At 68.0% G+C, this 52,441-nt stretch carries 44 protein-coding genes; 21 read left to right on the top strand and 23 right to left on the bottom strand.

Annotated elements, in window-relative coordinates; all coding sequences use genetic code 11:
• Positions 1–165 precede the first annotated feature (165 nt).
• From LLH23_10555 to ffh, 11 genes are all read right to left on the bottom strand, one after another.
• Positions 166–2,088: an aconitate hydratase gene (locus LLH23_10555; GenBank protein ID MCE5238919.1), complete on the bottom strand. Its 1,923-nt coding sequence runs from the start codon at positions 2,086–2,088 to the stop codon at positions 166–168.
• 137 nt (positions 2,089–2,225) lie between these two features.
• A complete protein-coding gene (gene ispD / locus LLH23_10550) occupies positions 2,226–3,389 on the bottom strand; it encodes a 2-C-methyl-D-erythritol 4-phosphate cytidylyltransferase (protein ID MCE5238918.1) in 1,164 nt (387 codons plus the stop codon).
• Positions 3,386–4,486, bottom strand: coding sequence for a TRAM domain-containing protein (locus tag LLH23_10545; protein ID MCE5238917.1), 1,101 nt, complete (start codon positions 4,484–4,486; stop codon positions 3,386–3,388). Before LLH23_10545 ends, ispD begins: the two co-directional genes overlap by 4 nt.
• Before the next feature lie 243 nt (positions 4,487–4,729).
• Positions 4,730–5,638 carry a signal peptidase I gene (gene lepB, locus LLH23_10540; protein MCE5238916.1) on the bottom strand — a complete coding sequence of 303 codons (909 nt, stop codon included), beginning with the start codon at positions 5,636–5,638 and terminating at the stop codon, positions 4,730–4,732.
• A gap of 153 nt (positions 5,639–5,791) precedes the next feature.
• Positions 5,792–6,277 (bottom strand): 50S ribosomal protein L19, encoded by a 486-nt coding sequence (gene rplS / locus LLH23_10535; GenBank protein ID MCE5238915.1) that lies wholly within the window; start codon positions 6,275–6,277, stop codon positions 5,792–5,794.
• A 10-nt stretch (positions 6,278–6,287) separates the two neighbouring features.
• Entirely contained in the window at positions 6,288–7,013 is a 726-nt protein-coding gene (gene trmD, locus LLH23_10530) for a tRNA (guanosine(37)-N1)-methyltransferase TrmD (protein ID MCE5238914.1), read from the bottom strand.
• Positions 7,003–7,584: a ribosome maturation factor RimM gene (gene rimM / locus LLH23_10525; GenBank protein ID MCE5238913.1), complete on the bottom strand. Its 582-nt coding sequence runs from the start codon at positions 7,582–7,584 to the stop codon at positions 7,003–7,005. Before rimM ends, trmD begins: the two co-directional genes overlap by 11 nt.
• Complete coding sequence (locus LLH23_10520) at positions 7,562–8,047, bottom strand: YlqD family protein (GenBank protein ID MCE5238912.1); 486 nt, start codon at positions 8,045–8,047, stop codon at positions 7,562–7,564. Before LLH23_10520 ends, rimM begins: the two co-directional genes overlap by 23 nt.
• Before the next feature lie 112 nt (positions 8,048–8,159).
• Positions 8,160–8,390, bottom strand: a complete 231-nt coding sequence (locus LLH23_10515; GenBank protein ID MCE5238911.1) for a KH domain-containing protein — start codon at positions 8,388–8,390, stop codon at positions 8,160–8,162.
• A 93-nt stretch (positions 8,391–8,483) separates the two neighbouring features.
• The gene (gene rpsP / locus LLH23_10510; GenBank protein ID MCE5238910.1) at positions 8,484–8,774 is read right to left on the bottom strand and encodes a 30S ribosomal protein S16; all 291 of its coding nucleotides are present in this window, start codon (positions 8,772–8,774) and stop codon (positions 8,484–8,486) included.
• A 121-nt stretch (positions 8,775–8,895) separates the two neighbouring features.
• Complete coding sequence (gene ffh, locus LLH23_10505; GenBank protein ID MCE5238909.1) at positions 8,896–10,230, bottom strand: signal recognition particle protein; 1,335 nt, start codon at positions 10,228–10,230, stop codon at positions 8,896–8,898.
• A 387-nt stretch (positions 10,231–10,617) separates the two neighbouring features.
• On the opposite strand from ffh, the gene LLH23_10500 reads away from it, so the two are divergent.
• A complete protein-coding gene (locus LLH23_10500) occupies positions 10,618–11,226 on the top strand; it encodes a DUF1559 domain-containing protein (GenBank protein MCE5238908.1) in 609 nt (202 codons plus the stop codon).
• On the opposite strand, the gene LLH23_10495 is transcribed toward LLH23_10500, so the two are convergent.
• From LLH23_10495 to LLH23_10485, 3 genes are all read right to left on the bottom strand, one after another.
• Complete coding sequence (locus LLH23_10495; GenBank protein ID MCE5238907.1) at positions 11,223–12,794, bottom strand: hypothetical protein; 1,572 nt, start codon at positions 12,792–12,794, stop codon at positions 11,223–11,225. The genes LLH23_10500 and LLH23_10495 overlap by 4 nt on opposite strands.
• A 158-nt stretch (positions 12,795–12,952) precedes the next feature.
• Positions 12,953–13,612 (bottom strand): DUF1559 domain-containing protein, encoded by a 660-nt coding sequence (locus LLH23_10490; protein ID MCE5238906.1) that lies wholly within the window; start codon positions 13,610–13,612, stop codon positions 12,953–12,955.
• A gap of 80 nt (positions 13,613–13,692) precedes the next feature.
• Positions 13,693–14,691 carry a Gfo/Idh/MocA family oxidoreductase gene (locus LLH23_10485; protein ID MCE5238905.1) on the bottom strand — a complete coding sequence of 333 codons (999 nt, stop codon included), beginning with the start codon at positions 14,689–14,691 and terminating at the stop codon, positions 13,693–13,695.
• A 209-nt stretch (positions 14,692–14,900) separates the two neighbouring features.
• Here LLH23_10485 and LLH23_10480 point away from each other — a divergent pair, with 209 nt between their 5' ends.
• The 8 genes from LLH23_10480 (at position 14,901) to LLH23_10445 (ending at position 24,984) form a co-directional block, all read left to right on the top strand.
• A complete protein-coding gene (locus tag LLH23_10480) occupies positions 14,901–15,611 on the top strand; it encodes a hypothetical protein (GenBank protein MCE5238904.1) in 711 nt (236 codons plus the stop codon).
• Positions 15,612–15,711: 100 nt separating this feature from the next.
• Positions 15,712–16,353, top strand: a complete 642-nt coding sequence (locus tag LLH23_10475) for a trimeric intracellular cation channel family protein (GenBank protein MCE5238903.1) — start codon at positions 15,712–15,714, stop codon at positions 16,351–16,353.
• Between the two features lie 72 nt (positions 16,354–16,425).
• The gene (locus tag LLH23_10470; protein ID MCE5238902.1) at positions 16,426–18,444 is read left to right on the top strand and encodes a DUF5693 family protein; all 2,019 of its coding nucleotides are present in this window, start codon (positions 16,426–16,428) and stop codon (positions 18,442–18,444) included.
• Positions 18,441–19,511 (top strand): polysaccharide pyruvyl transferase CsaB, encoded by a 1,071-nt coding sequence (gene csaB, locus LLH23_10465; GenBank protein ID MCE5238901.1) that lies wholly within the window; start codon positions 18,441–18,443, stop codon positions 19,509–19,511. Before LLH23_10470 ends, csaB begins: the two co-directional genes overlap by 4 nt.
• A gap of 70 nt (positions 19,512–19,581) precedes the next feature.
• A complete protein-coding gene (locus LLH23_10460) occupies positions 19,582–19,857 on the top strand; it encodes a hypothetical protein (GenBank protein ID MCE5238900.1) in 276 nt (91 codons plus the stop codon).
• A 24-nt stretch (positions 19,858–19,881) separates the two neighbouring features.
• Positions 19,882–23,505 (top strand): hypothetical protein, encoded by a 3,624-nt coding sequence (locus tag LLH23_10455; GenBank protein MCE5238899.1) that lies wholly within the window; start codon positions 19,882–19,884, stop codon positions 23,503–23,505.
• 10 nt (positions 23,506–23,515) lie between these two features.
• Complete coding sequence (locus tag LLH23_10450) at positions 23,516–24,139, top strand: LysE family translocator (protein MCE5238898.1); 624 nt, start codon at positions 23,516–23,518, stop codon at positions 24,137–24,139.
• A 140-nt stretch (positions 24,140–24,279) separates the two neighbouring features.
• The gene (locus LLH23_10445; protein ID MCE5238897.1) at positions 24,280–24,984 is read left to right on the top strand and encodes a PEP-CTERM sorting domain-containing protein; all 705 of its coding nucleotides are present in this window, start codon (positions 24,280–24,282) and stop codon (positions 24,982–24,984) included.
• 81 nt (positions 24,985–25,065) lie between these two features.
• Here LLH23_10445 and LLH23_10440 read toward each other — a convergent pair whose 3' ends face one another.
• A complete protein-coding gene (locus LLH23_10440) occupies positions 25,066–27,300 on the bottom strand; it encodes an MFS transporter (GenBank protein MCE5238896.1) in 2,235 nt (744 codons plus the stop codon).
• Positions 27,301–27,618: 318 nt separating this feature from the next.
• Between LLH23_10440 and LLH23_10435 the strand changes: the two genes are divergently transcribed.
• Entirely contained in the window at positions 27,619–28,569 is a 951-nt protein-coding gene (locus LLH23_10435; GenBank protein ID MCE5238895.1) for a (4Fe-4S)-binding protein, read from the top strand.
• A gap of 145 nt (positions 28,570–28,714) precedes the next feature.
• The gene (locus LLH23_10430; protein ID MCE5238894.1) at positions 28,715–29,743 is read left to right on the top strand and encodes a hypothetical protein; all 1,029 of its coding nucleotides are present in this window, start codon (positions 28,715–28,717) and stop codon (positions 29,741–29,743) included.
• A 77-nt stretch (positions 29,744–29,820) separates the two neighbouring features.
• Here LLH23_10430 and LLH23_10425 read toward each other — a convergent pair whose 3' ends face one another.
• Positions 29,821–31,983, bottom strand: a complete 2,163-nt coding sequence (locus LLH23_10425) for a copper amine oxidase N-terminal domain-containing protein (protein ID MCE5238893.1) — start codon at positions 31,981–31,983, stop codon at positions 29,821–29,823.
• Positions 31,984–32,168: 185 nt separating this feature from the next.
• Here LLH23_10425 and LLH23_10420 point away from each other — a divergent pair, with 185 nt between their 5' ends.
• The 10 genes from LLH23_10420 (at position 32,169) to LLH23_10375 (ending at position 45,480) form a co-directional block, all read left to right on the top strand.
• On the top strand, positions 32,169–32,552 hold the full coding sequence (locus tag LLH23_10420; GenBank protein ID MCE5238892.1) for a hypothetical protein: 384 nt from the start codon (positions 32,169–32,171) through the stop codon (positions 32,550–32,552).
• Between the two features lie 14 nt (positions 32,553–32,566).
• Entirely contained in the window at positions 32,567–33,652 is a 1,086-nt protein-coding gene (ribD, locus tag LLH23_10415) for a bifunctional diaminohydroxyphosphoribosylaminopyrimidine deaminase/5-amino-6-(5-phosphoribosylamino)uracil reductase RibD (GenBank protein MCE5238891.1), read from the top strand.
• Entirely contained in the window at positions 33,637–34,269 is a 633-nt protein-coding gene (locus LLH23_10410; GenBank protein MCE5238890.1) for a riboflavin synthase, read from the top strand. Before ribD ends, LLH23_10410 begins: the two co-directional genes overlap by 16 nt.
• 191 nt (positions 34,270–34,460) lie before the next feature.
• Positions 34,461–35,717 carry a GTP cyclohydrolase II gene (gene ribA / locus LLH23_10405; GenBank protein ID MCE5238889.1) on the top strand — a complete coding sequence of 419 codons (1,257 nt, stop codon included), beginning with the start codon at positions 34,461–34,463 and terminating at the stop codon, positions 35,715–35,717.
• An 84-nt stretch (positions 35,718–35,801) separates the two neighbouring features.
• On the top strand, positions 35,802–36,269 hold the full coding sequence (gene ribE / locus LLH23_10400; protein MCE5238888.1) for a 6,7-dimethyl-8-ribityllumazine synthase: 468 nt from the start codon (positions 35,802–35,804) through the stop codon (positions 36,267–36,269).
• 135 nt (positions 36,270–36,404) lie between these two features.
• Positions 36,405–37,541, top strand: coding sequence for a trypsin-like peptidase domain-containing protein (locus LLH23_10395; protein MCE5238887.1), 1,137 nt, complete (start codon positions 36,405–36,407; stop codon positions 37,539–37,541).
• 59 nt (positions 37,542–37,600) lie between these two features.
• Complete coding sequence (locus LLH23_10390) at positions 37,601–39,820, top strand: hypothetical protein (GenBank protein MCE5238886.1); 2,220 nt, start codon at positions 37,601–37,603, stop codon at positions 39,818–39,820.
• Between the two features lie 141 nt (positions 39,821–39,961).
• Positions 39,962–42,223: a hypothetical protein gene (locus LLH23_10385; protein MCE5238885.1), complete on the top strand. Its 2,262-nt coding sequence runs from the start codon at positions 39,962–39,964 to the stop codon at positions 42,221–42,223.
• A 20-nt stretch (positions 42,224–42,243) separates the two neighbouring features.
• Complete coding sequence (locus tag LLH23_10380; GenBank protein ID MCE5238884.1) at positions 42,244–43,476, top strand: hypothetical protein; 1,233 nt, start codon at positions 42,244–42,246, stop codon at positions 43,474–43,476.
• A 42-nt stretch (positions 43,477–43,518) separates the two neighbouring features.
• On the top strand, positions 43,519–45,480 hold the full coding sequence (locus tag LLH23_10375; protein MCE5238883.1) for an alpha-galactosidase: 1,962 nt from the start codon (positions 43,519–43,521) through the stop codon (positions 45,478–45,480).
• A gap of 89 nt (positions 45,481–45,569) precedes the next feature.
• Here the strand turns inward: LLH23_10375 and LLH23_10370 are convergent, their stop codons facing one another.
• The 7 genes from LLH23_10370 to LLH23_10340 all read right to left on the bottom strand — a co-directional run bounded on the left by LLH23_10370 (position 45,570) and on the right by LLH23_10340 (position 52,160).
• Positions 45,570–45,830, bottom strand: a complete 261-nt coding sequence (locus LLH23_10370) for a stage V sporulation protein S (protein MCE5238882.1) — start codon at positions 45,828–45,830, stop codon at positions 45,570–45,572.
• 171 nt (positions 45,831–46,001) lie between these two features.
• The gene (locus LLH23_10365; GenBank protein ID MCE5238881.1) at positions 46,002–46,811 is read right to left on the bottom strand and encodes a TIGR00282 family metallophosphoesterase; all 810 of its coding nucleotides are present in this window, start codon (positions 46,809–46,811) and stop codon (positions 46,002–46,004) included.
• A 109-nt stretch (positions 46,812–46,920) separates the two neighbouring features.
• The gene (gene rny, locus LLH23_10360; GenBank protein ID MCE5238880.1) at positions 46,921–48,474 is read right to left on the bottom strand and encodes a ribonuclease Y; all 1,554 of its coding nucleotides are present in this window, start codon (positions 48,472–48,474) and stop codon (positions 46,921–46,923) included.
• Positions 48,475–48,490: 16 nt separating this feature from the next.
• Positions 48,491–49,153, bottom strand: a complete 663-nt coding sequence (locus LLH23_10355) for a recombination regulator RecX (protein ID MCE5238879.1) — start codon at positions 49,151–49,153, stop codon at positions 48,491–48,493.
• A gap of 48 nt (positions 49,154–49,201) precedes the next feature.
• Positions 49,202–50,269, bottom strand: a complete 1,068-nt coding sequence (gene recA, locus LLH23_10350) for a recombinase RecA (GenBank protein ID MCE5238878.1) — start codon at positions 50,267–50,269, stop codon at positions 49,202–49,204.
• Between the two features lie 40 nt (positions 50,270–50,309).
• Positions 50,310–50,903, bottom strand: a complete 594-nt coding sequence (thpR, locus tag LLH23_10345; protein ID MCE5238877.1) for an RNA 2',3'-cyclic phosphodiesterase — start codon at positions 50,901–50,903, stop codon at positions 50,310–50,312.
• A gap of 12 nt (positions 50,904–50,915) precedes the next feature.
• Positions 50,916–52,160 carry a competence/damage-inducible protein A gene (locus LLH23_10340; protein ID MCE5238876.1) on the bottom strand — a complete coding sequence of 415 codons (1,245 nt, stop codon included), beginning with the start codon at positions 52,158–52,160 and terminating at the stop codon, positions 50,916–50,918.
• Between the last annotated feature and the right edge of the window lie 281 nt (positions 52,161–52,441).

Here is a 52,441-nt window from a genome sequence, read left to right as displayed (position 1 = left end):
TCGGTGACCGCTCCCACATCGGGTCACTGCGGTGTGTGGGAGCGGTCACCGACCGCGACCGGCTCCCACCAAGATTGCGGTGTACGAGCGGTCACCGACCGCGAACAGGCCCGCCGGTCTCCCGGCGGGCCCATTATGTTGCACTCTTTCCCCCTCAAGCCGCCCCTACGCGCTGCGTGCCTTGACGTAGTTGAGCATCCCGCCGGCCAGCAGGACCTCCTGCTGGCGCTCCGACAGGGGGATGCGCGTCTCGAACTGCGTGCCCTGCGTGAGGTTCCGGACCGTCAACACGCCGGCCCGTAGGCCCTGGTGGACGCCCTCGGCCTGCAGCTTGTCGCCCTGTTGCAGGGCCTCATACGCAGCCTTGTCCATCTCCAGCGGCAGGATCCCGAAGTTGATGAGATTGGCCTTGTGGATGCGGGCGAACGACGTGGCCAACACGGCCTGGATGCCCAGGTACAGCGGGCACATGGCGGCGTGTTCGCGCGAGGAGCCCTGGCCGTAGTTGTCGCCGCCGATGATCGCGCCCTGGCGGCTGTCCAGCGCTCGGCCGGCGAAGCTCGGGTCCACACCCTCGAAGACGTGCTCGGAGAGCGCCGGAACGTTGGACCGCAGCGGCAGGTACTTCGCCCCGGCGGGGGAGATGTGGTCGGTCGTGATGTTGTCGCCGACCTTGAGCAGCGCCTCGAACGCGATGGTGTCGCTGAGGGCCTCGCGCGTCGGCACGGGCTTGATGTTAGGGCCGCGCACCACTTCGACCTCGGCGCCGGCGGGCGCGGGGGCCTGCACCATGCGGTCATCCACCTCGAACTGCGCGGGCAGCTCGATCTGCGGCGCGTCGCCGAGGCTCTGTGGGTCCACGAACTCCCCGGCCACGGCGGCCGCCGCGCACACCTCGGGTGAGGCCAGGAAGACCTGCCCGTTCTTGGTGCCGCTGCGCCCCTCGAAGTTGCGGTTGAACGAGCGGACGGAGACGCCGGCGTTCAGCGGCGCCTGGCCCATGCCGATGCACGGACCGCAGGCCGACTCGAGCACGCGCGCCCCGGCGCTGAGCATATCGGCCAGCGCGCCGTTGCGGGCGAGCATCGTCAGCACTTGGCGCGAGCCGGGGGAGATGGTCAGGCTGACATCGGGATGGACCTGCCGGCCCTTCAGGATCGCCGCCACCATCATCATGTCGCGGTACGACGAGTTGGTGCAGCTACCAATGCAGACCTGGTCTACCTGGCGGCCGGCCAGGTCGGCGACGGGCACGACGGCGTCGGGGCTGTGCGGCTGGGCCACCATGGGCTGCAGCGCGCTCAGGTCCAGCTCGATGAGTTCGTCATACTCGGCGTCCGCCTCGGCCGCGAGCGGCGTGAAGGCCGCGGCGCGGTCCTGGGCCGCCAGGAAGTCGCGTGTGCGGTCATCGGCGGGGAAGAGGGAAGAGGTGGCCCCCAGCTCCGCGCCCATGTTGGTAATGGTCGCGCGCTCGGGCACCGACAGCGTCGCCACGCCCGGCCCGCAGTACTCCACGATCCGGCCCACACCGCCCTTGACCGTCAGTCGCCGCAGCAGCTCCAGGATGACATCCTTGGCTGCGACCCACGGCGACAGTTGCCCGGTCAGGCGCACGCCGAGGACCTGCGGGCAGGGGATGAAGTAGGGCATGCCGGCCATGGCGACGGCGACATCCAGGCCACCCGCGCCGATCCCCAACATGCCGATGCCCCCGGCGGTGGGGGTGTGACTGTCCGAGCCGAGCAGCGTCTTGCCCGGCGCGCCGAAGCGCTCCAGGTGCACCTGGTGGCAGATGCCGTTACCCGGGCGCGAGAAGCGCACGCCATGCCTGGCGGCGACGGTCTGCAGGTACTTGTGGTCATCGGCGCTCTCGGGGCCCGACTGCAGCGTGTTGTGGTCCACGTAGGCCACCGAGAGCTCCGTCTTCACGCGCGGCACGCCGAGGGCCTCGAACTGCAGGTAGGCCATCGTGCCAGTGGAGTCCTGGGTCAGGGTCTGGTCAATGCGCAGGCCGATCTCGCTGCCCGCGACCAGCTCGCCCTCCACGAGGTGCGCCTTGAGTATCTTCTCGACTACGGTTCCCTTCAACGGTACTGCCTCCGGTGGGCGTTGTAGGGGCGCAACTCATTGCGCCGGGCGCGCTAGGGCCGCGCCGCTATGGGTGTGTGACGGGCGCGATGAATCGCGCCGCTACCGGCGGGTCATGGGCGCGGTCCATCACGCCGCTACTGCGGTGTCAGCAGGACGACGGCCTCGGCCGCGATGGCCAGACCCTCGCCGATCGGGCCCAGGCGCTCCATGGTCGTGGCCTTGTAGCTCACCGCCGTCGGCGGCAATCCCAACGCCTCCGCCGTACTTTCACGCATGGCCTCGACGTGCGGGGCCAGGCGCGGCTCCTGGGCGATGATCGTCACATCCACGTTGGCGGGCTGCCAGCCGGCCTGACGCACGAGCGCGACGACCTGCCGCAACAGCTCCCGGCTGTCAGCGTCCCGGAACGCCGGGTCGGTGTCCGGGAAGTGCCGGCCGATGTCGCCCAGGGCACAGGCTCCCAGGAGCGCGTCAGCAATAGCATGCAGCGCCGCGTCGGCATCCGAGTGGCCCAGCAGGCCCTTGCCATGCGCGATCTCCACGCCGCCCAGCACGAGCCGCCGCCCCTCGACCAACCGGTGCAGGTCGAAGCCATGCCCGACCCGCGGCGTACCCCCGCTCTCCCCACGTAGCCATGCCTCCGCGCGGGGCAGATCGTCGGGCGTGGTGACCTTCAGGTTGCGAGCATGGCCGGGGCTGATGGCCACTGTGTGCCCGAGCCGCTCGAGCAGCATCGCGTCATCGGTCACGGCCCAGCCCTCGGCCTCCGCCTGCTCGTGGGCCTGCCGGATGAGGTCATAGCGGAACGTCTGTGGCGTCTGCGCCAGGTAGACCTCGTGGCGGTCAATGGTCTCGACAATGCGGCCGTCGGCCACACGCTTGACGGTATCCGTCGCCGCGACAGCCGTCAGGGCCGCGCCGTGGGCGCGACACACGCGCAGGCTGTCGCTGATGATCTCGGGCGTCACGAGGGGTCGGGCGCCGTCATGGATGGCGACCAGGTCGGGCGTTCGGGCCCCGAGTGCGCGCAGGCCGTTGAGCACCGACTGCCGCCGCTCCGGTCCCCCGGCGACGACGAGAACGTCTCCGACCTCACGACAGAGCTCTGTGGCCGGGACGACATAGTCGGGGGCGACGACGAGGGCGACGGCGTCTACCTCGGGGTGGTCGGCATAGGCCTGGACGGCCCACAGCAACAACGGGCGCCCGGCCAGGGGGACGAACACCTTCGGAACAGGTCCGCCGAACCGCTCGCCGGCGCCGGCCGCCACGATCAGCGCCGCCACCCGCTCGCTCACTTGCGGCCGGCCTTCGGCGGGGCATCATCGGTGGCGAGGTCGCTGAAGATCATCTTGCCGGCGCTGGTCTGCAGAGCGCTGGTGACCACGGCGGGCACCGTCTGGCCCACGAACTTGCTGGCGTGCTCGACCACGACCATCGTGCCGTCATCGAGGTAGGCCACGCCCTGCCCGGGCTCCTTGCCTTCCTTGACGATCGTGACCATGACCTCTTCGCCGGGCAGGTAGACCGGCCGCATCGCGCCGGCCAGCTCATTGACATTGAGCACCTTGACGTTGTGCAGCTTGGCGATCTCGTTGACCGAGTAGTCGTTCGTGACGACCCCCGCGCCGAGCTCCTTGGCCAGCTTCACCAGGCGCACATCCACGTCCTCGCCCGGCAGATCGCTGGCCGGGTATTCCTCGAAGATGCGCACATCGGCGTTGGGCATCTTCTTGAGGCGGTTGAGCACCTCGAGGCCTCGCCGGCCGCGGGCGCGCTTGAGGCTGTCGGCCGAGTCGGCGATGTGGTGCAGCTCGCGCAGCACGAAGCCGGGGACCAGCACCGGCCCCTCCAGGAAGCCTGTGCCGCAGATGTCGGCGATGCGGCCGTCAATGATGATGTTGGTGTCCAGCATCTTGGAGCGTGCCGGCGCCTGGTCCTCCGTCACCGGCGTGCGCGTGGCGAGGCTGGGAAAGACGTAGACGATCTGCTGCTTGGCGCTGATGGTGAAGCCGACCCCCAGGATGACGAAGACCATGGCGACGAAAATGCGGATCGGAAGCCCGAAGCTCGCGGTAGCGAGGGGCGTCGTGGCCAGCAGCGAGACCGTGAGGCCTAGCAGCACGCCGAGCACCGCGGCGACCTTGTCCAGCAGGGACACGGTCTCCATGCGGTTCACGAAATGGACGAGAGAGCGGAACGAGTAGACCGAGACGAGGAACCCGACCAGCCCGCCGACCACGAGCAAGCCGACGTGAAAGGACGTGGCCTGCAGCGTGCTCAGGTTGTCGGGCAGCTTGGGCTGCACCAGGGTGTGGACGATGGCGCCACCCATGACACCCACGAGCGTGACTGCGCCCACGAAAAGCGACCACAACCCACGAAGTAGAATCATGTCGTTGCCCCCTTCAGGAAACAGGGCGTTAGCACTTCAGGCGATGCCGACGGACGACCGGTCGGGGAAGTCTTCCCTCCGCGCAGGCGGAAACCGGCTCCGGCATTATACGATATCTTACCCTACGGGTGCGAGACAAACGCGGCAATTCCTCGACGGAAACGACAATCCCCCGAGCTAGAGTAGCCTGCGGGCCGCGCGAGGTTCCCCGCGGCGGCCGCAAAGCACCTGCGCCGGGCCTCCTCAGCGTGTCAGGCGGATGCGCGGGAAGGGGTAGAAGATGACCTCGGCCTTGCCCAGGGCGTTCTCACGAGGGACAAAGGGCGCAGACGCACCGGTGTCCGGGTCGGTCCAGGCATGGCTGTCGTTGGAGTCGTTGCGGTTGTCACCCATGACCAGGATCGCCCTGGGGGGCACGATGACCTCGCCTACCGTCACCCGCAGGCCGTGGTCATCCACGATCCAGCGTCGTCCATCGTTCTCGTCGGCCAGCACCCCGGTGGCGAACTGGTCGCGTCCCACCACCGGCCAGGCGTACAGCGGCGTCTCGCGGATGTACGGCTCGTTCACGGGTTGACCATTGCGCCACAGCTTGCCGTCGTGAACCGAGATGTGGTCTCCGGGCACGCCGATGACGCGCTTGATGAAGTCCTTCTTCCCCGGGTCCGCCTGGGGCGGGGCGCGGAACACGATGATGTCCCCGTGCCGGGGCTCGCGGAAGAAGTACGAGAACTTGTTGACCAGGATGCGGTCGTTGATGAGCAGCGTGTTCTCCATCGAGGCCGAGGGGATGAAAAAGGCCTGGATGACGAAGGGGCGGAGGATGCAGAAGACCAGGAGCAGCGCGATGAGCGCCGAGTCGATCAGCTCGATGATGCCGGGCTTGTGCTTGCGGGCCCGGTCGGTGTCGAACAGGTACAGGACGGCGACCGCCGTGGCGATGAGGATCAGCACCATCACCGGGGGGGAGACGGGCATCATCGGGGAGTTCAACCACACCCGCATCCGCCACCCGACTCTGATCGGCACCAGGGCCACCAGCACCCAACTCACCCACTTGGGCAGGGACACCAGGTTGGCCATCCAGACCCGCAGAGCGCCGGTCAAGGCGATGGCGCTGACAATCCACCAGGGGCTGTCGAAAGCAAGCATGAGCCAGTCTTCTTTGCGGTGATGCTGTGGTGCGTTGCAGCGGACAACGGCACTTGTCGGCGCGACCGTTGAGCACTGGCATGGGTATGGAGCAATGGGGCAGGCGGGACCGCCTGCCCCACACGATGCTCTCGCTGGCGCCGAGGCAGCGCCCTAACTCTCGGCCGAAGTCTCCGGCGCGTCGCTGGCGGTGTCCTCGGCCTGAGCCGCGCTCTCAGCCGCTGCCGTGGCGGCGGCGGCCGCCTTGGCGGCCTCGGCGGCCTCGACTTCCTTGGACCGGCGCGCGCGCTCGCGGACCCGGGCCCGCTTGCCGACGCGGTCGCGCAGGTAGTACAGCTTGGCCCGGCGCACGTCGCCATGGCGGACCACGTTCACGCTGTCAATGACCGGCGAATGGATCGGGAAGGTGCGCTCGCAGCCGACGCCATGGGAAACGCGGCGGACCGTGAACTCCTCGTTGATGTCATTGCCGCGCCGGGCGATGACGATGCCCTCGAACGCCTGCAGGCGGGTGCGGTCCTGGTTGCGGACGCGCTCCACGACCTTCACGTTGACGCGCACAGTGTCGCCGGGGGCGAACTCGGGCAGGTCCTGCTTCAGGTGCTTGCTCGCGACGTACTCGAGTTGGGCTTTGATCATCAGGAACACCTCAATCTTCCGCGGCCTGCAGCTCGCGCAACAGCCGCCAGTCTTCTTCGTTCAGTTCAGCGGTCGCCAGCAAGTCCGGTCGCCGCTCCAGTGTGCGTCTCAGCGCCTCACGACGCCGCCAGCGCCGCACCTGCGCATGGTCTCCCCCCGTCAGCACCTCGGGCGCACAAAGCCCACGGTACTCCGGGGGGCGCGTATACTGCGGATACTCCAGCAAGCCGCTGAAACTCTCGTCCAGCGGCGACGCTTCATTGCCCAGCACACCCGGCAACAGCCGGACGACGGCATCGGTCACCACCAGGGCCGGCAACTCCGCGCCGGTGAGGACGAAATCGCCCAGCGAGATCTGCTCATGGGCCAACGTCGCGACCCGCTCGTCCACACCCTCGTAGTGACCGCACAGCAAGACAAGCTGCTCTCGCTGCGACAGCGACCGCGCCACCGTCTGGTCGAACGACCGCCCCTGCGGCGTGAGCAGCACCACATGGGCCCGCTCCGGATCGGCGATGGCCTCCACCGCCTCGAAGAACGGCTCGGGCTTCATGACCATCCCCGGCCCGCCGCCATACGGGGTGTCGTCCACGGTGCGGTGCGCATCGTGGGTGTAGTCCCGCAGGTCATGCGCCCGGGCCTGAATGGTCCCGGCCGCGATGGCCCGGCCAACGATGCTGAACGACAGGGCCTGGCGCACGAAATCCGGGAAGATGGTGATGATGTCAATCCGCATCTTCGGGCTCATCAATCATCCCTGGGAGCGGGTCCACCAGCATCGTTCCCGCCTCCAGGTCAATGTGCTTGATGACCTCGGCGGTCGCCGGCAGCAACCCGGCGGGCGTCTCGTACACGTCATTGGCCCCGGTCTGCAACACGTCGGTCACCGGCCCAAGTTCCCGCCCGTCCACCGTGCGGACCTGCAGGCCCACGATCTGGTGGATGTAGTACCGCCCCTCCGGGAGGGGGGGGAGGTCCTCATCGCGGATGAACAGCTCGGCGCCCTGCAGCTTCTCGGCCGCCGTCCGGTCCTCAATGCCCTCGAAGCGGACCAGCCACAGGCCGTGCCGGGCGGGCTCAGCCCGCTCAACAGTCAGGAACTGCTCGCGCCGCGTGGGGTCGGATGTCCCGGACGACCCACTGGCCGGTCCAGGATGTCCCGGCCCACGCGCCAGTACTTGCTTCAAGGTGCGATGACGGTCCGGTACGTCAGTCAGCGGCAGGACGCGAACGAGGCCGCGCAGGCCATGCGGAGCCAGGACGCGACCGACCTGAACGTCATACTCACTGCTCGCGTGACGGCTCATGGGACGGCGTGACCAGCAGTGGTGTCTCCTCGGCCTCGACGATCTCCTCCGGCCTGCGCTGGCGGATTTCGATGACGATGCCGTCCTTGGTCACAATCTCGGTGCCGCCCAGCAGGACGGAGAGATCGTCGCCCTCGTTGATCTCCACGTAGCTCTCGAGCGTGCCGCGGATGACCTCCTGGCCGTTCTGGAGGACGGCAACCTGGGCCTTGCGCTCCAGCAGTGCGTCGCGCAGTTCGTTCTGCTTCTGCTTCTCGGCCTCGATCTGCTTGCGCACCGCCATGGCGCGCTGCAGGTCGGCCCGCTGCAGGTCCGTGATGTAGGCCTTGGTGGAGAAGTCGAGCTGCTGTACGCGCTGCTCGATCTCATCCGCCGCTCCCTGCAACTCGTCGCTGACCTGCTGCTTGAGTTCGTCGGTGACGATGGCCCGCAGGATCACCGTCCGCTTGACTTGAACGCCCATCATCCGCCTCCAACGAGGGGAGACTGACCCCAACATGACGGGCGCGGCGCGCCCACGGGGGTCTGTCCCCGTCCCTGATGCTCGATTGTGCGCGGCGCGATGAATCGCGCCGCTACGACATGATCTCGATCGTGACCCGGCTGTCGTGCTTGCTGGCCGCGGCCTTGGCGACCGTGCGCAGTGCGTTGGCGATCCGGCCATGGCGGCCGATCACGCGGCCCAGGTCGTTCGGCGCCACTGAGACCTCATAGATCGTGACGCCCTGGCCCTCGATCTGGTTGACGTGCACCTTGGCCGGGTCGTCCACGAGGGACTTGACCATGTACTCAACCAATTCGTTCATATCCGGCCCCAGTCCATGGGTATGGTTGCTCCGCGTGGCCGCCAATGTCACCACGTGGGCGCGCGTGTCCCCACGCGCGCATGGCCACGCTCGCTACTCCGTCTTCGCTGCCTTGCGCGCCTTCTGCGCCTCGGCAAAGGCGGCCATGATGCCCAGCTTCGACAGGATCGAGCGGGCGGTGTCCGAGGGCTGTGCGCCCTGCATCAGCCAGTGGAGCACGCGCTCCTGGTTGACCTGCACCAGCGGGGGGTTGAGGACCGGGCCGTAGACGCCGAGGTCCTCAATCGCGCGGCCGCCGCGCGGGCTGCGCTGGTCGGCCACGACCAGGCGGTAGTACGGCTGCTTCTTGGATCCGGTACGCTTGAGTCGAATGCGAGTCGCCAATTCGGTTGCTCCCTTTCGCCCTGGCAGCCCCGGACACTCCGGGGGATGGCGAGATATGTGAAGGAGGCGCGTTGCGCGCCCCAGTGCGACCGATGTGGCCATGGCGCGATGACGCGCGCCGTTACATCCTGCCGATGCGCATGCCGCCGATGTTGACCGGCTTGCCCGACGACATCGCTTTCATCATCTTCGCCAGCTCGCGGAACTGCTTGAGCAGGATGTTGATGTCCTGCACGCTGGTGCCGCTGCCGGCGGCGATGCGCCGCTTGCGGCTGGCGTTGAGAACATCCGGGTTACGCCGCTCCTGTTTGGTCATCGAGGAGATGATGGCGTCCACGACGTCCATCTCGCGCTCGTCGAAGTCCTCCGGCATCATGTTGCCCATCATCTTCTGGGCGCCGGGGATGAGCTTCATGACCTGGTCGAGCGGCCCCATCTTGCGGACGTTGGCCAGATGCGCGCGGAAGTCCTCCAGGTCGAACTTCGCCGACAGCATCCGCTTCTGGAGCTTGAGCGCCTGCTCGCCGTCAACGGCCTGCTGGGCCTTCTCGATCAGCGTCAGGACATCGCCCATGCCCAGGATGCGCTGGGCCATGCGGTCGGGATGGAAGACCTCGAGCCCGTCGAGCTTCTCGCCCACGCCCACGAACTTGATGGGGACGCCGGTCACGGCCCGCGCCGACAGGGCCGCGCCGCCGCGAGCGTCGCCGTCCAGCTTGGTCAGGACCAGGCCGTCGAGCTTGAGCTTGTCGCCGAACTCCGCCGCGACGTTGATGGCATCCTGCCCGGTCATGGCGTCAATGACCAGCAGCGTCTCGGTCTGGGCGAAGGAGCGCTCGATGTCCTGGACTTCCTGCATCATCTGTTCGTCAATCTGCAGGCGTCCGGCGGTGTCAATGATGACGACGTCAAAGTTGTGGTTCGCCGCGTGCGTCGCGCCGGCCCGGGCAATCTCGACCGGGTTGGCGCCCTCCAGCGTGAAGACGTCGATCTCGGCGCCAGCGCCCACCTGGCGCAACTGCTCGATGGCCGCCGGGCGGTAGATGTCCGCCGCCACGAGCAAGGGGCGGTGTCCCTGCCGCACAAACAACCGGCCGAGTTTCCCCGCGGTGGTCGTCTTGCCACTGCCCTGCAGGCCGGCCATGACCACAACGGTGGGTGGCTTGGACGCCAGCTTGATCGGCACAGCGGCGTCGCCCAGCAGGTGCACCAGCTTCTCGTGCACGATCCCCACGATCTGCTGGGTGGGGTTGAGGCCTGACAGGATCTTCTCGCCCAGGGCCTCGTCCGTCACATCGCGGACGAACTGCTTGACGACCTGGTAGTTGACGTCCGCTTCCAGCAGGGCCATGTTGACTTCTTTGAGCCCGTTGCGGACGTCCTTGGCCGTCAGCTTCCCATGGCTGGAAAGATGCCGAAAGGCGGCCTGTAGCTTATCGGTCAGTGACTCAAACATGTGACAGGCAACATGCACGCAAACACGGCGGTACGGCGCAGGCGCCGCCCGCAGGTTGCTCGGGTGGAGGCTTGCGTGTGCAGTGGATGCGAGCCTCCGCCAAAAGAACGAAGCCGGATCAACACCTGCGATCCGGCCTCCCGTAGCTGCTACGGTCGAAGACGGACTATGAGTATATGGCGGCGACGGGGCTTTGTCAACCGAGGAAGGCGCGTTTGACCCGTGTCTGCGGGGCGTTTCGATCGCCCTAACTCTCGCCTCGGCTGCCCTTCAGATCTGCGGGGATGACGCGGCTCTTGCGGCAGGTACCGGGCAAGTGCGTCACGAAGGTAACACCGACGGCAGGCAGCCCTGCGCCGCGATACCAGACGAAGCGCGAGGTGTACCATGGCACGGCACGGTTTCACCCTGATCGAGCTGTTGGTCGTCATCGCCATCATTGCCATCCTGGCCGCCATTCTCTTCCCGGTGTTCGCCAAGGCGCGGGAGAAGGCGCGCCAGACGGCCTGTCTCTCCAACGTGCGCCAACTGGGCACCGCGGTCATGTCCTACGCCCAGGACTACGACGAGATGATCCCGCCGCACGATGACGGCGATTCGGGCATCACCGACTGGCGCTGGTACACCTTCCAGATGCGCCTGAACCCCTACGTCAAGAACTACCAGATCCTCAAGTGCCCGTCGGACTCAGGCTACACAGCGCCACCGACGGCCTCGGGGCGCTGGTGGAGCTACGGCTTCAACGCAGGGGAGTTGGGGTACTCGGGGCTGGCGCTGGCCCGGGCGGTGGTGCCGGCTGAGACGCTAGTGCTGTTCGATGCGACGGAGGACGACGGCGGCATTGACGGCAACGATGATCGGCCCTACCAGATCCCGACCGACCCCATGTACAACATCCACAACAACGGCCTGAACGCCTGTTTCCTGGATGGCCACGCCAAGTGGTACAAGCCGACGGCGCTGACCTACCGGTACTTCTCGCTGGCGGAAGACTAGCCGCCGGGGAACACTCCATCCCGGGCCCGGTGTATCACCTCGCCTGGCGGCAGGCCCGGTGTCCCGACCGGCGCCCAGACCTCGAAGACCTCGTCCCGGTAGACCCGCCGCCACCCCGTCGGGCCCGGCAGAGCCGCCGCGAGGGGCTGGTCGCGCTGCACGATCGCGGCGGTGGTGCCGTACTCCAGCAGCAGTTGCGGCCACCCCGGAGCAGCGGCATAGATGGCCTTGTCCCGCTCCAGCGCGCCCGGGGGGTACGCCACCTCGTAGCGGCTGTCGAAGGAGACCTTCACCGCCGGGGACAACCGCCAGGAGACGTACGCCGCCCACTCGAAGCACGTCAGCACGTTACCGTGGTACCCGTGTTCCGCGAGGTAGTCCACTGCGCCGACTGGATACACGGGCAGCCACTCACCTACCAGCGGTGTGCCGGGCACACGCAGCCGCCAGGGCTGCTGTCCTGCGGCCAGACCGACGAATAGCACTGCGACGGAACCCCAGACGACGAACTGCATCCGGTCGCGCGGGCTGTAGCTCTCCAGCAGCGCCCTGCCCCCTGGCCGTTGGCGCAGTTCAGCTTCCAGGACAGGCGGCACATAGACGAACCACGCGATGGCGTAGAAGCAGACGAGGCGATATGAGTCCAGCGCCGCGGCGGCCGTCAGGAGCAGGACCAGCAGGCCCTCGAAGCGCCGCCACCCGGTCCGCCAGACGGTCCAGCCCGCCACCAGCAGCGAAGCCACGAAGAGCGCCAGGCGGGCCGGATCGGCTGCCTCCAGCAGCGGCGCCCATTCCGTCACCAGGGGACGCGGCATCGTCGTGGCGCGCCATAGGTAGCTGTAGTAGTGCCACCCCCAGGGGTTGACGGCCATCAGCCCCACCATGGCCGCGCCCATCCCCACCAGATGCCCCACCGGGCGACGACGCAGCCATTGCTCCGCGGTGTGGGCCGCCAGCAGCCCCACGCCGAACGTCACGCCGGCGTGGACGTTCGCCCACAGCACAGTGAGCGGCAGCCACAGCCACACCCAGCGGCGGTCCCCCGTGCGGTCGCGGTCGAGCCACAACAGCAGGAAAGCGGCGCACAGGAACGAGTATTGCTGCGCGCGAACGGTGGCGAAGCCGACGTCGGCCAGCAGTACGGCCACGATGGCCGCGAAGCGCAGCAAACTCATCGTGGCGCCCCGGCGTGTCGCCGCCAGCCAGCACACCCAGCACAGCCCGGCAATCAGGGCCAGGCGCAGGATCAGCACACCGGCCGCGCCCCCCAGACGGCTGGCGGCGTAGGCGATCATGCCCGCGCCCCACTCATGGTGCACGACGACAGGCAGCGTGGGCGTGTACGCGAAGCTATCGTGGGCCGGGACGTGGCCGGTCGTCACGATCTCTCGGGCGAGCGCCATCTCGTGCCAGATATCCACATCGGCCACGGGGAGCGACAGGCGATGCAGGATGACGGCCGAGAGCGCGAGGGCCACCGTCAGGTTGAGCAGGCGGTCGGCGCGCGCCGGGGGGGCGGGAGGGCGCCGAGGCCCAGACCGCTCAGCAGGTTCCATCCCGTCCGGCATGGCTCACGTCCCCAGAGGCAGCGGCGGGCCCGATGCGGACCGGGCCCACCGCTACCGCAATCTCGCGCCGCAGCTTCAGCACCGCCACGCCCTTGGCCGCCGGGCAGCGGAGACCGCCGGCAGTGCGGCGAGCGACCCGGGGCACGTGCCTGGCGGCTCTACAGCAGGTCCCACATGTTGACCGGGCTCTCGGTGGCCATGGGCTGCATCCACTTGCAGTGCCCGTCGCAGAAGGCGAAGTTGGCGCCATCGTTGTGTCGCTTGGCCACCAACCCGCCGCCATAGCAGCCGCTGGTCAGACGCCCGGCACTGTTGCGGTCCGAGTACTTGAAGACCTTGCCGGGGACGCTATCTCCGCCCATACCGGTATCGGGGTCTCCGTGCCAGAGGAGGGAGTCGGCAAACAGCACCGTCTCAGCCGGGCTCTGGATGGTGCCAATCGCCGTCCCCGGGTCCGCGCCAGTCTGGCCGACGAAGCTGATGCCGTAGGCGTGCTTGCCGACGCTCGGGCACATGAAGACCTGGCTGTTCTTGACGTACGGCCATAGCATGCCCGGGTTGCTGTTGGCCTGCCAGTACCAGCGGTACTGCGTCTGGCTGAACGTCGAACTCCAGTACAGGTAGCACTTCACGATCCGCTCGTCATAGTCCTGAGCATACTGCATCGCTGCCAGGCCCAGTTGCTTCAGATTCGACAGGCAGCTGGACTGGCGAGCCTTCTCACGTGCCTTGGCGAACACGGGGAACAGAATCGCGGCCAAGATCGCGATGATGGCAATCACGACCAGCAACTCAATCAGCGTGAATCCCTTCCTCACGGCAACTCACCTCCGGGGCGATACCGCAACTGCGCGTTGCGCGTCTGCGACAGACGCGTGCTCGTCTCCTGCCACGATCTCTACAGCATCACGACCTTGCCCGTCCGGGCGCTCTCCTCGGCCGCCAGGCACGCCTTGACGGCGGCCATACTCTCCTCAGGGGTGATGATCGTCGGCTTGCGGCCGTCAATCACGCAGTTGGAGAAGTACGTCAGCTCATCCACCAGCGCCCCGGTCAGGCGGCCCTGGAACTTCGGCCAGTAGGTGGTGTCCACCGAGTGCCACCCGGTCTTGTCGCAGATCGAGAAGTTCGGGTGAGTCTCGTGCACGTGCACCGAGCCCTCGGTCCCGATGATCTCCATCCGCTCGTCAATCTGCATCGCCGTGGTGTCGGGCAGGAACCACACGTTCTCCAGGACCGCCGTGGCGCCGGAAGCCATGCGGTACATCGTCCAGCCGATGTCCGGGTGGCCCAGGCCGCGCACATCGGTCGTCTGGGCGTAGGCGCTGACGACCTTGTCCCCCGAGTACCACAGCAGGATGTCCGTGTCGTGGACGCCGTCGCCGATGATGGGGCCGATCTTGGGCAGCACGCTCGCGCCGACCCACGCCGGGATGTTGCGGCGGGCGTACATCGAGACGATCTTGCCGATCTTGCCCTCGGCGATGGCGTCCTTGCCAGCAGCATAGCGCGGGTTGAAGCGCACGATGTGGCCGGTCATGAAGGCCTTGTCCGTGGCGTTGGCGGCGGCCACGATGGCCTCGCAGTCCTCCACGGTCGAGGCCATGGGCTTCTCGAGGAACACGTTCTTACCCGCCTGCAGCGCCGCCACGGCCGGGGCCTTGTGCTGGTCCCACAGGGTGGTGACGCTGACGGCCTCCAGTTCCGGGTCGGCCAACATCTCGTTGTAGTCGGTGAAGGCCTTGGTCGCGCCGAACTTGTCCTGGAGCTCCAGCAGGCGTGACTCGGTGCGCGTGCACAGCGAGTAGATCTCGACCTGCGGAATGGTCTCCAGGGCCTCTAGATGCTTCTCCCCGAACCATCCCAGCCCGATGACGCCCATCTTGATCCGTCTCATCTTGCAGTCTCCTTCCCGGCTGATCCGTCTGCGGTTCCGTGCGGGGAGAGCATTCGCGAAGCAGACGCCAATACCTCCCCGCGTAAAGGGGGCGCCGTCCAGATATCAAGGGGAAGAGGAAGGTGTACCGGCATCGTGCGCCGAAGCATCGCACAGAGCATGGGGAGACTCACCGGCGTGGCCGGTGCAACAGTGAAGGAGTGGTTGTGATGTCTAGACAGCTAATGGCGGTACTCGTGGTGGCAGTTGCCCTGGTCGGACTATTGCTCTGTGGGTGTGGCAGCGACGACGGCGATGGGGCCTTCGTGGTGCCTGCGGAGTTTGTTGGCACCTGGGCCGCAGTGGGCTACGACCCCGGCGGGAATCCGAGCGGCGGCGGCGTGTTCAATGTGGATGAAGACGGCAACATCTACCTGCAGGAGTTCGACGGCGCCGCTGTCCTGGGTAAGGTCACCGTTGCGCAATCGGGCACGCTGGTGGGCAGCATTACCAGCGAGAGCGGCTCCTTCCGGATCCAGATGACGGAGGGCAGCACGACCACCACAGTCACCGGCGACCTCGACACCGATGACACCGGCAGCGGCACGTGGCGCGGCGGCGGCGAGAGCGGCCCCGTGGACCTCTGGCGGGCTAACGGAACCGGCACCGCCTACAACCTGAGCATCAACATCGCCGGTGACGCCACCGGCACGGGGAACATCGCGGTGGGCGCCGATGGCGTCGTGTCGGGCACCATCACTGTGGGCGGGACCACCTACGATGTGCACGGGGTCGTGACCGGCGACGGCCAGATCGCCGCCGGCGTGAACGACGAAGACATGTTCGTGCTGATCGAGGGCACCGCTTCCTCCACCAGCGCTTCCGGAACCTGGAAGAACTCGGACGGTAGCGACGGCACGTGGACGGCGACCTTCGGCTAAGCGACACTCGATGACAGCCCGCAGGGGAGCCGGTCACCCGGCTCCCCTGCTGCCTCACCATTGACGCCCGAACAACAGTTCCTCCCCAAAGCAGGCACCTGTGCTCATCCTGACCATCCTCGACTACCTGGGCACCTTCGCCTTCGCCGTGTCCGGCGCCCTGAAGGCGGCGCGGCGCGACATGGACGTCTTCGGGCTGAGCGTCCTGGCCGTCGTGACGGCTATCGGTGGCGGCACCATCCGCGACGTCATGCTCGGCCAGCAGCCCTTCTGGTTCCGCGACGCCAACTACATCCTGCTCTCGCTGGCCGCCGCGCTGCTCGTGTTTGCGCTCTATCGCCTGGTAGCGCGGGGAGAGACGCTGCTGCTGGTGTTTGACGCCGTCGGCCTGGGGGCTTTCACTGTCATCGGCGCGAGCAAGGCCATGGCGGCTGGAATCGGGCCGGCGGGGACGGTGGTGCTGGCGACCCTGACGGGTGTTGGCGGCGGGATCATCCGCGACGTGCTGGCCGCCGACGTGCCCGTCGTGCTGCGCAAGGAAGTCTACGCCTCAGCCTGTATCGTTGGCGCCGCCCTCTTCTGGGGACTGGCGCAGTGGCGTGTGCCCCAGGCCGTCGCCATGCCGGTGGTCATGCTCCTGGTCATCGCCATTCGGCTGGTGTGCCTGCACTACCGGGTGGGACTGCCCCGGGCCGCCGTCGCCGCCCCCCCGGCCTCCGAGGGCGACGACAGCGCCCGGTGACCCCCACGGGCCTGGTTGCCCCCGCCTCGTTTCGACTGCTATAATGCCCCAAACCCCCTAAGGACACCGCAGATGACCCTGTCTCAACGCATCGCCGTCGCCGCTCTTCTCCTGCTTGGCTTGATGGGCGCGCTGTGGAGCGCCAGGAACCGCATGGCCGTTGAGCGCGCCAACAAGACCGTCGCCTTGTGTGTAGATGATGTCGAGGTGCGGCAACTGGCGGCCTTGACGCGGCAGCGGCCGGAGCGTCTGCTGGACCAGGTCAAGCAGGCGGGCATGACCCACGTGGCGGTGAGCGAGCGGACGCTGGGCGAGTTCCTCCAGACGGGACGCCTCTCTGCACCCAACAGACCCCCCGTACCGCCCGGCATGGTCCTGCTCCAGGGGTCATATGACCGGGGCGTCACGACGGCGCTGATGGCGAAGCTCCCGGGCGCCTACGAGGGCGGGGCCTCGGCGCCGCTGGTGCCCGACCGGCCGTACCTCGGCTGGGGGCCCGGCCTCGTCGTGCCGCAGATGGCGCTCACGATGCTCGATCTCGGCGTCGGGTACGACCCCGACACCGTGCAGATGATCCGCGAAGCCGGTCTCCTCATGGTCGCGCGGCCCATGCCCGACTTCCTGCTGACCCCCGAGGCCGTCGAGGGCTCCATGCGACAGGCGCGGGAGCTGAGCGACACCGTGCTCTTCAACGGCGTCTCCGTGGCCGGCGGGGCGGGCCTGGCGAAGCAGACCGCTGAGATCATCGACCGCAACCACCTGGAGTTCGCCTTCGTGGAGCTTGTCCCGCAGGACGGGGCGACCAATCTCGCAGCGGCCCTCAAGTACCAGATCATCCGCACCCACAGCATCAGCCAGGAAGAGATGCTCAAGACGTCGCCCTCGCGGGGGCTGGACCGCTTCACGCTCGGCGTCACCGAGCGCAACATCCGTCTGTGCTACATCCGCCTGATGTTGAGCCCTCAGCCCGACATCGTCGAGGCCAACCTCGCGTACGTGCGCAGCATCCACGACGCCCTGGCGAAGGCCGGCTATCAGTTCGGCGATCCCCAGCCCTTCCGGCCGCTGAGCGTGCCGCGGCCGGCGCTGATGCTCATGGTCCTCGGCGTCGTGGGCGGGGGGCTGTGGCTACTGATGGAAATGCTGCGGCCCCGCGACTGCTGGTTCTGGGGCCTGGGCGCCTTCGGCGCCGTCGCGGGTGTGGGTGCGAGCGTTGCGGCCCGGGGGCTCGCCGAGGCGGCCTTCCCGCTGCTGGCGGCCGCCATCTTCCCGACGCTGGCGATCCTGGTCGTGGCGTCACGGGCCAGGGCTGCAGGGGAGTCGTGGGCTGTCGGCAACACCGACGGGGCCCCACGACCTGCGCCGGCCTGGAAGGCCATCGGCCTCGTCATCCTCACCGCCGCGCTCACGGCGCTGGGCGGGCTGCTGGTGGCCGGGATGCTGAGCTCGTCAGCCTACATGATGCAGATCGGGCAGTTCCGGGGCGTGAAGCTGGCGCAACTGCTGCCGCTGGTGCTGGTGCTGGGCGTGATGGTCGGGAGGACGTACGGTGCCGTGGGAGCGGTCACCGACCGCGACCTGCCTGGATCGGGGTCGGTGACCCCTCCCACGGGCTGGGCCGGACTGCGCAGCGGCCTGGTGAATGCCGGCGAGGCCCTGGTGAAGTACTGGCACGCCATCGCCGTGTTTGTGGTGCTGGGGCTGGTGGCCTTCATGATCATGCGTTCGGGCAATGAGTCAGCCGTCGAGGTGTCCGGTCTGGAACTGAAGCTGCGGGCGGTGCTCGACCAGATTCTGGTCGTGCGCCCGCGCACCAAGGAGATCCTGTTCGGCTTCCCGGCGCTGCTGCTGGGGCTGACGCTGCTGCTCCGGGGGCGGCCACGCACGGCCTGGGTATGGCTCACGTTCGGGACCATCGGGTTGATCTCACTGACGAACACCTTCTGCCATCTGCACACACCGCTGTCCATCTCCCTGCTGCGGGTCATCAACGGAATCTGGGTCGGTCTTCTGGTAGGAATCGTGTGGTTGGCGGCGAAATGGGTAGGCGAGCGGCTGCTACGTGCAATCTGGTGGACGGAGCGCGTATGAGGATACTCCTGTCAGGCTACTACGGCTTCCGGAATACCGGCGATGAGGCGGTGCTGGCCGGGATCATCGAGGGCCTACGCCGCCGCTTGCCGGAGGTGGAGTTGTGTGTCCTGTCGGCTGATCCGCCGGCTACGAGCGCTGAGTACGGTGTGGATGCCGCAGACCGGTGGCGCACGCCGGTGATCTGGTCCGAGTTGCGCCGGGCGGACTTCCTCATCCAGGGCGGGGGCAGCCTGCTGCAGGACGTGACGAGCCCCCAGTCGCCCATCTACTACCTGGGCGTGCTGCACATGGCGCGCCTGGCACGCACCCCGTACATGATCTTCGCGCAGGGCATCGGGCCGCTGCGGAGCGCCTTTCTGCGCGGTGTGACGGTGCGCAATCTGCGTCGGGCGCGGGCCGTCACCGTGCGCGATGACGAGTCGGCACGGATGCTGCGCGAGTGGGGTCTGTCGCGGCCCGAGGTCCAGGTGACCGCGGATCCCGGGCTGCTGGTTGCGCCCTCGGATGAGGAGCGGCGTGAGGAGCTTCTGCGGCAGCTTGACCTGTCGCCCGACCAGCCCTACATGGTCATCGCCCTGCGCGAATGGCCGGGCCTGCAGGCTCTCCTGCCGCATCTGGTGGAGCTACTACGCCGCCGCGACGAAGCCCTGCTGGTGCTGCCCTTCCAGTTCGAGCGCGATCTGCCGCTGGCCCTGGACCTGTCGCGCATGCTGCCCAACCGGGTGCACCTGCCGCGCGACCTGCTCAGTCCCGCGGACTCCGTGGCGGTCATCAAAGGCGCGCGCGCCGTCATCGGCATGCGCCTGCACGCCATGATCTTCGCCGCTGCCGTGCAGACCCCGGCGGTGGCGATCTCGTACGACCCGAAAGTGGACGTATTTGCCCGCCGCGGCGGTCTGCCGGTGCTGCACCTGGATGAGGTGACGCCCGAGCGCCTGGAGCACTGCCTCGCGGACTCGCTGGCCGCCCGCGACCGCGACCAGGGGGGAAGCCGTCTCGACGACCTGAAGGCCGCCGCCGAGCGCAGCTTCGACGTACTCCTGGAGGCGCTGCCCAAGCGTTAGGGGGCTGGCAACACCGCACGACTATCTGTACCGCTCCACTCTCTCTACTGCACCTCACGGAGATGAACCCATGGCCATTCGCGCCCGTCTGCTGACCAAGATTGAGCTGCCGGCAACGGTGGAGATCGAGATTGATGACACCATCCGCGGCGAGAAGGTAACACGGACGGTGGACTTCCGCGCCTGCCTGCACGAGCTCGCCCAGATCGGCACCGTAGACCTGCACGAGACCGACCCGGCGGAGTTGGTGACCCTGGCCACGGCGCTCGCCAAGCACCGGGCCATTGACGAGTACCTGCTGAGCATCGGCGTCAACCCCCACGAGCATCTCCGCGACACCAGCTAGCCCCTTCCCCCCTGGAGGCTTCCCATGCGTCGCCTGTGGCCGCTCTGGTTCGTCTGCGCGCTCTCCGCGTGCCGGGCCGACGTCTCTGGCTTGATCTTCTACACCGGCTTTGAGGACGGGTACAGCGGGCAGTGCGGGCGGGGCTGGCGACTGGAACTCCCCGAACGACCGCGCGTGCCGGGGCGGTTCCTGCGCGCCTACCGGATGGAGCCCGCCCGCGCGAACCTGCTGACCGCCAACCAGGCCTCCGTGGACACCGGCCTCGACGGCTTCGTGGCAGGTCCGAACGTGCGACTCACGACGTTGCCTCCGAAGTCCGCGAAGCAGGGCAGCGCCCTGCAGGCCGCCGCTCCGGCCCCGGGCGTGCTGTGGACGCTGTCGCCCCGCGACCTCCAGGCCCAGAACCCCCACCGCCCCACGATGACGTTTGTACTCTCCGCGTACCTGCGCGCCGACAAGCCCGGCGCGAAGGTACGGCTGACGCTGCGGGACGAGTTGGAGGGTGGTAACTGGCGCGAGACGATCGAGGCCGCGAACAAGACCGCGCTGGAGAAGGATCCCAAGGCCAAGGTCACGCCACCCTTCGCCACTGTGACGCAGCCGGGGGAACTGGTCCTGAGCGGCCAGTGGCAGCGCGTCATGGCGCTGCTGGAGCTGGACAACCGGCGCAAGGCGCAGAAGCTGGTGGGCGGGCTGGAGCTGCTGGAGGGGGCGCCGGCGGCCGTGCTGGCGGACAGCCTGCAGCTCGAGCAGGTCGCGGTCTACCCGACCTCCAACACCGCGCCCACGACTTGGCTCCCGGGCGGGGAGCGCCTCCCGGCAGGATGGCTGGACTTCGCAGCGGATCGCTGCGACTTCGAGGGCCGCACCGGTACCGTCGCCTGCTGGGTGCGGCCGCTGCCTGACGAGTGCGGCGGCATGCGCCCCGTCGGTCCGGCGCTGGCCCTCGGCACCGGCTGGTTCGCGCCGGTGTGGACGGTCGGCGGAGGCATGTGGTACGCGTGCAACGGGTGGGCCAGCCGCTTCCAGAAGGGGCGCATGAGCGTCGGCGACCTGGACAAGCGGCTGCTGGAGCCCGGCGCGCACGACGGCTGGCACCACCTGGCCCTGGCCTGGGACGAGCAGGAGGCCGTCGCCTACTGCGACGGCGTGCGCCTGGGGCGCTGCAGCGTGGAGTATGGCAGACCGGCCTATGGCACGACCATCCGCCTGGGGGGCAGCTTCCTGGAGCGAGCCCCCATGTCCGGCGATCTCGACGAAGTGTGCCTGTTTGCCCGCCGGTTCAGCGACGCGGAGGTGGCCCAGTTAGCCCAGCGCGACAAGCCCCTGTCCGACGAGCTGCCCCCGCCCGCCCTGCACCTGCGGCAGCCGGCACGGCTGACCTTCCTTCGCTCCGAAGCCGAGGCCGTGCTGCCCCTGGCCCCCAAGCTTGCCGACCGGACGGTCAGCATCAGCGCCGCCGCCCCGGCCTTCGGGGCCAAAGCGACCGGCCAGGCCTCGGCCGCCAAGCCCCTGCTGCTGAAGTTCAAGCCCTGGCTCATGCCACCGGGGAGGTACCCGTTCAGGGTCGAGGTCAGCGGGGGAGACGCCCGGTGTGTGGTCGAGGACGAGATCGAGGTCTTCGAGGAGCCGCAGGGACGGTTCATCATCTACGGTTGGGGTGGGACCGACGATCTGGAGAAGATCGGCCTGAACGCGGCAGTGGTCGGCGGGGCCGGGGCCCAGCGCGAGCTGCTCGAGCGCGGTCTGTGGGCCAACTCGCGTATTGACATCCGCGAGGCCGTGCCGCATCCGTGGTCACCGTGGAACCGCGGCCGCAGCGAGAGCATCGCCCGGGCCACGGCCCGCGCCACGATGGCGAACCCCAACGTGTGGTCCTGCCTGGTCAACTCGGAGATGGGCGATCCGCCCTTCCCCAAGCCTGAGGACGAGCCGTGGTTCTACGCCTGGATGAAGCAGGAGACGGGCCTGTCGGCGATCCCACCGGAGATCGGGCGGAGCCCGGTCCATGCCGCACCCCCCAAGGAGGGCGGCTTCCCGGCGGTGCTCAGCGACGACGTCCCCGCCTACAAGTTCCTGCACTGGTGGGGCGAGCGGGGGATGGGCTGGTGGCTGTTCAACAACCAACTGGCGCGCTGGATGAAGCAGGAGGGGCTGCAGGTCGTCTACTACTCCGACCAGCCCCAGGCCGTGAGCCAGTTCGCCGACATGGATATGATCGACTATTGGGGCTACCCCAAGGTCCCCGAGGGCCTCGTGGCGCGCTTCAGCCACACGGCCAACATGGCCAAGCTACTGGGCAAGCGCTTCGAGGCCATGCCGGGGACGGTCTACTGGGACGATGGCAACGGCCTGTGGGTGGATGACGGCAGCGGCAAGCGCAAGGTGCTGTGCCTCAGCCCCGACTGCCTGCGGGAGAGCCTGTGGCTGTCGGTGGCCTGCCCGTCCGACAGCGTGGGCATCTACGGCCTCGGCGAGCGCAAGACCGAAGTCTATGACCCGGCCTGCGACCAAGTGATGGCCGAGACGTACGGACTGATCGAGCCCATCGGCACGCTCGTCGGCGGCCTGCCGCTCGAACAACCGGCCGTGGCGATGCTGGAGACCGAGGGGCTGGACTTCACGCAGCCGGGCATCACCGACAACTGGATACGCCACTGGGTCAGCCGCAACACCGGGCGCATCCTGGCCCGCGCGCGGCTGCCCTTTGACTGGATCACCGACGCCCACGCCGAGGCGGGGTGGCTGAGCCGCTACCGGGCCGTCGTGGTGCCGGGGGCGTACTGCCTGCCCGAGAAGACCTACAAGGCCCTGGTGGCCTACGCCAGGCAGGGCGGCAAGGTCATCGCCGACCAGGCGCTGCGGGCCGACATCCCGGGCGTCCAGCGCGTCGCCATCGCCACTCAGGCCGACCCGCAGGAGACGCAGGAACGCGAATGGGGCGGCTGGGCCCGGCAGATGCGCGGCAGCGTCCCCCGGTTCGCGCAGGTCGAGCCGCAGGACCAGGTCTTCACCTACACCCGCGAATGCGGCGCGGCCCGCTTCCTGTTCGTCATCAACGACCACCGCGAGCCGGGACCACAGCAGGAGCGCTTCAAGATCACGCAGATGCCGGCCGACGGCGGCGGCCCGCTGCGCGACCGGGGGCTGCCGCAGGACGTGACAGTCACGGTGCCGGCGGGGGTGGCGGTGTATGATGTGCTGAAGCATGAGGCGATTCGCGCGCGTGAGGACACGCGCGCCCACGCGACCGGTGGCGGGCAGGCGACGGATGGCGGCAAGCAGCAGTTCACGCTGCAACTCGCGCCGGGTGCGGCGGCGGTGATCGCGCTCTTGCCCCAGCCCATCGCGCGGGTGGCTGTGGAACTGCCGGCCACGCTCAAGCCGGGGACCGAGAGCCCGCTCAAGGTACGGGTGCTGGACAAGTCTGGCAAGCCAGTGGCCGGGCGGCAGCTCGTGGAAGTGACGGTGACCTCGCCGGAGGGCGAGTGGAAGGGCGTCCAGCGCTACACGCGGGTCGAAAGCGGCGTGCTGGACCTGCCGCTGCGACTGCCGCTGACGGCCGCGCCGGGCGCCTGGCGCGTCGAAGTGCGGGAGTGGGTGTCAGGGATGACGGTGCAGAAGACAGCGCAGGTGGCCGCGCCGTGAGAGAGCCGACGTGCTCGACCTGACCCGGCTGCCGCTGTTCGTGGCCGCCTCCGTGATCCTGATTGCGACGCCGGGGCCGGCCGTGCTCTACATCGTGACCCGCAGCCTCAGCCAGGGACGCCGTGCCGGCCTGGCCTCGGTCGCCGGGATTGAGACGGGGAACCTCTGCCAGGCCGTCGCCAGCGCCCTCGGCCTGTCGGCGCTGGTGCTGTCCTCGCCGGTGGCGTTCGCGGTCGTGCGCTACGCGGGCGCGGCGTATCTGGTCTACCTGGGGGTGCGGCGGGTCCTGGCGAGCGGAGCAGCGGACGCCGCTGCGGCCGCCCCGCAGGACTTCGGCCGCACGTACACCTCCGGCCTCGTCGTGGCGCTGCTGAACCCCAAGCCCGCGCTGTTCTTCATCGCGTTCCTGCCGCAGTTCGCCGATCCGACACGGGGGAGCATGCCCCTGCAACTGCTGACCTTGGGTGTCCTCTTCGTGGCGATGGCCACCGTGGGGGACGGCCTGTGGGCGCTGCTGGCGGGCACGGTCAGGCACAGCGTGAACGGGGCCAGCCGTTGGGCGTGGGTCAGCCGCTATGCCGCGGCGTTCGTGTATATCGGCCTCGGGGTGTTCGCGGCGCTGAGTCGGGGCTAGGGCACGTCGCAGCGCGGCCTCTGTGGAGGTATTGACAACTGCAGCGCATGGGGGTAGGCTATCGTTCATAGTCCGAATGCCAGTGGGCTGGCTACCTGGCCTAGAGGCATCACCACTTGCGCTACAGGAAGGGACCTCCCATGGTGCGGTCTGCTCTGGCGCTCTCAGTGGTCGTGCTGGTTGCGGGGTGGGCGCACGCGGAAGTCATCACCATCGACGGGTCGGACGCCGACTGGGGCAGCCCGGACTGGTCCGCAACTGACCCGGTAGACCTGGACAGTGCCGACGCGGCCTACGACATCATCTGGATCGGTCACGAGGCCGACACCGACCAGAACCGCATCTGCTTCTCGTACTACACGGCGGGGACGGTGCCGTCGCCCGGTGCGGGCATCTACACCCGCATGTTGCTTGATGTGGACATGAACGCCTCCACCGGGGGTATCGGCAACCGCTGGAGCGGCGTCGACTACTTCATCCAGTGGGACTACGATAACTCGAGCGCGCCGACAGCCTACGTGTGGAACCCGGTCACGAGCAACTTCGATCTGGACAACCCCACCTACATCGCCGCCATGAAGGGCGACGGCACGGCCGGGCACCCGGACAACTTCGTCGAGTTCGCGCTGTCGGTGAGCGACACGATCGGCAACGAGAACGGGGTCAACTACTTCCGGATGGTGAGTGCATTGGCGGGTGACAGGGGGGTAGTGGACGTAGCTCCGGACCTGTCGGGCTACCCGGGGGAGGAGTTCTCGCCGGAGCCGACGACGCTGGTTCTACTGCCCGTGGGCCTGGCGGTGTTCGCAGCCTGGCGTCGGCGGCGAGCCGCAACCGAGGGCTGACCCCCTCCGTATGAGCCGTCCAAGAAACTGCCCGCCTGACGGTGGGCAGTTGTGGTTTGTGCGGCCGGCATGCCCCCGCGGCTAGCCCGCCACATTGCGGCTGAGCGACGTCAGGCAGATGACCAGGAAGACCACCAGCTCGCGTTCGGAGTGGGGCGGGCGCTCCTGGTCCAGGTAGAGCCGGATGGCCAGGGCCGCGTGGCGCGCCACCTCGGGCGCTTCCGCCATGCCCTCCACGAGCGTGGCCACGCGGCGGGCCGCGTCCGCGAAGTCCCCCAGCCGATCCTGGTCCAGCGCGTGCTCCAGCTCGGCTCCCAGTTCCCGGAGTGCCGCACGCTGCTCCCGATCGGCCCGCCGCACCCGCGACAGCAGGCGGCGGATGCGGGCCATCATCTTCTCTCTCATGCGGCCCTCGGCCAGGTCGTCCGCCGTCGCCAGCCGATAGAAGTGGTTCTTCTCGCCGATGATGCGGCAGATGCCGTCAATGACGTGCATCCGCACCACGGGCGCTGTAAGCCGAGCCAGCCCCTCCAGGGCCGGCGCCACGCCGCGGAGGTCCTCACCGCGGGCGACGGCTTCGACGAGGGTGGGGAAGAGGGTGCGGTCAGGCTGCTCGCACAGGGCCTCCAGCAGGGCCTCCCGGGCCTCGGGGGTGCCAAGCTGGCTCAGGCCGGTGGCGGCGCTCTGCCGGACCCGCGGGTCGTCGTCGTGCAGGGCCGTGAACAGGTGCTGCTGGGCGCCGCCGATCTGCCCCAGCGCCATGGCCGCCTCGGCGCGCACGTCGGACTCTTTGTCCTGCAACTCCTGCACCAGCGGCTCGACGCCCTCGGCGAAGCGACCCTCGCCCAGGCCCCGGATGGCGCCCTTGCGCACCTGCGGGCTGACATGGTCCAGGCCGCGCACCAGGCGGTCCACCACCAGCGGCGATCCGGCCCGGCCCAGCCGCCGCAGCGCGTCCGCCCGGGTCTCGTCCTTGCGCGCCACGGCATACAGGCCGTAGCTGAAGGCCATGTAGAGCAGGTTGCCGCGGAACTGGCCGAGCAGGTAGCGCGGCGACGTGGCCTCACCCTCGACGAGCACGGCACTCAGGATGATCGCCACGACGTGAGCGGCGGCGGCCACCAGGAAGATCACCTGCAACTCCGAGAAGCCCATCCCCCCGAGGGTGACCGTGGTCGGCAGGGCGCTTTTGAGCAGGCCGCCCACGAAAGGCCCCAGGGCCGCTCCCACCGCCAGCGCCGCCGCCCAGGCCCCGAAGTACACGCTGTTGCCCTCGCCGCGCGGGAGCACCTTGTACAGCAGGTTGCTGGCCGACACGCCCAACCCCGACACCGCGAACCCGTTGATGAGGCAGGCCACCGGCAGGATCCACGCATACGTCTCCGGCGTGGCGAAGGCCCACATCAGCGGCACGGCCGCCGCGGGCACGATGAGCAACTGCGTCAGCGGCTTGGAGCCGTAGCGTTGGGCGATGCTACCCGCGGCCAGGTAGCCGACCATCATCAGCGCCAGCGTGATGTTGGTGTAGATGGCGATGACGCCGTACGAGAGCTGCAGGCGGTTGATCATGTAGACGCCGTAGAAGGCGCCGGCCATCGAACCCGCGGCGGTCCAGCAGGTGAAGTAGGCCGTCAGCAGGAGGAACGGGTGGTTGCGCAACGGCAGGCGCAGGCTGCGCCAGGGGTTCTCCGGCGGCTCCTCATCGGCGGCCGGGTACGCCGTGGCCAGCAGGAGCAGGTAGCCCAGGATGCCGGCGATCCAGCCGATGACGAACATGACGGCGAACGCGGCGTAGGTCTTGTGCTGCCAGTCGAGCCATGTGCTGGCCAGGAAGATATACACCATCGTGGTGATGCTGATGATGAACATTCGCCCGCCGATGTACCGTCCCCGCACCTCATCAGGCAGCACATTGCTCAGCCACGAGTTGAAGGGTGGGCTGTTGGTGTGGCCGATGGCATAGGCGACGACGAGCAGCACGGCCATGCACGCAAAGCGCAGATGAGGCGCGATCAGGCCGACGAAGATGACAGCACTGGCCGAGGTGATCTCGACGATGCCCAGGCCGACCATCAGCCGGCGCCGGCGGGCGAGGGCGCGGCTGGCGGCGAAAGCGAACAGCTCCCACAGGCCCACGAGCGCCGAGAGGCTGACCAGGAAGGCGACCTGGGCTTCAGTGATCCCGATGCTCAGCGCGTAGCCGGAAAAGAGGGCCGCCGCGGGCGTGGCGTTCGGGCCATAGATGGACCAGAGCGCTCCGCACAGCGTGAAGTGGCGGAGGGCGTGGGCCGTGCGTTGGGTGGAGAGCGTGGACATCCTACCGCCTCGGGGAGATGCGCAAGACCGGTATAGCAACAGCGGTCAGCTTCGTCAAGGTGATTGGGGATTGGGGATTGGGGATTGGGGATTGGGCATTAGGCATTAGGCATTGGGCATTGGGGACGGCAGAGGTTCTGTGCGCGGAAGCCACGACGTTGTCGTAGCGGACTCCCCTCTCCGGAGCGAAGCGAGGGAGAGGGGTCGGGGGTGAGGACGCCGTTCGCGCAGGTCTCCGCCCTCCGGCAGCGAACCTACCCACGGTCGCAGCCAACATCCCGGGGCCGCCAACAGCGGCGCTGTGAAAGAGTGGTGTCGATGGTCACTGCCGCACAAGTCAAGGACTTCGCCCGTCTCCACGGGGCCGACCTGGTGGGCATCGGGTCCATGGATCGCTTCGAGGGCGCCCCGCCGGAGATGGACCCCCGCTACATCTTCCCCGAAGCCAAGGCCATTGTCGGCCTGGGCTTCCGCGTCCACCGCGGCTGCTTCCGCGGCATCGAGGAGGGCACATACTTCGGCGCCTACCCCTCGATGGGCTATGCCGGCATCAACTACCGCGACGCACCGATCACGCTCCGCGCCGTGTGCAGCGCCCTGGAGGATGAGGGCTACGAGGCCGTGCCGATCCAGAACATGGTATTCATGGCCTCCATCAGCCCCAACGACGGCAGCCCCCAGGCCGTCAGTCGCGCCGTGGCGCCGGACCGGCCGGCCCCCGATGTGATGATGCACTTCCGCATCGGCGCGGTCATCTGCGGCATGGGTGAGATCGGGTACAGCAAGATGTTCCTGAGCCCGCAGTTCGGCCCGCGCCAGCGCCTCGCGTTCCTGCTGACCGACGCGCCCCTGGAGCCCGATCCCATCTTCGAGGGGCAGATCTGCGACCGCTGCAAGCTCTGCGTCCACAACTGCACCGTGGGGGCCTTCAGCGACACCGAGACCGTCAAGGTGAACATCGCCGGCCACGAGTATGAGTGGGCCAAGCTGGACGAGAAGAAGTGCTCCAGCGGCTACCAGGGCGCCAACCCGCACTTCTCGCCCTTCACGCCACCCGACTACGACACGGACGAGGCCTTCACGCGCTTCTACGCCGCTGCAGAGATACCGTACAACCGCAACTCGCACGGGATGTTCCACCTGCCGGGCGCCCTGGAGGGAGCGCGCGGATGCATGCGGGCCTGCTTCATGCACCTGGAGGAGACCGGCCGCGTGAGCAACCGCTTCAACAGCCCCTTCCGCAAGCGCCAGCCCTGGCGCCTGGACTGAGCCCTGGCCGGCCGGCCGGGCGGTGGTACGCCCGACACTCCTGTCGGGCCCGTCCCAACGCAGCACAAGGGAGACGAACCGAGACCAACGGCAGAGCCGTGCCGTTCGCCTTCCGCTGCCCGCACAGACCGTAGGAGAACCCCTCATGCGTTTTGCCGTCGGTTACCAGATGCCCGAACCGGGCGACCCTTCGTTCGCCGAAGTCGCTGCGCGCTACCGCGACCACATCGCCGAGGTCTACTTCCCGTGGGGAAGCATGCCCTCGGGGCGCGCGGCGCTGACCGAGCGCCGGGGCTATGTGGACTGGGGCGGCCAGCGCCAACTCGAGGAGGATCTGCTGGCCCTGCGCGACCTGGGCGTGAAGCTCGACCTGCTCTTCAACGCCAACTGCTACGGCGGCCGCGCCGCCAGCCAGTACCTGCAGAACCAGGTCGTCTCCGTCCTGGACTACCTGGGCGAGTTGGTCGGCCTGGACATCGTCACGACCACCTCTCCCGCCATCGCCTGGATCGTCAAGCAGGCCTACCCGCATATTGAGGTGCGCGCCTCGGTCAACATGCGCATCGGCACCGTGCAGGGCATGCAGCTTGTCAGCCACCTGTTCGACAGCTTCCACATCCAGCGCGACATGCAGCGCAACATGGCGTATGTGCGCGAGCTAAAGGCCTGGGCCGACGAGGCGGGCAAGAAGCTCATCATGCTCGCCAACAGCGGCTGCCTGGCGTTCTGCTCGGGCCAGAGCTTCCATGACAACCTCGTCGCCCACGAGGCCGAAGTGGACGAGTCGGTGCGGATGGAGGGCTTCCGGCCGCACATGTGCTGGAACTACCTGTCCGACCGGGCGCACTGGCCGGTGGTGCTGCAGAGCACCTGGATCCGCCCCGAGGACCTGCATCACTACGACGAGCTGTTCCCGGTCGTGAAGCTGGCTACCCGGATGCACGCCCGGCCCGAGGCTGTGATCGCGGCCTATGTTGCGGGGCGCTACCAGGGCAACCTGCTGGACCTGTTCGAGCCCGGCTACGGCCCGGCCTTCGCCCCGTACATCGTGGACAACACGCGCTTCCCCGACGACTGGTTCGCGCAGACCTCCACCTGCGATCGCCAGTGCCACCGCTGCGGCTACTGCGCCGGCGTGCTGGAAACGGTGCTACGGAACGTCGAGACGCTGTAGCTCTCCCCCCGCAAGCAAACCGGGACAGGCTCTTGCCTGTCCCGGTTTCGTGTTTGTCTGGACGTGCGCCGTGTGGGCTACTTGACCAGCTTGATCTGCACTGTCGCCAGGACGGTGTTGGTCGCATCAAGCTGTTCGGCCTTGATGGTGTACTCATCGGCCTTGCCCAGCAAGCCGGTGCTGCTGGCCACGCCCTGGGTGGTCCAGACCCCCTGATCGTTCGGGGTGACGATGCCCTGCCAGAGCTGTCCGGTCACGATCGTGAGCGCGGTGTAGGTGATGGTCACGCGCACGCGGCTGGCCTGCGGCGCCTCGCCGCTGACGACGATCGTGTTGCCGACCTTGCTGCCGTTAGCCGGGGCGGTGATCTTCAGGGCGGTGGGCAGAGCGGTGTTGATGTCCACCTTGTTGGGGATGTCCATGTTGGCCTGCTGCCCTGCCGGATCACGGTAGTGCACGGTGATGGTGCCGGCCTCCAACCGGTCGCCCGCCGCGACGGTGTAGGTGCCGAAGTACCCCAGTGTGGTGCCACCGCGCTTCATCGGCAGGCCCTTGCGCAGGTTGCCGATGTCGTACGTGGCGACACCCCCGGCCTCGCGGACGAACATGAACACCGAGAGCACATTGCCCTGGGTCAGCACGGTCTTGGCGTCATGCCAGGCGCGAGTGATGATCGGGTCGGCGGGGCCGACCGTGAAGTTCCATACGCGCGCGGTTGTGTTGCGGGCCATGTCGGCCGCGACCACCTGCACCCGCACGTTGCCCAGGGCCAGGCCGTGTGCCTCATACGTGACACCGTCCTGGGCCACACTGAGGCCCTGGGCCCTGGTCCCGTTGACCAGCATCTGGACCGAGGCCGGGTTGATCGCAGTGCCGCCGCCGGTGTCGAACCTCGCCGCGATGGTGGTGTCCTGGGTGTGGATCGTGGACGCGTCCGCCGGCGCCATGCCCTTGATGACGGGGAGGGCCGTGTCAACCGTGAGCAGCACCGCGCTGGTAACGGGCGTCGCGGCCACACCGTTGACGGTCAGATTGCCTACCAGGCTGACGTTGGCCGCGTTCACCCCTGCGGGGACGCTGAAGTCGGCGCGGTAGTTGCCCTCTTCCGCCTCCACGAGAGGCAGGTCGTGGAAGACGTCACCCAGTGACGCTTTGGCGACGCCGCGGGGCGTGCCCTGCATCTGCACGCGGATCACGTCACTCGCCTTGAACAGGGGGCTGTCATTGAGGACGCCGAGCAAGATGATCTGCGGCTTGGCCGTCGTGGGCGTCACCGCCGGCTGTGCCGGCATGGTCACCTTCATGCCGTAGACCATGCGCGAGCTCGGCTGGTAGCGCAGCCTCACGGCCGCACCGTTGGGCACGTCCGAGAGAGCCACCGTCCTGTCGGCCTGGTCCACTACTCTGATCGTGGGGCTCAGGCCGTAGACCTTGTTGTCCTTGAGCAGGATGCTGTTCTCGGAGATGCCGGCGATGAACCCCAGGGCCTCGCCGTACGTGAGGTCCACGGTCTGGGCGACACCGTTGGCGTCGAGGGATGCCTGAGCGTAGTCGCCCGCCTCGGCCTGCTGGAGCGTCGCCGGCTGCGCCGGCTGACCGTCGGCATGGCGCGTCAGGACCGTGGCGGCCCCGATCGGGATAGCCTGGGCCAGCCCGGTGCCACTGGTCGTAACGACGATGCTGGCCGGATTGGGGATCACCTGCACCAGCGTGCCCTCAACCAGCACGGGTTGTGGCGTCGCCGGCGGCGTCACGGGGACCTCAGGCGTCGTCGGTGTAGTTGGCGTGGTCGGCGTGGCTGGCGTCGTCGGTGTCTCGCCGAGAGGCGGGATGGTGATCAGAGCGGTGCGGGTCGCCGCCTGCCACTCGATCTGTCCGCCGAAGGCCTCGGCCGGGAAACGCAGCGGCACGTAGGTGCTCCCGTTCACAAGCGTCGGTGCGACCGGGAGCTGCATGGGAGTGCCATTGATCGTGGCCATGGTGCGGCCCAACCATAGCTCAATGGTGGTCTGGCCGCGGATGGCCATGACCTTCTGCTCACTGGCGAACCACTTGACCTCGGACTGCAGCGCTTCGAACACGTCACGCATGGGCAGCAGCATGCTGCCTCCCATCGTCACCGGCGTGCGCGACGTCACCAGCGGCACTCCGTTGATGACAACGGACTGCGCCGGCGCCACCCCTTGCGCCAGGATCGGCAGGATGGCGACTGCCAGCAGCCCGATCCATCGAGCCGGCATTGCCCCTCTTCGCATCTGACCTGCTCCTTTCGGTGCGACGGACTTACCATACCCTATCTTCGTCTCACGTGCAGCTAACTCCTTCCCCGATCAGATGTTCTGTGCAGCCCTCCCCCATGGCCGCCAACGTTGCAGGTCCGGTGCCCTTGTGCTATCATCCTCCATCGAGGCTCCAGAGCGCCAACATGAGTTATCCGGTCGGCGTCATCTTTGTCTGCGCGGCCGTGGCCATCGCCATCGGCATGGTCTATCAGGCCCTGTCGTACGCCCGGGGGCGGCACCTGATCAACGGGCGCCAGTTCGCCATGCGCATGGTCACGGGGGTGCTGCTTCTGGTGACCATCGGCCTGGTGTTCTATGCCGCCGTCAGGCCGTTCACCGACCCGCTTCTGGCGCTGGGATTCTGGGGGCTGCTGACGGTGCTGCCGCTGGCGGTGATCGTCCTGGCGTGGCTCGACCTGCGCCAGGTGGCGCGCGCCCAGCACCAGCGTCAAGCGGAGTTGTACCGCAACCTGGCGGGCTTGGAGCAGCAGTTGCGGAGCAAACCGGACGAGCATGACGGCCCGTGAGTGATTCCCGCTGGATGAGTAGCGCCTGCCGGCTGGCACGCCGGGGCCTGGGCCGCACCTCCCCCAACCCCCCGGTTGGCGCTGTCGTTGTTGGCCCCGACGGGACCCTCCTGGGGCGCGGCTGGCACCGGAGGGCCGGGGAGCCCCATGCCGAGCCGCTGGCCCTGGGCGAGGCGGGGGAGAGCGCGCGGGGGGCGACGCTGTACTGCACCCTGGAGCCGTGCTGCCACCAGGGTCGCACGCCGCCGTGTACCGACGCCATCATCGCCGCCGGCATCCGGCGGGTGGTCTACGGCTTGACCGACCCGGACCCGCGCTGCGCAGGGGGCGGGGCGGAGATGCTGCGGCAGGCGGGCCTCGTCGTTGAGCAGGAGCTGCTCCGCGGGCGGATCGCCGAGCACTACGAGCCGTACGTGAAGCACAAGACGACCGGCCGACCGTTCGTGACGGTGAAGCTGGCCCTGACGCTGGATGGCAAGGTCGCGACCGCGAGCGGCGACTCGCGCTGGATCACGGGCGAGCAGTCCCGGGCGCTGGTCCATGGCTGGCGGAACGAGAGCGATGCCGTGCTCGTGGGCGTCGGGACCGTGCTGGCGGACGATCCGCAGTTGACCGTCCGCCCCGCCCCGCGCGATGGCCGCCAGCCGCTCCGGGTGATCGCCGATAGCCGGGCCGTGACCCCACCCCGCTCCCGGGTAGTGACCGGGCCGGGCGGATGCCTCATTGCGGTGTCCGAAGGGGCGCCGGAGCGCCGTGTGCGGGCGCTGCGGGAGGCCGGGGTCGAGGTGATCGAGCTGCCCGCCACGGGGCAGCACGTAAGCCTGGCAGCCCTGATGGCACACCTGGGACAGCGGGACGTGATGAGCATCCTGTGCGAGGGCGGCCCCGAGCTGGCGGCAGGACTGGTCAAGGCCCGGCTCGCCGACAAGTACCGACTGTTCTACGCCCCGAAGCTCGTCGGAGCCGAGGGCCTGTCGGGGATTGGCCCGCTGGGCCTGGAGCGGATGGACGAGGCCCTGGCAGTGGAACTGCGGCAGGGGACGCCGCGGCGTGTCGGCAATGACCTGTTGGTAACGGCATACCCATGTTCACCGGGCTGATCGAGGAAGTCGGCGAGATCGAGAGCGTCCGCGCCACCGCCACCGGGCGTGATGTGACCGTGCGCGCCCCGGGGATTGCCGCCGCCGCTCAGATCGGCGACAGCATCGCTGTCAGCGGCACCTGCCTGACCGTCGTCACCCTCGGCAGTGGGACCTTCGCCTGCCACGCCGGGGCCGAGACAGTCTCCCGCACGACGGCCGGGGACTGGGAGCGCGGGCAACGGGTGAACCTCGAGCAGGCTCTGCAGGCCGGCGCCCGCCTGGGCGGTCATGTCGTGCAGGGACACGTGGACTGCGTCGGTGTCTGCACCGGACGCACGCCCGTTGGCGAGACGACGGAGTTCAGCTTCGACCTGCCCGACGACCAGGCGCTGTATGTGGCCGAGAAGGGCAGCGTGGCCGTGGACGGCGTCAGCCTCACCGTGACGCGGATCACGGGCAGCACCTTCAGTGTGGCGATCATCCCGCACACGCTCGCCCACACGACATTGGCGGACATGGCGCCGGGTGCGCGCGTGAACATCGAGGTAGATATCCTCGCCAAGTACGTGCGCCGGGCCATGGGCTTGGAGAGCCAGGGCATTACCGAGGAGTTCCTGCGGCAACACGGGTTCTGACGGCGTCCCACCCCCTACCCCCTCCCTGAAGGGAGGGGGATCAGTCAGACTGGCTACTGGTTTCGACGACGCGATCGGGGCATCCGCTGCGACGACGGGGCCGGGGCATCCGCCAACCGGGCGTACATGGCCCCCCCCCTTAGGGAGGGGGTAGGGGGTGGGACGCGGTTGATTCGTTTCCTTCTATCACCATGACTACCGATCTCGACCACATCCTGAGCACGCTCCGCGACGGCGGGTTCGTCATCGTCATAGACGACGACGAGCCCGACACGACCGGTGATCTGCTGCTCTCCGCCGGGGCCGCTTCGGCCGAGCAGCTCAACTTCATGATGCTCCAGGCGCGCGGCACGATGGCCGTGGCGCTGACGGCCGAGCGCCTGACGGAGCTTGACCTGCCGCCGATGGTCTCCGACAGTTGGGACGACGACGGTGAGCGCGCCGCCTTCGCCGTGTCGGTGGACGCCCGCGCGGGGGGCGATGACAGCGCGGCCGGCAAGGCCACGACCATCCGCGCCCTGGTCGCCGAGGAGACGACCCCGCGCGACCTGCTGCGGCCGGGCCATGTGTTGCCCATCCGGGCGGCGCCGGGCGGCACGCTTGTGCGGGCCGCGCATACCGAGGCCGCCGTGGACCTCACGCGGCTGGCCGGCCTGTATCCCGCGGGGGTAACCTGCCGCGTCCTGACTGACACCGGCGAGCCGGCCCACCTGGCGGAGCTGCGCGAGTTCGCCGACCGCCACGACCTGCCGATGGTCTCCATCGCCGACGTCATCCGCGTGCGGCGCCGCGGCGAGCGCCTCGTGGAACGCCAGGCACAGGCCTTCCTGCCCACCGTTTTCGGCGATTTCGACATCATCATCTACACCAGCGTCCTGGACGGCGCCGACTATGTGGCGATCGTCAAGGGCGACCCGGCGACGTGCGAGGCTCCGCTGGTGCGCGTCCACTCCGGCTGTGTGACCGGAGACATCCTGGGCTCGCGCAAGTGCGATTGCGGCTGGCAGCTCTCGGTGGCGCTGACGATGATCGCCGAAGCGGGCTGTGGAGTCGTCGTCTACATCCCCAGCCACGAGGGACGGGGCATCGGTCTGGCGAACAAGATACGGGCCTACCACCTGCAGGAGGAGGGGCTGGATACGGTCGAGGCCAACGAGGCCCTCGGCTTCCCGCCGGACCTGCGGGACTACGGCCTGGGGGCGCAGGTGCTGGCCGACCTGGGCCTCACGAAGATGCGCCTGATGACCAACAACCCCAAGAAGTACGCCGCCATGGCGGGCTACGGGCTGGAGGTCGTCGAGCGCGTGCCGCTGGAATGCCCGAGCAATGAGTACAACCTGCGGTACTTGCTGACCAAGCGGGACAAGATGGGGCACCTGTTGACGGAGACGGCGGGAACGGGAGAGGCGGAAACGGGGAACGGTGAGGCGGGGAAGGCTGGGGCGTAGACGGACCGGCACGGCACGTACATCCTGAGGCGGACGGCGGGGCAGTGGCGCCCGCATGAGCCCAACGGGGAAGGACATCACGACATGAGCAACTACGAGGGCACACTCGAAGCTGCCGGACTGAAGTTCGGCATCGTCATCAGCCGCTTCAACGATCTCATCACCCGCCGCTTGCTCGACGGGGCGCATGACGCCATCGCGCGCCATGGCGGCAGCCTCGACAACGTCGACAACTTCTGGGTCCCGGGGGCTTTTGAGATCCCCCTGGTCGCCAAGAAGCTGGCTGAGAGCGGCAAGTACGACGCCGTCATTGCCCTGGGCGCGGTCATCCGCGGCGGCACGCCCCACTTTGACTATGTCGCCGGCGAGTCGGCCAAGGGCATCGGCCAGACGATGCTGCAGACCGGCGTGCCGATCATCTTCGGGGTCATCACGACCGACACGATCGAGCAGGCCATCGAGCGCGCCGGTGTCAAGCTGTCCAACCGCGGCGCCGAAGCGGCCCTGGCCGCCATCGAGATGGCCAACCTGCTCAAGCGCCTCGGCGCGTAGGAGGACTGACGAGACAGGCAACCGGCCCGGCCGGTCAGTGGCGCACGAGCGCTGACGGCCTCCGTCGTCCCTTTCCCGTTCCGTCTTCCCTCTTCTCTCTTCTGTCTTCTCTCTTTGCCTTCAGCGAGGTGGCTCATGGACAGGCGAGGTGCGGGTGTGGGGTGCGTCGTCCTGATTGCCCTGGTATTCGGGCTGATCGGCGGCGGCCTGGGGGGGTATCTCGTCAGCCGGCGCGCGGCGCCGCGCGTGACGGTCACTGAGCCGCTGCCTGCCTCCGGTCCCACCTCGAAGCTCGAAGTCCAGAGCGAGAGTAGCGCCATCGTGCGCGCGGTCAAGACGGCCGGTCCTTCGGTCGTGAAGGTCATTGCCGCCCAGGCCGCGCCGATGGACCCCATGCACTACCTCTTTGGCGGCCAGCCCCAGGAGCAGGTCGCCATCGGCTCCGGCTTCGTCTTCAACCACGGGGGGCGGCAGTTGGTGCTCACCAACAACCACGTCGCCGGCGGCGCCGACAAGTTGGTCGTCAAGCTCACCGACGGCCGCGAGATGCAGGGCCGCCTGGCTGGCGCCAGCGACGTCTCGGACATCGCCGTCATCGAGCTGGTCAATCCCCCGAGCGACCTGCGCAGCGCCACGCTGGGCGACAGCGACAAGCTTCAGGTCGGCGAATGGGCCATCGCCATCGGCAACCCGTATGACTACGAGCACACGGTGACCGTGGGCGTCGTCAGCGCCATGGGCTACCGCTCGGTATCCCGCGACCGCTACCAGAACGTCATCCAGACCGACGCGGCCATCAACACGGGCAACAGCGGCGGGCCACTCATCAACCTGGCGGGCCAGGTCGTGGGCATCAACTACATGATCTTCTCCCCGACCGGCGCCACCGTCGGCATCGGCTTCGCCATCCCGATCAACTCCGCCAAGCGTGTGCTGTACTACCTGACGTACGGAGGGCCCTACATCGGCCTGGAAGAAGAGGGCATGATCGCCAACAGTCCGGGCCTGGCGCAGTACTTCGGGCTGTCCACGCCCGCGGGCGTGCTGGTGGCGGGCCTGGACCGCAACAGCCCGGCCTTTCGCGCCGGGGTGCGCCCCCGTGACGTCGTGCTGGCCGTCAACGGCGCCAAGGTGCAGGGCCCGGACCAGTTGCGCGACGAGATCCTCAAGCGCAAGATCGGCGAGACGATCACCCTGAGCATCCAGCGCGACGCTCAGCAAGTGCAGGTCCCGATGGTTGCCGGCCGCCACCCGGGGTTCAGGGGCGGCTAGGCGGTATCCCGCGCTTCGCCAGTGTGGTACCCATTCCGCCGCCTGGGGGTGTATCGCGAATGTGTGACCATCGTCCGAACGTACTCGTCTTGGCTCTGGTGCTGTACATTGTGGGTGGGCTGCCGCCGGCCGACGCCGCCGATCTGACCAAGGACGAGGCCCGGCAGCAAGTCGTCGCGGCCTGCGACATCCTCAAACCCCTGGGCTTCCCCATGGGCCCGCCTCAGTGGTACCCCAGGTTCACCCTCACCGTCAACGGGCAACAGCGCGAGATGCCGAGCTGGTACGCCACCAGCCCCGGTGACCTCGCCTCGGGCGTGAAGGTCGGCGAGGTGGCGTGGGACGTGGTGGTGCAGGTATCCTTGCGGGCGGCGGACGCACGCGACCGCTACCAGCGCTCCGTGAGTGACAGCAAGGACGACGTACAGCGGTTCATGACCACGTGCGCCGGCGAGGGACACGCCGGCGTCATGTACTTCCACAACGCCTGGTTCCTCTGCGGCAACACCGAGTTCCGCCTGCGCTGGAAGAAGGGCGTCCCGGAGGGCGTGAACGCCATCGAGGCCACTCGCGAGGAAGGCCTCACCGCGGTCAAGCAGATGGCCCTGCGGGTACACGACGCTTTCGTGGCCAAGGGCTTCTGTCGGGCGGTGGCGGGGCCGGCGCGTGACCTCGACCCGCCCATCCCGTCGGCTGCCATAGACGCCTACCTGGATCTCCTCGCCGCCAAGCTCAAGGCCTCACGCGAGCTGGCCAGCGCCCCCAACCTCGACCCGCTCGCGCCCCCCACCGGCCCCTTCTCGTACGAACAGGCTGCCATGATGGCTCAGACCGTCTGGCTGGAGTGTCAGGGGCTCATTCGAGCGCACATAGATAAGCGCCTGCTGCTAACCGAGGCGCAGAAGCAGCGCCTGAAGGCCTTCGGCTGGTGGGTGGACTTCATCGTCCAGCGCGGGGCCCACCCGTTCCGCATCCAGTGGACTGAGCCCCCATACCCGCTATTCGGCCCCATCGCCCAGACCGTGCCGACGCCGCCGCAGTACAAGGGCGAGGACATCACGACCTTCGTCATGCCCTACTGGGGCACCACCGAGGCCATCACCGACGACTACGCCTGGGCTACCGCCTCCACCGCCCTCCGCTTTGGCGACATCTACTACACCGGTGGCCTGCTATACACCGCCTACCTCGCGTGTACCTCCAACAGCCTCGCTGAGGTGGCGATGGCAGGGCTCACCTCCATCCCCCACATCGGCAAGTGGATCGGCGCCGCGCTGTGCACGTACGTGGAGGCAAACGCCGTCTACCGCCTCGCTACTGACGGCACGAACCCGCTGACCTGGGACCAGCACGCGGCGAACATCTGTGGGGTGGCTCTCACGGGCCTGCAGGCCTACCGCACCTTCCGGCCGAACGCCACGCGGGCCAACCCGGCGGCCGGCATTGACGACGGCAACATCCCGCCCGAGGTCGCCCAGAGGTTTGGCGGGAAGTCCTTCCAGTTGGGCGCCCGCCAGAAGAAGCAACTGCCGGGGGGCCTCGAGGTGGAGGTGGCCGACGCGGACTACGCCGTGGTCGGCCCCTACCAGGGGAAGACCGCCCAGGGGCTCGTCGGCTACGAGAAGCGCACTGTGGCCATCCTGAAGGACACGGACGGCAACGAGCGCTACTTCGCCCTCAACGGCGACACGCTGGGAGACCCGATCTTCTTCCTGGGTGAGCGGGGCTACCACGTCTGGTCGCACCTGACGGAGATCAAGAGTGGTCACAAGACCGGCTTCCCCTCGGTCAAGGGTGTCATGGACGAGAGCCCCGAATACCTGGGTACGCTCAAGGACGTCGAGAAGACCTTCCGCGACCCGCAGGGCAACCTCAAGGCGGCGCAGGACTCGTATATCGGGTTCGTCAACAAGCTCATTGACGATGGCTCATACGAGAAGATGCAGGGCTTCTACCAGTACACCAAGCAGGGCGCCACGCCGACTTCGCCGCGCATCCCCGTGGGCAATGCAGAGGCGAACACCTTCATCCGGGTGCCGCGCCCGACGACCGACCCCGGCCAGGTGACGCACTACCCGATCCGCATCTCCATTGACCCGGGGACCGGGAAGCTCATGAATGTCTTCGTCATCACGCCGAAGAAGCCGACCGAGATCTTCATGAGCGAGATGCTAGCCGAGAGCCTCAAGAAGCACTTCTATGCCTGGAACGACTGCGACAAGGTGATCTTCACCTGCCCGGACCTCAAGGCCCTCCTGGGCGCTCTCGGGACGCCCTGACGGTGTGTGCGGGCGCGACGCCCGGCAAAGCAGGCTGTGATGGTCGCCGACGGCTCTCGGGGGGGGCCCGGGGCTGTGCGGCGCGTCCTCCCATTTGCGCATGTGTAGGTGCCCATTCCGCCGTCAGGGAGCGTGCTACAGATGCGAACCCCGGCCCTCGCCCAGCCGCGTCGTGCCCCGTTCTGTCTCTGCCAGCTTGCCGTGGCACTGCTGGCAGGGCTCTGCCTCGCCCTGACCCCGGCCGCGGCCGTGGACGACCCCGCGACGATCAGCAAGGACGACGCCAGGCAGCAGGCCGATAAGGCCCGGACGATCCTGCGGGAGATGGGGTTCAGTGTGGGGGTGCCGGAGTGGATGGCCAACTACGGCGTCACCATCGGTGACGTATGGCACAACCAGCCTGAATGGTGGGTCTACAGTGACGACACCCTCAACACCCCAGAGGGCAAGGTCGGGTGGTCGGTCGTCACTACCATCTTCCTCAGCCCCGAGGCGTCCAAGAGCAACTTCGACGAGTACCTCAAGCGTGACAATGAAAAGGAGCAGAAGCTCCAGCAGTTCATGACCACCTCGGCGGGAGCCGGCTATGCCGGCATGACGTTCAAGCCGGAAGCCCGCATTCTGTGCGGCAACGTGCAGCTCAAGGTGGGATGGCGCCGGGGGTTGCCGCTGGGCAAGGCTGAGGATGATGCCTACATCAGCGAGGGCGTGGCGGCGGTCAAGGCCATGGCTCGGCGGGTACACGAGGACTTCGCCGCCCGGGGGGTGTACGGCGCACAGGCAGAGGAGAAGCTCCCCGCCGACCCGCCGATCAACCCCGCCGCGATTGACAAGTACCTGGACCTGCTGGGGGCCAAGCTGAAGGCGGCTCGTGATCTGGCCAGTGCCCCCTCGCTCGACCCGCTCGCCCCGCCCACTGGGCCCTTCTCGTACCAGCAGGCTTCCGTCATGGCCGCCAGCGTCTGGCTGGAGTGCCAGGGCCTCATCCGGGCGCACATTGACCGCTGCCTGGTCCTCAACGACGGCCAGAAGAACCGTCTGAAGGCTTTCGGGTGGTGGGCGGACTGGATCGTCCAGCGCGGCGCCAACCCCTTCAAGATCCAGTGGCAGCAACCTCCATACCCGCTGCTCGGCCCCATCAGTGACACTGTGCCGACGCCGCCCCAGTACAAGGGCGCGGACATCACGACCTTCGTCATGCCCTACTGGCAGACGACCGAGGCCATCACCGACGACTACGCCTGGTTCGTCGTCTCCACCGCCCTGCGCATCGGCGACGTATACACCACCGGCGGGCTACTGTACACCGCCTACTTGGCCTGCACCTCCGACGACCTGGGCGAGGTCGCGCTCAACGCGCTCACCTGCATCCCCTATGTCGGCAAGTGGATCAGCGCGGTGCTGTGCACCTGCATCGAGGGCAACGCCATCTACCACATGGGTACGGATGGCACGAACCCCCTGACCTGGGACCAGCACGTCGCCAACCTGTGCGCCGTGGCCAATCTCGGACTGCAGGGCATCCGCACCTTCTCGGCGAACTCCGCCCGAGCGGTGCCGGCGGCAGGCGTGGATGAGGGGGCGATCCCGCCCGAGGTGTCCCAGAAGTTCGGCGGCAAGTCATTCCAGTTGAACGGCCGACAGCAGAAGCAACTGGCCGGCGGCGAGAAGGTCGAGGTGGCCGACGCCGAGTACGCCATCGTCGGGGACTTCAAGGGAAAGCCCAAGGACGCTCCCTTCGTGGTGTACAAGAACCGGCAGGTGGCCATCCGCAAGTCAGCCGACGGGACGGAGCGGTACTACAACCTCGAAGGCGACACCGTCGGCGACCCCATCTTCTTCCTGGGCGAGAAGGGCTACCACATCTGGACCCACCTGACCGAACTCAAATCGGGGCATCGGACGCCCTTCCGGTCGGTCTCGGAGACCATGGCCGACCGGCCTGACTACACGAAGACCCTCACGGGCATTGAGAAGACGATGCGCGACCCGGGCGGCGACCTGGTGAAGGCCCAGGAAGCCTACGTCAACTTCGTTAACAAGCTCATTGACGATGGCCAGTATGAGAAGATGCAGGGCTGGTACGTCTACACCAAGCGCGGGGCCACGCCGGAAGCACCCCGCATCGCCGTGGGCGGCAAGGAAGCCAACACCTTCGTGATGGTCCCGCGCCCGCGGAGCGACCCGAGCCAGATCGCTCGCTACTCCGTCCGCATCTCCATAGACCCGGCGACCGGCAAGCTGATGAACGTGTTCGTCAACTCGCCCGGGGACAAGAGCCCGTACATGAGCAACATGCTGGCGGAGAGCCTCAGGAGACATTTCTTCTCGTGGAACGACCACGACAAGGTGGTGTTCACATGTCCGGAACTCAAGGTGCTCATGGGCGAGCAGCAGCAATAGCGAGGCAGGCGGCGCCAGCCATGATGGTGGCCGCGATGCTCGCGACCGCCTCGGCCGCACTGGCCTTCACCGCCAAGCTCGATGTGCAGGCCGACGGTCGCGTGATGACCGGCACGCTCAACTGCGTTCCGGCCGGCGCCATCGCCGGTGACGTCACCCTCGGTCTGCCGACCACCAACCAGACCGGCCCGCAACTGGCCGCCGGTGGTCGGGCTGCCGGCAAGTACCAGCTCACCGTCCGTGTCAATGGCAGCTTCGACGCCAGGGCGCCCGACTCCATCACGGGCACAGCCGACGTCTCGGGGACGTTCACGGGTGCGGACGGCGCGGTCGGCAACCTCCGCGGCAATGGCACGGTCACCGGCACCGGCGGCGAAGGTCTGGGCTTCGTCAGGATTGAGCTCAACTGCCCGCAGTTGGCCTGCGAGGGCGCGGGCCTCACCAACCCGCAGCCGCTGACGTTGCGTCTGCCGCCCTTCGCCGTGGAGAAGGGGGCGACCGCCCCGCCGCCATGGTCGGGCAATGGGGGCGGGGGCACACCCCCGCCGACGACGGGCAACCAGGGCGGGGGGACCACGACGGCGGGCGGCACGACGCCTCCCGGCCCCACCGGGGGCACCACGACGCCCCCGCCGCCGACGGGCAATCAGGGCGGCGGGACCACGACGGCGGGCGGCACGACGCCCCCCGGCCCCACCGGGGGCACCACAACACCCCCTCCGACGACAGGGAACCAGGGCGGCGGGACCGCGACGGCGGGTGGCACGCCGCCCCCCGGCCCCACCGGGGGCACCACGACGACACCGCCACCCACGACGGGGACGCCGGGCACTCCCGGGACGATGCCGGGGACGATGCCCCCGACCGTCGGCGGCCGCCCACAGGTGCCCGAGGGCACGCCCTCCGGCCAGGGGGGGAAGCTCGAGACGCCGGTGCTGACAGCCATCGTCGGTAGCCGCCGCACGGCGGACAACCGGGGCGTGGAACCGAGCGATGTCATGCCCGCCGGCAGCTCCACGGTGTACCTGTACGTGCGCGCCGTGCAGACGCCGCCGCAGGCGCAACTGCTTGTGACCCTGTACCACGACGCCAAGACCAAGCGGCGCACGTTGGTGGAGGCCAGGGAGAAGGACGAGTTCGTCGTCACCTTCTACCCGACCGACACCGAGGCGTTCCCGCGCGGCCAGTGGTTCGTGGTGCTCAAAGCCGGCGAGCAGACGCTCGGTCTGATCCCGTTCACCGTTGCTCCGTAGCACGCGCTTCAAGCGCTTCACTCTGCCCGGGGAGCTCTCCACATGTCCAGCCAGCCTCTCGCTGCCGAGATGTCCCGATGTCGCGCCTGGTTCGAGGGCGCCATGGCCGCCGGCGCGCCGCCGCCGCTGTCCTGTACGTGCGGCGACCAGCCGCTTGCCGAGTTGCTCCCTCGGTGGTCGGTGGAGCAGTCCGAGGCCCCCGGCGATGGCTCACACGACCGTACTGTGGTGTGGACCGACCCCGCCGGCGGCCTGCAGGTGCAGGTCTCAGCCCGCTGCTACGACGATCTGCCGGCCGTGGAGTGGGTCGTGCGCCTGACCAACGTGGGCCCTGAGCCGACCCCGGTTCTCAGTGACATCCGGCCCCTCGACTGCGTCTTCACCGACCTCGGCCCGAACACGGTGCTGCATTGGGCGAAGGGCAGCGACTGCGACCTCGAGGACTTCGCCCCCCAGCAGGCCACCTTCTACAACCACCCGACGCGGACCATCCACTCCTCTCTCGGGCGTTCGTCATACCACTGCCTGCCCTTCTTCAACCTGGAGTCGGGCGACCATGGGCTCATCGGCGCCATCGGCTGGACTGGCTCCTGGCAGGCGGAGTTCGCCCGTCAGCCCGAGGGGATGCGCCTGCGCGCCGGAATGCAGAAGACGCACCTGCGGCTGCTGCCAGGCGAGAGCATCCGTACCCCGCGGATGCTGCTCCTGTTCTGGCAGGGCGAGCGCCTGCACGGGCACAACATGCTGCGGCGCCTGATCCTGCGCCACTACACCCCGCAGAGGAACGGCGAGCCGCTGCAGGCGCCCGTGTGCAACGCCGTCTGGGGCGAGAACACGGCAGCGCAGCAGGTCGCCAAGGCCCGCTGGTGGCGCGAGCGTGACCTGCCGCTGGAGTACTTCTGGATTGACGCGGGTTGGTATGGCGACGGGAGGTTCCGCGAGGACTCGACGGTCTTCAACAGCGAGTGGGGACGGCACGTGGGCAACTGGTGGCCCAACAAGGGGCCGTATCCCGAGGGGCTGGGCCCCGTCGGCAAGGCCTTGCGCGAGATGGGCCTGGGCTTCGTGCTGTGGGTGGAGCCAGAGCGGGTCTTTGAGGGCACCTTCTTCACCCGCGAGCAGCCCGAGTGGCTGCTGGGGCCCATCGGGCCGAACTTCCTGTTCAACCTGGGGCTCCCCGCGGCCCGGCAGGCCATGACGGACCTGCTCTCGGGGCTCATCAGCGACGGGCAGGTGACGTGCTACCGGCAGGACTTCAACACCGATCCGGCCCCCTACTGGGAGGCGGCGGACGCGCCTGACCGCATCGGCATGAGTGAGATCCGCCACATCGAGGGCCTGTACGCGATGTGGGACGAACTGCTGGAACGGCACCCCGGCCTGATGATTGACAACTGCTCCAGCGGCGGGCGGCGGATTGACCTGGAGATGATCTCGCGCTCCGTTGCGCTGTGGCGCAGCGACTACCAGTGCTTCCCCGGCTACGACCCGGTGGGGCTGCAGAGCCAGACGCACGGCCTGTCGCTGTGGGTGCCGCTGTCGGCCGGGGTGTGCGAGCGCTTCGATGCCTACGGCTTCCGCAGCGCCCTGAGCCCGGGGTTGGTCATCACCACCAACATCTACGAGCGCGACGCGGTGGACTTCGCGCCGGTGGACTGGCTGCGGCAGATGATGCAACAGCAGCAGCGGCTGCGCCCGTACTTCTACGGCGACTTCACTCCGCTGCAGGGCTACAGCCTGGACAACGAGGCGTGGGCGGCGTGGCAGTTCGACCGGCCCGATCTGGGGGAGGGCTGTGTCATCGCCTTCCGTCGCCCCCAGAGCCCGCAGGCCGCAATCGTGGCGCAGCTACACGGCCTGGATGAGGCGGCGACCTATGTGCTGGAGGACTTGGACGACGGCGAGATGGGGGAGAGGAGCGGGGCTGACCTGGCGGCCGGCCTGAGGGTCACGATCCGCGAGCAGCCGGGGACGAGGGTGCTGGTGTATCGCCGGCTGTCGTAGAGGGGCTGCCCCAGTGCGGCCCGGACCGGGACACAGAACGAGGCGCTGCCTGCGGTGCAGACAGCGCCTCTAGCTGTTTGGTGTAGCGCCTAACGCGGCTCGATGAAGAGGCGGATCGCGGTGCGCTCGCTGCCATCAATGTCTACGTCCACGAAGGCCGGATAGCACACCAGATCAATGCCGGAAGGCGCCAGGAAGCCGCGGGCGATGGCCAGAGACTTGATGGCCTGATTCAGCGCGCCCGCGCCAATCGTCTGCATCTCCGCCTTGCCGACTTCCCTGATCGTGCCGGCCAGCGCCCCCGCGACCTTGTTTGGGTCCGACGTTGACTTGACCTTCAAGACACTCAACGAAGGTGCCCCCTTCATGCTGCGATGCTGACGTCACTGGCCGCGTGCGCCCCACGCGGCCGTGCCGCTACGATGCTGATGCTCTGCTGCGAACTGGTTACAGTGTTGCTTGATAATCGCTGGCTGCTTCGCTCCAACCCCACGCTCAAGCCCCTTCAGATATGCCGATGGTCACAACTCAACCAGGTCCGGGTTCCTCTCCGTTATGTGCAGGGAAATCCTTTGTATATCGAGAGCCGCTTTGTTGTCAAGAGATACGTCCACTACTACCGCCGACAGTATCGCCGGGCCCGTCTTGGGCACCTCGAAGCGGACGGGCCGGCCGGTCAAGAACCGGCGCAGCGCCAGGTCCTTCTCGATGCCGATGATCGTGTTGGGCGGGCCGGTCATCCCGCAGTCGGTGATGTAGGCCGTGCCACCGGGCAGAATCTGCTCATCGGCGGTCATGACATGGGTGTGGGTGCCGATGACCGCCGACGCGCGACCGTCGAAGTAGTGGGCCAGGGCCATCTTCTCCGAGGTCGCCTCGGCATGGACGTCCATGATGATGGCGTCGGCGCTGGAGACCTTCGCGAGTTCCTCATCACCGCGCACGAAGGGGCTGTCGGCCGGGTCCATGAAGATGCGGCCGATCAGGTTGATGACGGCCACAGTGTGGCCGTTGTGAGTCTCGTAGACGCCGCTGCCATAGCCGGGGTTCTCGGCGGGGAAGTTGGCCGGGCGCAGGATGCGGTCGGTCTCGGCCAGGAGCTGCGGGGCCTCCTTATCCGCCCAGATGTGGTTGCCGCTGGTAAGCACATCCACCCCGGCGGCGAACATCTCGTCGGCCACCTTGCGGCTGATGCCGAAGCCCGCGGCGGCGTTCTCGCCGTTGGCGATGACGAACTCGCAGCCGTGCTTGTCCACGATCTGTGGCAGGGCGAGGACCAGAGCCCGCCGCCCGGGCCGGCCGACGATGTCACCGACGAAGCAGATCTTCACATCGCACCTCCGCAGACCATCTCCGCTAACCACCGGGCCCGCCAAGCGGCGGGCCCGGACGCTCCTTACCGGGAGCCATGCCGACTCCCCTCAGCACGACCCGGTTGTCTTACTTGGCGTACTCCACGGCCCGCGTCTCGCGGATGACCGTGACCCGGATCTGTCCGGGGTAGTCCATCTCGCTCTCGATGCGGTCCACCATGCCCTTGGCCATCTTGTGGGCGGACAGGTCGTCAATCTTGTCCGGCTTGACGATGACCCGCACCTCGCGGCCGGCCTGGATGGCATAGACCTTGTCCACGCCGTCGAAGCTGTGGGCGATGGTCTCCAGCTCTTCGAGGCGCTTGAGGTACTTCTCCAGCGTCTCGCGGCGGGCGCCGGGACGGGAGGCCGAGATGGCGTCGGCGGCCTGCACCAGCGCCGCCTCCAGGGACTTGATCTCCACTTCCTCGTGATGGGCCAGGATCGACTCCACGACCACGCCATGCTCCCCGCGGTTGCTGGCGATGTCGGCGCCGATCTGCGCGTGTGAGCCGTCGCGCTCGAAGTCCACGGCCTTGCCCAGGTCATGCAGCAGGCCCGCGCGTCGGGCGATGCCGACGCGGCCGCCCAACTCGCCGGCCATGGCGCCGGCCAGGTGGGACACCTCGATGGAGTGGTTGAGCACGTTCTGTCCGTAGCTGGTGCGGAAATGCAGACGGCCGATGAGGCGCATGATCTCCGGGTGCAGCCCCGAGACGCCGGTCTCAAAACAGGCCTTCTCGGCGGCTTCCTTAATGCGCTCCTCGACGTTCTCCTTGGCCTTCTCGACCGTCTCCTCGATGCGGCCCGGGTGGATGCGGCCGTCGGTGAGCAGGCTCTCGAGGGCCACGCGGGCCGTCTCGCGCCGCACAGGGTCGAAGCCCGAGAGCACGACGGCCTCGGGGGTATCGTCCACGATGAGGTCAATGCCCGTCAGTTGCTCGAAGGCGCGGATGTTGCGGCCTTCGCGGCCGATGATGCGGCCCTTCATCTCATCGCTGGGCAGCGGCACGACCGAGACGGTGGTCTCCGTGGTCTGCTCGACGGCACAGCGCTGGATGGCCTGGCCGATGATCCAGGAGGCCTTACGGCGGCCCTCTTCGCGGGCCTCGCGCTCGGCGCGGCCGATGATGACGGTCGTCTCGTCGGCGATCTCCTGCTCCACTTCGTGCAGCAGGGCATCCTTGGCTTCCTGGGTGGTCAGGTGCGCGACCTGCTCCAGGGCCCGGCGGCGCTCCTTGATGAGGTCGAGGGCTTCTTGCTCTTTGGCTTCCAGGCCGCGCTCGCGGTCTTCGAGCTTCTGAGCGTGCTTGTCCAGGTCCTGTTTCTTGCGCTCGACAGCGTCTTCGCGTTCTTCCAGGCGCTTCTTGGCGCGGTCAATCTCGACGCGCGCCGACTTGTTGTCTTTCTCCACTTCCGCCTTGAGGCGGATCATCTCTTCCTTAGCGGCTAGCTGCGCTTCCCGACGTTCGGCCTCAATGGTCTTCTGCAACTGGGCACGGAGCTTCTCGGCGTCGTCAATCTTGCCCTGAAGATCCCCCGTCGCTTGGGCTGAGCGCGCGCCATAGTACCACCAGGCGACTACTGCGGCAGCGATGCTAACTGCGGTCACTACAATCAAGGGTATGTTAACAGCGGACATCCGTCCACCTCCGCGTTTATGCCTCTTCACTCACCTCGGACGAGTCATCCGCCGGTTCCAGTCTGCCGACTACAGTATTGATGGTCTGCGCCTCGAAGCCGCGGCGCGCCAGGAACATGTAGAGGCGCTGCCGGCGCTGAGGCCAGGGAACCCGCTGCAGGTCCGCATTGCGCTGCTCGGCCAGTTCGCTGGCGAGCGCTTCATCCTGCGCGGAGTCATCCTGTCGGGACCGAATCTCGTCGGCGACTTCTCCGGGCACCCCCTCGTGTCGTAGCGTGTACACGATTCCCTGGGTGCCCATCCGACGCTGGCGGAGCGTCTCCCAGCGCCGCTCGGCGTACTGCTCGTCGTTGAGGTACCCGAGGTCCGTCAGCCAGTCTACCGTGGCCGCAACCGCCTCCTCGGGCAGCCCACGGCTGAACAGACGCCGACGCAGTTCGGCCTGCGTCAGCGCGCGACGACCCAGCATCCGTACCGCCACCACTCGCGCCTCATGCTGTGCCGCCTGCCGGCGGATCTCATCTTGCGTTGCGGGCGAGAGGCTACGCCCGACGACTAGTCCCACCTGTTCGGCAAAGGCCTTCGGCAAGTCCAACACCGGCTCGCCATCCACCAGGACGGCGACCCGCCCCCGTCTGCGGCCCTGCGACAGTGCGGTGATCACGTGTTCCTCGGCCACGCTCACCCCCTCCCATTTGAGGTCACAAGGCAGGTCCGGCGCACGACGCTACTCCGACAGGCCGAGCGTGCTATCCCCGTCGGCCGCAGTGGTGTCAGCAGGCGCCTCGGGCGCCTGGATGCCGACCTGCTCGAGGATGGCCTTCTCGATCTCCCGGCAGACGCTCGGGGTGGTGGCCAGGAAGGCGACCACATTCTCGCGGCCCTGGCCCAGGCGGTCTTCTCCGTAGTTGAACCACGAGCCGGACTTGGTGACGATGTTGCGCGCCACGGCCTCATCCAGGATGCAGCCTTCCTTGGAGATGCCCTGGCCGTACATGATGTCGAACTCCGCCTTCTTGAAGGGCGGGGCGACCTTGTTCTTGACGACCTTGACCGACGTCCGGCCACCGATGATGTCGGTGCCGGCCTTCAGCGACTCGGCCCGGCGCAGCTCCAGCCGCACCGAGGACCAGAACTTGAGGGCCCGGCCGCCCGGCGTGGTCTCGGGGTTGCCAAACATGACGCCGATCTTCTCACGGATCTGGTTGATGAAGATGACGACGCTGCGGGTGTTGGCGACCGACCCGCCAAGCTTGCGCAGGGCCTGGCTCATCAGCCGGGCCTGCAGGCCCACGTGCGAGTCACCCATCTCGCCCTGCAACTCCGCCGCCGGCACGAGCGCCGCCACGGAGTCCACCACGATGCAGTCCACTGCGCCGCTGCGGACGAGCGTGTCGGTGATCTCCAGCGCCTGCTCGCCGGTGTCGGGCTGGGAAACGAGGAGTTCATCGAGGTTCAGGCCCATCGTCTCGGCCAGCTCGCGGGGGAAGGCGTGCTCGGCGTCAATGAAGGCGACGGTGCCGCCGAGCTTCTGGGCTTCGGCCAGCACGCTGAGTGCCAGAGTGGTCTTGCCCGAGCCCTCATTGCCGTAGATCTCGACGATGCGGCCGCGGGGCAGGCCGCCCACGCCCAGCGCAATGTCCAACGTGAGCGCGCCGGTCGGGATGATCTCCACGGCCAGTTTGTTGGGCTGCTCGCCCAGGCGCATGACGGCGCCCTCGCCGTGCTGCTTGTGGATCTGAGACAGGGCCAGCTCCAGGGCCTTGGCCTTCTTGTCTCCGTCGGTGGCTGCCATAGTCTTCCCCTCCCGAGTAGTATCCGAGCGGGCTGGCCGCTCAGCCGCGCGTGCCCAGGTCGAACTCCGCCAGCACTTCGTAGGTGGGCCCGGCGGCGGACGGCGTACTGCACATCAACTCGAAGTGATCGCACCTGAAAGGCTGGCTGGTGAACTCCATCTCCCGATGGACCAGCTCAGTCAGGCCGCGCAGCCCCGTCTCCTGCTTGACCCGCCCCAATGTGCAGTGCGGGTGGAAGGGCTTCGTGTCCGTCGCGGCGATCATCTCGTGTTCGAGCTTCTGGTTCAGGTGCTTGCCCAGGTGCGCCATCGGCTCCTCGCCCTCGCCGAGGCCGACCCATAGGGTCTGCGGCCGCGCCAGCTTCGGGAAAGCGCCCAGGCCCTGCAACCGTGCCGTCCAGGGGGGCATCTCGGCGGCCAGCTTGTGCCCGAGCAGCTTCAGGTCACGCAACACCAGGGCCTGCATCTCGCCCAGGAACTTGAGCGTCACGTGCAGGTTGTGCGGCTCGACCCACTTGACCCGCACCCCGGAGGCCGCCAGACGCTGCTGCAGCGCCCCCATCTCCTCCTGCACGTCCGATGGCAACAGCACTCCGAAGAAGAGCCGCAGGATGTCGTCAGGCTTCCGGTCCATGACCGCCTCGCCTTACTCGACCCCCAGTATCCTCTTGCGCAACATGCCCAGCACCATCTGCGACACGCGCTGCTTGAACTGCTCGCGCGTGCCCGGCCAGAACTGCTTCTGCACAATCGTTCCACGCTCGTCGGCCAGGGCCATGTACACCAGCCCCACCGGCTTGTCGTCCGTGCCGCCGGTCGGCCCGGCGATGCCCGTCGTGGCCAGGCCATAGTCGGCCCCGGCTACGCGGCGTACGCCTTCCGCCATGGCCCGGGCGCACTCCTCGCTGACCGCCCCGTGCTCCGCGATGATCTCCGCCGGCACCCCGAGGAGGCTGGTCTTCGCCTCATTGGCGTAGGACACGACGCCCGCGAGGAAGACATCGGAGGCGCCGGAGATGTCTGTGATGCGGCTGGCCAGCAGGCCGCCCGTGCAGCTCTCGGCCACCGCCAGTGTCTGCCCGCGCTCGCGCAGGAGTTGCTCGACGACCTCGGCCATGGTCTGGCTGTCGAGGCCAAAGACATGGTTGCCGAGCAGCTCGCGGATCCGGGCCTCGACGGGGGCGAACTTCGCCTCGGCCGAGGCCTCATCGGGCGCCTTGGTGGCCATGCGGATACGCACATTGGCCGGGGCGGCGTACAGGGCCAGCGTGGGGTCGGTCTGGGCGGAGATGATGTCCCCGAGGATGTCGGCGACCTGCGACTCGCCGATATCCATGAGCTGCAGCGACCGCGTGAAGAGTTGCTGGGCGCCGCCGAGTTCCTGCCGCAGGATCGGCAGGATGCTGCGCTGAGCCATCTCGCGCATCTCGGTCGGGGGACCGGGCGCCGCGAAGATCAGCCGGCCCTGCCAGCGCATGAAGATGCCGGGCGCGGTGCCGCACACGTTCTCGAGGTGGACGGCGCCCACGGGGGCGTCAGCCTGCTTGAGGTTGCTGTCGGCGAGGGGGCGGTTCCGCGCGGCGAAGAACTCGCGGAGACGCTGCTCGGACTCGGGGACACGAACCAGAGGCTGCCCGGTGGCCGCCGCAATAGCCTCACGGGTGAGGTCGTCCTCGGTGGGGCCGAGGCCACCCGTGAGTATGACAATATCCGCCCGGCCAAGGGCAGTCGCTATGACTTCCGTCAGGCGAGTGTGATTGTCCCCCACCGTGTGCCGGTAGTGGACGTCAATCCCCAGTTCCGCCAGTTTCTGCGACAGAGTTGAGGCATTGGTATCAACGATCTCGCCCAGCAGAAGCTCGGTGCCAACTGAGACGATTTCCGCTTTCAAGGGTGGTGGCTGCCTGATTGGATTGCTGTAGTGGAAGGTGCGAACACATGTACGAATGACAGCGCGCGAATACACTCAATCGCGCATGATGTTAACGCGCTGCTAACGATGGGATTTTAGTCGAAGCAGGGGGGTGGCGTCAAGGCTGGCTCAGGCCTGGCCCCCCCCGGTTGTCAGCGAGGTTGCGCGGCCCCAGGTGCGCTGTGGGGTAGTGCGGGCTTCCAGCCCGCCCGACGCCAAGGCGGGCGGGAAGCCCCCACGACGGCGGGTTTGGCCGCCGA

It is taken from the genome of bacterium, assembly GCA_021372615.1.
Classification (GTDB): Bacteria; Armatimonadota; Zipacnadia; order Zipacnadales; family UBA11051; genus JAJFUB01.
The sequence above is the reverse complement of the archived record's forward strand: the minus strand, read 5'-3'. Positions and strand labels throughout refer to the sequence as shown.

Bases quoted from the DNA above. Each gene is read 5' to 3' on its own strand.
- LLH23_10470 (MCE5238902.1), top strand. From the start codon at position 16,426: ATGACCCTGTCTCAACGCATCGCCGTCGCCGCTCTTCTCCTGCTTGGC.
- LLH23_10455 (MCE5238899.1), top strand. From the start codon at position 19,882: ATGCGTCGCCTGTGGCCGCTCTGGTTCGTCTGCGCGCTCTCCGCGTGC.
- LLH23_10395 (MCE5238887.1), top strand. From the start codon at position 36,405: ATGGACAGGCGAGGTGCGGGTGTGGGGTGCGTCGTCCTGATTGCCCTG.
- LLH23_10520 (MCE5238912.1), bottom strand. From the start codon at position 8,047: ATGGGCGTTCAAGTCAAGCGGACGGTGATCCTGCGGGCCATCGTCACC.
- lepB (MCE5238916.1), bottom strand. From the start codon at position 5,638: ATGCTTGCTTTCGACAGCCCCTGGTGGATTGTCAGCGCCATCGCCTTG.
- LLH23_10545 (MCE5238917.1), bottom strand. From the start codon at position 4,486: ATGATTCTACTTCGTGGGTTGTGGTCGCTTTTCGTGGGCGCAGTCACG.
- rplS (MCE5238915.1), bottom strand. From the start codon at position 6,277: ATGATCAAAGCCCAACTCGAGTACGTCGCGAGCAAGCACCTGAAGCAG.
- recA (MCE5238878.1), bottom strand. From the start codon at position 50,269: ATGGCAGCCACCGACGGAGACAAGAAGGCCAAGGCCCTGGAGCTGGCC.
- trmD (MCE5238914.1), bottom strand. From the start codon at position 7,013: ATGCGGATTGACATCATCACCATCTTCCCGGATTTCGTGCGCCAGGCC.
- ribA (MCE5238889.1), top strand. From the start codon at position 34,461: ATGACTACCGATCTCGACCACATCCTGAGCACGCTCCGCGACGGCGGG.
- LLH23_10410 (MCE5238890.1), top strand. From the start codon at position 33,637: ATGTTCACCGGGCTGATCGAGGAAGTCGGCGAGATCGAGAGCGTCCGC.
- LLH23_10485 (MCE5238905.1), bottom strand. From the start codon at position 14,691: ATGAGACGGATCAAGATGGGCGTCATCGGGCTGGGATGGTTCGGGGAG.
- ribD (MCE5238891.1), top strand. From the start codon at position 32,567: ATGAGTAGCGCCTGCCGGCTGGCACGCCGGGGCCTGGGCCGCACCTCC.
- LLH23_10430 (MCE5238894.1), top strand. From the start codon at position 28,715: ATGCGTTTTGCCGTCGGTTACCAGATGCCCGAACCGGGCGACCCTTCG.
- LLH23_10500 (MCE5238908.1), top strand. From the start codon at position 10,618: ATGGCACGGCACGGTTTCACCCTGATCGAGCTGTTGGTCGTCATCGCC.
- LLH23_10375 (MCE5238883.1), top strand. From the start codon at position 43,519: ATGTCCAGCCAGCCTCTCGCTGCCGAGATGTCCCGATGTCGCGCCTGG.
- csaB (MCE5238901.1), top strand. From the start codon at position 18,441: ATGAGGATACTCCTGTCAGGCTACTACGGCTTCCGGAATACCGGCGAT.
- ribE (MCE5238888.1), top strand. From the start codon at position 35,802: ATGAGCAACTACGAGGGCACACTCGAAGCTGCCGGACTGAAGTTCGGC.
- LLH23_10435 (MCE5238895.1), top strand. From the start codon at position 27,619: ATGGTCACTGCCGCACAAGTCAAGGACTTCGCCCGTCTCCACGGGGCC.
- LLH23_10445 (MCE5238897.1), top strand. From the start codon at position 24,280: ATGGTGCGGTCTGCTCTGGCGCTCTCAGTGGTCGTGCTGGTTGCGGGG.
- thpR (MCE5238877.1), bottom strand. From the start codon at position 50,903: ATGGACCGGAAGCCTGACGACATCCTGCGGCTCTTCTTCGGAGTGCTG.
- rimM (MCE5238913.1), bottom strand. From the start codon at position 7,584: ATGAGCCGTCACGCGAGCAGTGAGTATGACGTTCAGGTCGGTCGCGTC.
- LLH23_10380 (MCE5238884.1), top strand. From the start codon at position 42,244: ATGATGGTGGCCGCGATGCTCGCGACCGCCTCGGCCGCACTGGCCTTC.
- LLH23_10495 (MCE5238907.1), bottom strand. From the start codon at position 12,794: ATGCCGGACGGGATGGAACCTGCTGAGCGGTCTGGGCCTCGGCGCCCT.
- LLH23_10385 (MCE5238885.1), top strand. From the start codon at position 39,962: ATGCGAACCCCGGCCCTCGCCCAGCCGCGTCGTGCCCCGTTCTGTCTC.
- LLH23_10440 (MCE5238896.1), bottom strand. From the start codon at position 27,300: ATGTCCACGCTCTCCACCCAACGCACGGCCCACGCCCTCCGCCACTTC.
- LLH23_10460 (MCE5238900.1), top strand. From the start codon at position 19,582: ATGGCCATTCGCGCCCGTCTGCTGACCAAGATTGAGCTGCCGGCAACG.
- LLH23_10480 (MCE5238904.1), top strand. From the start codon at position 14,901: ATGTCTAGACAGCTAATGGCGGTACTCGTGGTGGCAGTTGCCCTGGTC.
- ffh (MCE5238909.1), bottom strand. From the start codon at position 10,230: ATGTTTGAGTCACTGACCGATAAGCTACAGGCCGCCTTTCGGCATCTT.
- rny (MCE5238880.1), bottom strand. From the start codon at position 48,474: ATGTCCGCTGTTAACATACCCTTGATTGTAGTGACCGCAGTTAGCATC.
- LLH23_10515 (MCE5238911.1), bottom strand. From the start codon at position 8,390: ATGAACGAATTGGTTGAGTACATGGTCAAGTCCCTCGTGGACGACCCG.
- LLH23_10390 (MCE5238886.1), top strand. From the start codon at position 37,601: ATGTGTGACCATCGTCCGAACGTACTCGTCTTGGCTCTGGTGCTGTAC.
- LLH23_10420 (MCE5238892.1), top strand. From the start codon at position 32,169: ATGAGTTATCCGGTCGGCGTCATCTTTGTCTGCGCGGCCGTGGCCATC.
- LLH23_10425 (MCE5238893.1), bottom strand. From the start codon at position 31,983: ATGCCGGCTCGATGGATCGGGCTGCTGGCAGTCGCCATCCTGCCGATC.